The organism is Bacillus sp. PS217 (genome assembly GCF_037963535.1).
GTDB classification, from domain to species: domain Bacteria; phylum Bacillota; class Bacilli; order Bacillales; family Bacillaceae; genus Bacillus; species Bacillus subtilis.
Genome location: NZ_CP150157.1, coordinates 3,364,257 through 3,421,927, shown reverse-complemented (window position 1 = coordinate 3,421,927; position 57,671 = coordinate 3,364,257). Strand labels below are relative to the sequence as shown.

The following is a 57,671-nucleotide window of genomic DNA, read 5'->3' as shown; positions in this document are numbered from 1 at the left end:
ACATTTTTGATACGGCGAAAATGCTGTCAAAAGAGAATTTGGCAGGAAATTGGAGCAATAAGGAGATCAACACACGTCAATGCGGGTAAATCAGCGTTTACACATACTTTATAAATAATATGAACAAATTGTAAACTTTTTATTTTATAAACTTTATTCTATAATGGGAAGCATTCAATTGTCTGAAAAATTAAATTTAAACTGAACAAATTGAATAAACTTAATTTTGGAGGTGCGATGTTTGCTGACATTAGAAAATGTCTCGAAAACATACAAGGGCGGCAAAAAAGCTGTGAACAACGTAAATCTTAAGATTGCAAAAGGCGAATTTATCTGCTTTATTGGGCCGAGCGGCTGCGGAAAAACGACAACAATGAAAATGATTAACCGATTAATTGAGCCTTCCGCCGGAAAGATTTTCATTGACGGCGAAAACATCATGGACCAGGATCCTGTAGAGCTCAGGCGCAAAATTGGCTATGTGATTCAGCAGATCGGCCTGTTTCCCCATATGACCATTCAGCAGAATATCTCACTCGTCCCAAAACTGCTGAAATGGCCGGAGCAGCAGCGGAAAGAGCGGGCGCGTGAGCTTTTAAAATTGGTCGATATGGGGCCAGAATATTTAGACCGTTACCCTCATGAATTAAGCGGGGGGCAGCAGCAGCGAATTGGTGTATTACGGGCACTTGCCGCGGAGCCGCCGCTTATCTTAATGGATGAACCGTTTGGGGCACTCGACCCGATTACGAGGGATTCCCTCCAGGAAGAATTTAAAAAACTGCAAAAAACCTTACATAAAACCATCGTATTTGTTACCCACGATATGGATGAAGCGATTAAGCTGGCAGACCGGATTGTGATTTTAAAAGCGGGAGAAATCGTTCAAGTTGGAACGCCCGATGACATTTTAAGAAATCCGGCAGACGAATTTGTTGAGGAATTTATCGGCAAGGAGCGGCTGATTCAGTCATCCAGCCCGGATGTTGAACGGGTTGACCAGATTATGAACACACAGCCTGTAACGATCACCGCGGATAAAACGCTTTCTGAGGCCATTCAGCTGATGAGGCAGGAACGGGTCGATTCATTGCTGGTCGTCGATGACGAGCAGGTTCTGCAAGGCTATGTCGATGTTGAAATCATTGATCAATGCCGGAAAAAGGCCAATCTCGTAGGTGAGGTTTTACATGAAAATATATACACAGTACTGGGCGGCACACTGCTGCGCGACACGGTCCGCAAAATTTTAAAACGGGGTGTCAAATATGTTCCCGTTGTGGATGAAGACCGACGCCTGATCGGAATTGTGACGAGGGCAAGTCTGGTCGACATCGTGTATGACTCCCTCTGGGGAGAAGAAAAGCAGCTCGCAGCATTGTCATAGGGAGGGGCGATAAGTCATGCATCATATTGTTCAATTTTTGCAAACCAATGGGGGCGAGCTTCTTTATAAAACATACGAGCATATTACGATATCGCTCATTGCTGTGATCTTAGGCGTGCTGGTTGCCGTCCCCCTCGGAGTTGTACTTACCAGAATGAAAAAAGGAGCCGGCACCATTATCGGCATTGTCAATATTATTCAGACGCTGCCGAGTCTGGCCATCCTCGCTTTTTTTATCCCGCTCCTTGGTGTAGGGAAGGTTCCGGCCATTGTGGCTTTGTTTTTCTATTCCGTATTGCCGATTCTTCGCAACACGTATACCGGCATTCGCGGCGTCAACAAAAATCTGCTCGAGTCTGGTAAAGGCATCGGAATGACGCCGGCTGAACAAGTCCGCTTGGTGGAGCTGCCGCTTGCCGCGCCAGTGATCATGGCGGGAATCAGAACATCGACGATTTACTTAATCGGCTGGGCCACGCTTGCTTCCTTTATCGGAGGCGGCGGATTGGGTGATTACATTTTTATCGGACTGAATTTATATCAGCCGGAATATATCATCGGGGGCGCGGTACCTGTCACGATATTGGCAATTGTGATTGATTATGTGCTGGCAGTTGCTGAACGAAAACTGACACCCGCCGGCATGCAGAGATTGAAGGAATTGTCATAAGGAGGCGGCTCATGAAAAGAAAATATCTCAAATTAATGATAGGTTTAGCACTTGCGGCAATGCTGACGCTGAGCGGCTGTTCGCTTCCTGGTCTCAGCGCTGCTGCAGACCAGACCATTAAAATCGGCGCGCAAAGCATGAGCGAATCAGAAATCATCGCCAGCATGCTTGGCCAGTTGATCGAACACCATACTGATCTCAAAACAACAACGATTAAAAATCTTGGCTCCAACGCGGTGCAGCAGCAGGCTTTAATGAACGGGGAAATCGACATTGCGGCCACAAGATATACGGGAGACGCGCTGACAGGCACGTTGAGAATGGAACCTGAAAAAGATCCGGACAAAGCGCTGGCGCTTACTCAGCGGGAGTTTAAAAAAAGATATGATTTAAAGTGGTATGACTCCTACGGGTTTGATAATACATATGCCTTTACAGTCAGCAAGGAGCTGGCCGACCAATACCATTTAGAGACCGTATCAGACGTTAAAAAATGGGCGCCGCAATTAAAGCTGGGCGTTGATAACTATTGGATGAAGCTCAAAGGAAACGGCTATCAGGATTTTACGAAAACCTACGGCATGACATTCGGCGGCACGTATCCGATGCAGATCGGCCTTGTGTACGACGCGGTGAAAAGCGGAAAAATGGACATTGTGCTTGCGTATTCAACCGATGGAAGAATCAAGTCCTATGGTCTCAAAATGCTAAAGGATGATAAACAATTTTTCCCGCCGTACGACTGCTCTCCGGTTGTTCCGGAAAAGGTGCTCAAAGAACATCCTGAGCTTGAAGGCATCATCAAGAAAATGCTCGGAAAAATCGACACAGCCACGATGCAGGAGCTTAACTATGAAGTCGACGGCAATCTCAAAGAACCGTCTGTCGTTGCCAAGGAATATTTAGAAAAACATCGCTATTTCGAATCGTGAAAGGGGGGAAGAGGTCAATGAACGTGCTTGAACAGTTAATGACGTATTACGCGCAGAATGGCAGTTACGTCATGGATGAATTCGGCCGCCACTTTCTCATGTCGGCTTACGGCGTATTGTTTGCCGCTGTCGTCGGGGTTCCGGTCGGAATCCTCATCGCGCATTTTCGCCGTTTGTCAGCCTGGGTGTTTGCCGTGACAAACGTTATTCAAACAATCCCGGCGCTCGCTATGCTGGCCGTCTTAATGCTTGTTATGGGGCTCGGCGCAAATACCGTGATTCTATCATTATTCCTGTATTCCCTGCTGCCGATTATTCGAAACACGTACACAGGCATTATCAGTATTGAACATGCCTACTTAGAATCGGGTAAAGCAATGGGCATGACGAAATTCCAAGTGCTCAGAATGGTTGAGCTCCCGCTCGCACTTTCTGTCATTATGGCGGGCCTTCGCACGGCTCTCGTCATTGCCATCGGAATTACAGCGATCGGCACATTTGTCGGTGCCGGAGGCCTCGGGGATATGATCGTCCGCGGCTCAAACGCAACAAACGGAACTGCGATTATTCTAGCCGGAGCGATACCAACTGCGGTGATGGCGGTAGGGGCGGATTTGCTCATGGCCTGGCTGGAGCGGGCATTAAGTCCGGTGAAGAAAAAAAGAACCGGGGCGAAACACGTTCAATCAGCTGCATAGAATAGAAAAAGAGGCTGGAGTCCAGCCTCTTTTTTCTATTTAAATCGTAAACTGACCCATCTTCTCATTAAGCTCATTGGCCAGTTGCTCAAGCTCTTCAGCATTTAGAAGCACTTGATCCATCGAATGGGCGGATTGCTCGGTTATTGAAAATGTTTCTTCAATGCCGGCGGCCGACTCTTCGGATACAGAAGCGATATTTTCAATCGATTGATTGATAGTAATCGATTGGTTTGTTAACTGTTTCAGGCCATCCGTTACTTCCTTAATGCTGTCTGCAACATGGGTGACGGATTGCTTGATATGCCGCATAGCCTGTCCGGTGTCTGTCAGGTTTTCCGTTCCTTTTTCGACTTCTGTAAAGCTGCTTTCCAAGTACGTAATGACAGTGTGGATCTCCTGCTGTGTCCCGCCTACAATCCGGGTAATATCCTGCACGGAATCAGAAACACCGTCAGCCAGCTTTCTGACCTCCTCTGCCACAACGGCGAAGCCTTTGCCGCTTTCTCCTGCGCGGGCAGCTTCAATTGCGGCGTTAAGGGACAGCAAATTCGTTTGCTCGGCAATTCCGTTGATGACTTGAACGAGCTTGTTAATATCCTGAGAATGCTGTTCAAGTGATCTCACTTTATGCACGGCCTCTTCAACAATATGATGGATGGTTTTCATTTGCTGTAATGACGTATCCATATTTTCGTTTCCGCTTACCGCGAGTTCGAGAACGTTTTGAGACGTATCGCTGATGGTGATGCCGTGATTATAGGCTTTATCAATGCTTTCGGTAAACTCATTCATCGATTCGGCAATCGTCACGGCGTCTTGGGCCTGCTGTTCAGAGCCCTCAGCCATTTCGTTCATCGTCTCGGTAATATGTTTGCTGCCGGATCTTGTTTCATTCGTTGCGGTTGCAAGCACCTGTGAAGAAGAAAGAACCCGGCTTGATATGTCTTTAGAATATCCGACAATATCTCTCAGATTCCCTACCATTTTTTGCAGCGCTTCATTCAGATCACCCAGCTCGTCTTTTGAGTTGAGCGGCTCCATATCGTTCGACAAATCGCCTTCGGCAATATGATTGGCAGATTCCTTCATGCGAATGATAGGCTTTACAATGTTTCGCGTGATATAAAGCCAGATGAAAATGCTGATGAGGATCGAAGCTGCCACAAGCAAAGCAGTGTAAATGAGCCCTTTATGATAGACGGCCTTCGTTTCTTTTACCGCTGTGTTGCTGCCTTCTTGATTTAAGTCAACAAGCTGAGTGATTGTTTTTTTCATATCCTCAAAGCTGGCCTCAGTCTGAACCAATAAACCTCTTGCTTTGTCCATGTCATTCGTGCGGCCGCTTTCGATAATTTGCGCATGAATATCCATATAGGTATTCACTTCAGTTTGAAGCTGCTCGAACAGTTTCTGCTCTTTATCAGTAGAGATCGTTTTTTCGTAGTTATCGAGCTTTTGGTTAATGTCTTCCATGATTTGATTCATTTCTTGATCAAGTGTATCCATTTTGCTTTTGTCTGTATAAATCAGAAAGTCCTTTTCTTTAGAAGACAGGTGCTCGGTTACATAATTAATTGAAGTGATTCCTTTGATGCCGTCAATCCATTTTGTGTTGATTTCATCTGTTTTTTGAATGATATGCTGCATATTAAGAACGCCTATTCCGCCTACAAGTAAATTGATCAGGATCAGTGTCAAAAATACCAGGCTGAATTTGCGGGAAATCGTCAGTCGCATATAGTGGTCTCCTTTAAAAACGTAATGTGTGGATGTACTATATATCGGCTGAGAAATCGTTTTTTCACCTGGGAAAAAATAAAAAACGGCTCTTTTCTCGTCTTTGAGATCAGAACCGTTTTAGCAATTAGTCAAGAAAGGAAGGGTCAATCCATTCAGTCGCCCATTTAGAAATCTCACCTAAAATGGGTGCTAGCGCCTTTCCTTTATCAGTCAATGAATATTCGATGCGAACCGGAGTTTCAGGGATGACATCCCGCTTCACTACTCCTTCAAGCTCAAGTTCTTTCAGCCGTTCTGACAGAACTCTGCCGCTTAGATTTGGAAGTGCTGCTTCAATTTCGCTAAATCGCTGAGACCCGTTCAAGAGCTGAAATACGATTAAAGCGACCCAGCGTTTACTTAAGATGTCGACTGCTTTTTCAAATCTAGGACACATTTCTGATTGGTTCATACTTTTCACCTCGTCTGTCACTATTATAACGCAAATAACGAGGGAGGGTATGCAAGCGTGATTGATAAAATATAGAAAGAGAAACAGGGGATTATGAGGAAGAGGCGCGTTTTTTTGCTTCTGAAGACAAAAAATCGAAGTATTTGCTGAGATTTTCAATATCCTGCTTTGAGAGATGTTCCCATTTTTGACTATTGAAAATCGGGAGGTGCTCCGCTCCGCGAGTGACAGCCGTCTGGTAAATTTCATAAACGGATTGATAGCTTTCAGATGCTTCGCGGATTTCTTCAGGAAAGGCCTGAATATGGCCTGCGGCGGCCATTAGGTTTTCGTACGGCACTTTCAGGACGGCTGCCAGTTTTTTAATCGTGGCGGGTTTTGGCGTCCCGCGTTTGCCGTTTTCAATTTTTGAAATGGTGGCCGAGCTGATGCCTGAGTACACCGCAAGCTGATTCACTGTCAGTTTGCGGGCGCGGCGCAGCTCCCGTAATTGCTGTCCGAACGGTGACATGGTCTATCGCCTCACATTTCTATCAAGAGTCAGTCATCAGCAGACCGTTTTTTGGCTTCGTCTGAAATAAACGAAAAATAATGATCCAGCATGAGCAAATCTTCTTTATTGAGATATTGCCACTTTTCGTTCTCAAGAAGCGCAAGGTTTTTCAGGTCATAGGCCTCCGCTTTTTCAAGCAGCTTGCACTTCGTTTCGTAAGGGGCCCTGGCTTCATGCACTTCTTCGATGTAACCAGCCTTGTACATAAGCCCCTCATAAGGAATTTTTAAGGCCTCTGCCAGTTTTTTGATGGTGGCAGGTTTGGGAACGCCCCGTTTTCCGTTTTCGATTCTGGAGATGCCGGCCGCGCTTACGCCTGAATAAGTCGCCAGCTGGTTGACTGTTAACTTTCTCTCTTCACGCAATGCCCGTAATTGTTCGCCAAAGCTTTCCATATATCTCACCCCGTCCCTCACTGTTACTCATATTTTAGTATGTTTATTGACTAAAGGGAATAGGTAGACTGGAAATGTATTGACAAAAGTTAACATAAGCCGTAATGTAAAAGTATAGAAAAAAGTTTTTCAGGAATGGAAGGTGAGGAAAGTGCCAGTAGAAAAGATACAGATTAGACGTGATTATGTCTTGCAGTATATGGTTAATAACGATTATTCCCTTAATCAGCTTGCGCTGGAAATCGGAGTCTCACCCGCCACACTGAGCCGCGTGCTGAATGGAGAAAGACGGCCGGGGCAGCTTGTGATCGGTAAAATGCTTCACTATTTTAATTTGAAATTTGAGGATCTTTTTTACTATGATTTTGTTGACAAAAGTCAATAAAATATAGAAAACGCAAGGAGATCCAAGCGTTTTCTATATTGAATGATGTGTCAGCACAAACCCTGTCACCAGCTCATTGCACGTTTTCCATTGTTTTGTCGGCAATTGATGTCCCTGATATTCCAATCTGAAAAATTCGGCATGTCTGCACGATCTTCGGTAATAGCCTGCGTTTGTAAAGGTCCAGTCCCGCAGGCCGCCATACATAAACAGCATTGGCATTTCTAGGCGGGGCAGCTGTTCAATGCAGTTGTAGCCAAGCGAATCCAGATAATACTGATGCCAATGGGCCAGGTCTGCTTTTTTCATATGGTCTGTTAATATGCTGCGAAGCTGTCTGTCTTTTGTGTGGCTGCCAGCGAGTATTTTCATGAGCAAACCGGGGTTTTTTTCAAGCAGATACATTCCCAGTTTGTGCAGCTTCTGGCCGATTACGTTATGAACAGCGGGGTAGGCGCCGGACAGAATAAGGTGTGACACTTTGTCCGGGCGGGTGAAGCCGATATGCTGCGCGATTAAGCCTCCGGCAGAATACCCGAATAACACAGCTTTATCAATGTGCAAAGCGTCCATGAATTGCGCGATCTCGTTTGCGTAATAGGAAATAGACGCTGGCTGATCGATATGATCACTATCACCGTGGCCACTTAAATCGGGAAAAATCACCCTGAAATGCTTGGATAGAAGGCGCTGATAATAAAAAACCTTGCGTCCCATGCCCGGCGGGTGGATAAAAATGATAGGGATTCCCTGTCCATATTCTTCATAAAAAAGATGTTTCCTGCTGTCTATGCTGATAAGCGGCATCGCTTTTCTCCTTTGGCCTTTTCATATGAATAGGGTAACCAAGATAAAACGTCTTATCCGGCCTTTTGGCGTCTGATACAGCGTGACATGCCAACCCTTTTCATGTAAAATAGAAGTAATGTAGCCAGTGAGTCTGGAGGTGTATGGGATGCACGCAGTTTTGATTACCTTATTGGTTATCGTCAGCATTGCACTTATTATTGTCGTTTTGCTTCAATCCAGTAAAAGCGCCGGATTATCTGGTGCGATTTCAGGCGGAGCGGAGCAGCTCTTCGGGAAACAAAAAGCAAGAGGTCTTGATTTAATTTTGCACCGCATTACGGTAGTGCTGGCAGTCTTGTTTTTCGTGTTAACGATTGCGCTTGCTTATATCCTATAGGGCAATGTTTGTATAAGGTCTGATGTGAAGTCAGGCCTTTTTCACGTTTCTGGCTGATATTCAAAACGTTTTTTTCTGATTAAACTGTGGAAAACTATAATGATCGTGCAGATAGAAAGGGAGACATGAACATGAAAGTTGTGACACCAAAACCATTTACATTTAAAGGCGGAGACAAAGCGGTGCTTTTGCTGCACGGCTTTACAGGCAATACAGCGGATGTAAGGATGCTGGGACGATATTTGAATGAACGCGGCTATACGTGCCACGCGCCTCAATATGAAGGACATGGCGTCCCGCCTGAAGAACTTGTACATACGGGGCCCGAAGACTGGTGGAAAAACGTAATGGATGGCTATGAATACTTAAAATCTGAAGGCTATGAGAGCATTGCTGCCTGCGGACTGTCGCTTGGCGGGGTTTTTTCGCTGAAATTGGGTTACACTGTACCCATAAAGGGAATTGTCCCAATGTGCGCACCCATGCATATTAAGAGTGAAGAGGTCATGTATCAAGGCGTTCTTTCATACGCTCGCAATTACAAAAAGTTTGAGGGGAAAAGCCCGGAGCAAATTGAAGAGGAAATGAAAGAATTCGAAAAAACGCCGATGAATACCCTCAAGGCGCTGCAAGACTTAATTGCTGATGTGCGGAATAATGTCGATATGATTTATTCACCGACATTTGTGGTGCAGGCCCGTCATGACCACATGATTAATACCGAAAGCGCCAATATTATTTACAACGAAGTGGAAACTGATGATAAACAGCTGAAATGGTACGAGGAATCAGGGCATGTCATTACACTCGACAAAGAACGTGACCTCGTCCATCAGGATGTGTATGAATTTTTAGAGAAGCTCGATTGGTAATCAACAGGAGGTCGGATAATGGAAAAAGAAGCATTTATGGAAAAGCTTCTCTCGTTTATGAAGGAAGAGGCGTACAAACCTCTAACCGTTCAGGAACTTGAGGAGATGTTAAATATTACGGAAGCCGAGGAGTTTAAAGAGCTCGTCAAAGCGTTAGTCGCCTTGGAAGAAAAAGGGCTTATCGTACGGACGAGAAGCGACCGCTACGGCATTCCGGAGAAGATGAACTTAATAAAAGGAAAGATTTCAGCCCATGCGAAAGGATTCGCCTTTTTGCTGCCTGAGGATACGTCGTTAAGTGATGTGTTTATTCCGCCTAATGAGCTAAATACGGCAATGAACGGCGATATCGTCATGGTGCGTCTAAATTCACAGTCAAGCGGCTCCAGGCAGGAAGGAACCGTCATACGGATTTTAGAAAGAGCGATTCAGCGGGTTGTCGGCACGTATACAGAAACGAGAAACTTCGGCTTTGTCATTCCGGACGACAAAAAAATCACGAGTGACATCTTCATTCCGAAAAATGGGAAAAATGGAGCTGCGGAAGGGCATAAGGTTGTTGTCAAGCTGACGAGCTATCCTGAAGGCCGCATGAACGCAGAGGGTGAGGTTGAAACCATTCTCGGCCACAAAAACGACCCAGGCATTGATATTTTATCGGTCATTCATAAGCACGGCCTGCCGGGAGAATTTCCAGCTGACGCGATGGAACAGGCATCAAGTACGCCTGACACGATTGATGAAAAAGATCTGAAAGACCGCCGTGATCTCCGTGACCAGGTGATTGTCACCATTGATGGTGCGGATGCGAAGGATTTGGATGATGCAGTTACCGTGACGAAACTTGATGATGGAAGCTACAAGCTTGGCGTTCACATAGCTGATGTCAGCCATTACGTAACCGAAAACTCGCCGATTGACAAAGAAGCGCTTGAAAGAGGGACAAGTGTGTATCTGGTTGACCGTGTCATCCCGATGATTCCGCACAGATTGTCAAACGGCATCTGCTCCTTAAATCCAAAGGTTGACCGCCTGACGCTTTCTTGTGAAATGACAATTAACAGTCAGGGACAGGTGACAGAGCACGAGATCTTCCAAAGTGTCATCAAAACAACGGAAAGAATGACATATTCAGATGTGAATAAAATTCTTGTTGATGATGATGAAGAGCTGAAGCAAAAATACGAGCCTCTTGTTCCGATGTTCAAAGACATGGAGCGCCTGGCTCAAATTCTTCGCGATAAGCGGATGGACCGCGGCGCCGTTGACTTTGATTTCAAAGAAGCAAAGGTGCTTGTTAATGACGAAGGAGCGGTTAAAGACGTTGTTATCAGAGAACGCTCTGTCGCCGAGAAGCTGATTGAAGAATTTATGCTTGTGGCAAACGAAACAGTGGCAGAGCATTTCCATTGGATGAACGTCCCGTTTATATACCGGATTCACGAAGAGCCGAATGCTGAAAAGTTGCAAAAGTTTTTAGAATTTGTGACGACATTTGGCTATGTGGTGAAAGGAACGGCGGGGAATATTCATCCGCGCGCGCTGCAAAGCATTCTGGACGCTGTGCGTGACAGACCAGAGGAAACGGTTATATCTACTGTTATGCTCCGTTCGATGAAACAGGCGAAATACGACCCGCAAAGCTTGGGGCACTTCGGTCTGTCAACGGAATTCTATACGCATTTCACATCGCCGATCCGCCGTTACCCGGACTTAATCGTTCACCGTCTGATCCGAACGTATTTGATCAACGGCAAAGTCGATGAAGCGACACAGGAAAAGTGGGCTGAACGCCTGCCGGATATCGCCGAACATACATCATCAATGGAGCGCCGTGCAGTTGACGCCGAGCGTGAGACGGATGATCTGAAAAAAGCGGAATACATGCTTGATAAAATCGGTGAAGAGTTTGACGGCATGATCAGCTCTGTGACAAACTTCGGAATGTTCGTCGAGCTGCCGAATACAATTGAAGGACTCGTCCATGTCAGCTTTATGACAGATGACTACTACCGCTTTGACGAACAGCATTTCGCAATGATTGGCGAGCGGACAGGCAACGTCTTCCGCATCGGGGATGAAATCACAGTCAAGGTTGTCGATGTCAATAAAGATGAGCGCAATATCGACTTTGAAATTGTCGGCATGAAGGGCACTCCGCGGCGTCCGAGAGAATTGGACAGCAGCCGGAGCAGAAAACGCGGAAAGCCTGCCAGAAAACGTGTTCAAAGCACCAATACACCTGTTTCTCCAGCTCCGTCTGAGGAAAAAGGGGAGTGGTTCACTAAGCCGAAGAAGAAAAAGAAAAAACGCGGCTTCCAGAATGCTCCGAAACAGAAACGGAAAAAGAAGAAATAGCAGCTCAACCAGCAAATAGGGCCGCAGCGCTCTATTTGCTTTCTTTCGGAAACAGCTTTTCATTGTAGCGGTACGTGACATTTGGTAAAATAGAGCGTATCGCAAAAGGTGGACAGTTTTTCCTTAGAGAGAGGAGGTTCTGGCATGCCAAAAGGGTCAGGAAAAGTATTATCTCAAAATAAGAAAGCCAACCACGATTATTTTATAGAAGAAACCTATGAAACAGGCATCGTTCTGCAAGGAACCGAAATCAAATCGATTCGCGCCGGCCGCGTAAACCTTAAAGATTCCTTCGCCAAAATCGAACGGGGAGAAGTGTTTCTCCACAATATGCACGTCAGCCCATATGAGCAGGGAAACCGCTATAACCACGATCCGCTCCGGACAAGAAAGCTGTTAATGCACCGCAAGGAGATTAATAAGCTGATCGGGTTAACAAAGGAAAAAGGCTATTCTCTCGTTCCGCTGAAGCTGTATTTAAAAAACGGCTTTGCCAAAGTGCTTCTAGGCCTTGGAAAAGGGAAGAAGAACTATGACAAACGGGAAGATCTGAAGCGCAAGGACGCGAAGCGGGAAATCGAAAGAGCGTTCAGAGACAGTCAAAAAGGCTTCTAAAGGCGCATAGTGCTTGATTCGAAAATCAGGCCTGTGCTATACTGTGTTCACGATCAGATCACGACGCCATTCATTTGAAGGATTTGACAATTGAAAAGAGCCGTGATCATGTTATAATAAGACTATAGCCAGTTTGAGTGAGAGCTTGATATTTTCTCCCGTATTTCCCTTATACCAAGGGGACGTTACGGATTCGACAGGGATGGATCGAGCTTGAGCTGCGAGCCGAGAGGCGATCTCGTAAACACGCACTTAAATATAACTGGCAAAACTAACAGTTTTAACCAAAACGTAGCATTAGCTGCCTAATAAGCGCAGCGAGCTCTTCCTGACATTGCCTATGTGTCTGTGAAGAGCACATCCAAGTAGGCTACGCTTGCGTTCCTGTCTGAGAACGTAAGAAGAGATGAACAGACTAGCTCTCGGAAGGCCCGCCCGCAGGCAAGAAGATGAGTGAAACCATAAATATGCAGGCTACGCTCGTAGACGCTTAAGTAATCGATGTTTCTGGACGTGGGTTCGACTCCCACCGTCTCCATACATACTGACAATAAAGCAGAACCTCTCAAGAGGTTCTGCTTTATTTATTCTCCAAACCACAGGCACCAAAAAGTGCGTACTTCCATTTCAATCCCAGCTGTTTCATACTGATTGCAGAGCAGATGTTTCACCAATCAGATTTCTGTCAATAAATAAGAGGAATCAAAAACGGAGGGATGAATAATGAAGCTGAATTTACAAGGAAAAACCGCACTGGTGACCGGTTCGACATCTGGGATCGGAAAAGCTATTGCCTCTTCGTTAGCTGAAGAAGGTGCGGCAGTGATCATTAACGGACGCCGGGAAGAGAAAGTGAATCAGACGATAGATGAACTGAAAACACAACATGCTGAAGCGGTTCTTTATCCGGCTGCATTTGATTTGGGAACAGAAGAAGGCTGCAATGAGCTGTTTCAGGCATATCCAGAGGTTGATATTTTGGTCAACAATTTAGGGATTTTTGAACCGGCGGAGTACTTTGATATTCCCGACGATGAATGGTTTCGTTTTTTTGAAGTGAATATTATGAGCGGTGTAAGGCTGACACGCAGGTATTTGCATAACATGATAGAGAAAAAGGAAGGGCGTGTGATTTTCATTGCCAGTGAAGCGGCGATTATGCCGTCACAGGAAATGGCGCATTACAGTGCGACAAAAACGATGCAGCTGTCCATTTCCCGCAGTTTGGCGGAGCTGGCAACCGGCACGAATGTCACAGTCAACACCGTCATGCCGGGCTCTACCTTAACAGAGGGTGTGGAAACCATGCTGAACTCGCTGTATCCTGGTGAAAACCTGACTGTTCAAGAAGCTGAGGCACGTTTTATGAAAGAAAACCGGCCGACATCTATTATTCAAAGACTGATCCGTCCGGAAGAAATCGCCCACTTCGTTACATTTTTAAGCAGCCCGCTTTCCTCTGCGATCAATGGTGCGGCACTTCGGGCGGACGGCGGTTTGGTCCGCAGTGTCTTTTAAACCTCTCCCAACAGGAGAGGTTTTTTATATATTGTTGATTTCCATAAATTTCTGCCGTATAATATTGGTACCTAAATAGTTTTCTTGGTACCGAAAGCGGGGGATTAATGTGGAAAAAAGAATTATGGCGGAAACCATCCGGCTGATTAAGCAGAAAGGATTTTCATTTACGATGAATGATTTGGCGGCAGCGCTGGGAACGAGCAAGCGGACGCTCTATGCATATTATTCATCTAAAGATCAGCTTGTTGAGGCGGTTGTCGAACAATTTATAGCTGAAATGAAGCAAATAGAAAGAGACATCTATGAAAATGAAAGTTTAAATGTGCTTGAAAAGGTGAAAAAAATGCTGATCAGCCTTCCACAGGGGATGGAACTGCTGAACATGGGATTATTAAATGAACTAAAGAAATACCATTACGATGCGTGGCTTACATTAGACACGTTTATTAAGGCAGAATGGGCCATTGTCCTAGCATTATTAAACGAGTGCAAACAGCAAAAGAGAATCAGAAACATCAATCCGGACCTGTTTGTTCACATGTATATAGGGAGCATCAACCAAGTGTATGACCCTGAATATCCACTGAAACATCAGTTCACGACAGGAGAGGTGCTTGAATCAATTGTAGATGTTTTGTTTAACGGTATAACAGCTGATGAGGAGGCTGATGCCACGTGAATTGGGTGTTTCTATGCTTGGCGATTTTGTTTGAGGTTGCGGGAACGGTCAGCATGAAGCTATCGTCTGGTTTTACAAAGCTTATTCCCAGTTTGCTGTTGATTTTCTTTTATGGAGGGAGTCTTTTCTTTCTGACGCTTACGCTAAAATCAATAGATGTATCTGTTGCTTATGCTGTATGGTCAGGGATGGGAATCGTCCTGATTACAGTCATTGGTTTTTTGTTTTTTCAAGAACATGTGAGTGTCATGAAAGTCATTTCAATTGGTTTGATTATTGCCGGTGTTGTGTCTTTAAACCTGATCGAGCATGCTGCGGTGTCTGAGCCGGTACATAAAAGCGGGCAGTACAAATGAGATATATGAAGCTGTTTTTTCTCGTGACTGATATCGGTTTTATCTTGTACTGGCTGTCAGCCGGGTTTTCGCTCATACCGGAAAGCTGGGCTTTTAAACATCATGACCATCCGTTTATGATTGCTTGGAACTGGTCTTTTTTTCCGCTGGATATCCTGATTTCTGTCACAGGGTTGTACAGCTTGTACCTACAGCGGGTGAATCGAGCTGACTGGAAGCTGATGGCGCTGATTTCTCTTGTGCTGACCTGTTGTTCAGGTCTGCAGGCGCTATCATTCTGGACATTCAGCAGTGACTTTGATCTTGTGTGGTGGCTGTTTAATGGGTATCTATTGATTTATCCTTTATTTTTTATTCACCTGCTCTTGAAGGAAGGCAGAAGGACAAAACAGTCCTGACAGGTGCCGCTTTTATAATAAACTGATGTCATGCAAGCAGAGACGGTATAAGTCTCTGTTTTTTTATCGGGCACACCAATTGAGAAGCTAACCGCGTTTTTGGGCATACTAAAGCGAAGAAACGGGAAAAGTTCTACACATTCATTGAAAAGGATTTTGTCAAATGAACAAAACTGCTGCGAACAATCAAAGAATCATGCCTATCGTGAAGGATGCCTTTCGCATTCATGCAAATCCATTTCCTTGGAAAAAGGCTATCGGATCAGGTTTCGCTTCAGGGTTTCCTGTGCTGGTCGGTGCATTGGCAGGTCACACGGATTACGGATTAATTGCAAGTATCGGAGGCTTTGTTTATTTATATGCGGGCGGTGAATCGTACAAAAAGCGCGCCTTGAAGCTGCTCTTGGTTTCTATTGGGATCGCCCTCTCATTTGGTTTAGGGACGCTTTTGTCCGGGACGCTTTGGATGATGGCGGCTGTTTTGGGGCTGATCGGTGCAGCGGCGATGTTTATTTTTAGCGCGCTCGGCATTCAAGGCCCTGCGCCGATGTTTTTTGTCCTTGCCTTTTTAGTCAGTTCCGGGCTGCCGGCCGATCCTTCACAAGCGCTGTTCAGAGCGGGACTGACGTTTCTCGGCGGCATTTTCGCCATGGGTATCGCTTTAATCGGCTGGTTATGGAACAAACATGGACCGGAGGGAGCGGTGCTGCAAAAAACATATCATCAGCTGGCTGCATGTCTTTCAGCCGTCGGAACGCCAGGTTTTCATAACGCACAGCATCAGACGGTGCTCATGCTTAGAACAGCCCGACAAACGGTTCTTGGGAAAGGGAATAAACGGAAAAAATCGCGGCATGATGAACGGTTTTTCCGCCTGCTTGAAAAAGCTGACGACATATTCATTGCCATTATTCATTTTTCAGCTGAAACGCCGGACAGAGAGACCGCGCAGATTGAAAAGGCTCTTCGCCAAACCGGAGATATGCTTGCGCATGCAAGGGTTTCCGGTACGTTTCAGATTAATGAGAACGAATCTGAGCCTAGGCGGAAGCTGTTTGAAGAAATCAATGAGGTTTTGCATATCGCTTCAGGACGTTTTGATAAGCAGCTTGACGGGGAACCAAGCCGCCTGCCATCCTCTTTTTACTTTTTGAGAAATGCTTTTGACTGGAAGTCTCCAGTTTTGATTAGAGCGTTAAAGTACGGAATTGTTCTGTTTGCCGCCGATATGTTTGCCCTCGCATTCGGCTTTGCACGCTCCTATTGGATTCCGCTTTCGGCAGCAGCGGTCATGCTTGGCACTACTGTTGTTTTTACGCTTCACAGGGCTATTCAGCGTTCGGCCGGAACGGTGATCGGTGTTATGCTGGCAGGCGCAATCTTGTTTTTTAAGCCGGGCGGTGTTTATCTTGCGTTATGTATTGCAGCGCTGCAATGTCTTCTTGAGATGCTGATCGTCCGCAATTATGCGCTGGCTGTTCCCTTTTTAACCGCAAATGCGCTTGTTATCACAGAAAGTATGCATGGCGGCGCGGGTGCCGGTTATTTTATGATAGCGAGGCTGACTGATGTAGCTGTCGGCAGCGTGATCGGGCTGTTGGGAACAATGCTTTTGTGGCGGCGGTTTTCAACCAAGCGGCTGCCAGAACTTGTGCGGAATGTCATCCGGCTGGAAGGGCAGTTTGTGGAGAAACTGTTAACCGGGCAAATTGCCGACGAACACAAGTTAAGGGTGAGTCTTGTCAGGCTTCGGGATGCGTATGACAAGGCGCTTGGCGAGTTTCCTCACGCGAATGCGGATGCGCTCTGGCCTGCCATTTCCGGTGCTCAGCACTTAGGGTACTATTTGCTTTCGGCCCAAGCTCACCGCCGTCCGCCTGCTCCGTTTTCTGATGAAGAGATCAACCAGCTGGGGGCGTTTTTTGAAAAGGCTGAGCAATCCTTTATAGTGAAAAGGATGCCTGCGGATATTCAAGTGCCGCATGTCCCTCATTATCCTCGAATCAGTAAAGAACTGTCCGCGCTGTATTCCGGCTTGAGAACAGCTTTTGAAAAGTAAGCTGTTTGGGAAAGTTAAATAATCTTTAATTCGAGATATTTTACTTGAAAGTAAATTTCTTTGTCTTTATAATAAAGTCTAAGAGAGACAGAATAATCATTATGCATCTGTATGATAATAATTGATGTGTGATTTTTAAAAACGAAAGGGCTGGTAAAAATGGCAAAAGTATTATATATCACTGCTCATCCGCATGACGAAGCAACTTCGTACAGTATGGCAACAGGTAAAGCATTTATCGAATCTTACAAAGAAGCGAATCCAAATGATGAAGTTGTACATATCGATTTGTACAAAGAAAACATCCCGCATATTGACGCAGATGTATTCAGCGGATGGGGAAAGCTTCAGTCAGGTACAGGCTTTGAAGAGCTTTCTGAAAGCGAAAAAGCGAAAGTAGGCCGTTTGGGAGAGCTTAGCGATCAATTTGCATCAGCTGATAAGTACGTATTTGTTACTCCTTTATGGAACTTCTCATTCCCGCCAGTGATGAAAGCGTATCTCGATTCTGTTGCTGTTGCAGGAAAATCATTCAAATACACAGAACAAGGTCCTGTCGGCTTGTTAACTGATAAAAAAGCAATTCATATCCAAGCGCGCGGCGGCTACTATTCAGAAGGCCCTGCGGCTGAGATGGAAATGGGGCACCGCTACATCGGCATCATGATGAACTTCTTCGGCGTACCATCATTCGATGGCATTTTCGTAGAGGGACATAATGCGGAGCCTGATAAAGCACAGCAAATCAAAGAAGACGCGATTGCGCGTGCGAAAGAAGCAGGAAAAACATTCTAATGAAAAAGCCTCCCCTTATTTGGGGAGGCTTTTGTTTTAGTGCTCCAGCATAATGGTTCGTTTCTCTTTACTGCTTTCCATCGCGGCTTCAATGATGCGGATGACATTAATACCTTCCTCAGCAGTGACTGGCAGCGCAGCACCTTCTCGTATGCTTTCCGCTATTTTACGGTAATAAGTAAGGTAGGAGCCATTTACTGATGGAATCGTTTCTGTTTTTTTGTCGGAGCCACGAATGGTTGTAAGCTTTCCGTAAAACTCCGGAACATCCGCACCCCAGCTGTCATCCTCTGGTTTTCTTCCCGCTCTGAGTGCGTCTTCCTGTCCGTCAATTCCATATTTGATAAAGCTGGAATCTTTTCCATGGATTTGATAACGAGGTCCGTTTGCCGGAACGATTGATCCTCCGTATAGAATGGCTTGAAGCTTGCCATAATCCAGGGTTAAATGAAAATAGTCAACCGTTTCGGCATTTTCCCGCTGGGCCATCACGTTTGCAGTCACGGCTTTAGGCATCCCAAACAAATGCAGGGTTTGGTCTATGATGTGGGAGCCGAGATCATACAGCGTACCAGTGGCAGTGCCTTCTTTTTCCCGCCACCGCGCTTGAACTTCAGGTCTGTAGCGGTCATAGGAAACTTGATATGTATTGATATCTTCAAGGGATCCTTCAGAGATCAGTTTTTTAATTGTTAAAAAATCGTTATCCCAGCGTCGGTTATGATATACGCTTAATAATACGCCTTTTTCATCGGCAGCCCTTTTTAATGTTTCCCCCTCTTCGGCCGTTGCTGTCATTGGTTTTTCCATCACAACATGTTTTCCGGCCTGTATGCATGCCATAGCATGCTCGTAATGAAGGCCGCTCGGGGTGGTGACAATGACAAGCTCAATGGCAGGGTCATTTGTGATTTCCTCAAGCTCATGTACAACCTCAGCATCTGGAAAATCCCGTTTCACTTCTTCTGTCCGAGATGTCATGATTTTGCTGATTTGATATTCATCCAGAACATCCAGCAGCGGCCCGTGAAAAACAGAACCGGACAATCCGTATCCTAATATTCCAACCTTGATCGCATCCACTTTTCTTCTCCCCTTTAAAAGCGTTATCAACAGAAGTATATACCCTCCTGATCAAATGGTAAAACCTAACTGATTCATTTTTTGCGTCGGCATGCTTAGACAACCGTTTGGACAATCAGTATAATGGGAATTAATATCATTAAACAGAGGTGTACGCATGGAAAAGCATAACGAACATAAAACATTAAACCATAAAAGCTCGAAAGAAAAGGATCAGATTACAAACCGGCTTAAGCGGATTGAGGGCCAGGTCAGAGGCATTCAAAACATGGTGGAAAACGACAGATATTGTGTAGATATTCTTGTGCAAATTTCAGCTGTTCAGGCGGCAATGAAAAATGTGGCGCTTCATTTGCTTGAGGATCATGCCCATCATTGTGTAGCAGATGCCATCAAAAGCGGAGACGGGGAACAGGCCATTTCTGAGCTTTTGGACGTATTTAAAAAGTTCACAAAATCATAAAGCGTTTTTTTATTGTAATACCCTACGGGGGTATGGTAGGATAAAAATACAAAGAATAAACAGGAGGAATTAATATGGAACAAAAAACATTGCAAGTTGAAGGAATGTCTTGTCAGCACTGCGTCAAAGCAGTAGAAACAAGCGTAGGAGAACTGGACGGCGTCAGTGCCGTTCATGTCAATCTGGAAGCGGGTAAAGTCGATGTTTCGTTTGATGCTGACAAAGTATCAGTCAAAGATATTGCGGATGCGATAGAAGATCAGGGCTATGACGTAGCCAAGTGATTCAAGGTATCGCGCCTTTAGGGAGGCGCGATATTTCTTTCATTTTTATATACCCCCCAGGCGTATATAAAGGAGTGAGTATGTTGAGTGAACAAAAGGAAATCGCGATGCAGGTCTCTGGTATGACCTGTGCGGCATGTGCTGCCAGAATTGAAAAAGGCCTGAAGCGGATGCCCGGTGTCACGGATGCCAATGTTAATCTGGCAACGGAAACATCAAATGTAATCTACGATCCTGCTGAAACAGGGACTGCAGCGATTCAAGAAAAAATAGAAAAGCTGGGCTATCACGTTGTTACAGAAAAAGCTGAATTCGATATTGAAGGCATGACCTGTGCGGCTTGCGCCAATCGGATTGAAAAACGGCTTAACAAAATAGAAGGCGTCGCAAATGCACCAGTAAACTTCGCATTAGAAACAGTTACGGTCGAATACAATCCAAAAGAAGCGTCTGTCGGCGATTTGAAAGAAGCGGTAGATAAGCTTGGATATAAGCTAAAGTTGAAGGGTGAACAGGACAGTGAGGCTGCTGCTGCTAAAAAGAAAGAAGAACGGAAGCAAACGGCGAGACTGATTTTTTCAGCTGTCCTGTCGTTTCCATTGCTTTGGGCGATGGTGAGCCATTTTACATTTACATCATTCATTTGGGTACCGGATATATTTCTCAATCCGTGGATGCAATTTGCGCTGGCGACACCAGTCCAATTTCTGATCGGCTGGCCGTTTTATGTGGGTGCTTATAAGGCGCTCAGAAATAAAAGCGCCAATATGGATGTATTGGTCGCCCTCGGTACGACGGCTGCTTACGCTTATAGTCTTTATCTTACTTTTCAAAGCCTTGGCTCTCACGGGCATACAGACGGCCTTTACTATGAAACAAGCGCGATTTTGCTGACGCTGATTTTATTAGGCAAGTTGTTTGAAACAAAAGCAAAAGGCCGTTCCTCGGATGCGATTAAAAAGCTGATGAAGCTTCAAGCGAAAACAGCGACTGTTGTAAGAGACGGACAGGAGCAAATCATCCCGATCGATGAAGTGCTTGTTAATGACATTGTTTACGTCAAACCTGGCGAACGAATTCCTGTCGACGGAGAAGTGATTGAAGGCCGCTCAGCGGTTGACGAATCGATGATTACAGGAGAAAGTCTTCCTGTTGACAAAAATCCTGGTGACAGCGTGACAGGTTCAACCGTTAACGCAAACGGCTTTCTGAAAATTAAAGCTGTCAACGTCGGAAAGGATACTGCGCTTTCTCATATCATCAAAATTGTTGAGGAAGCACAAGGGTCAAAAGCGCCGATCCAGCGTCTCGCTGACCAGATTTCAGGCATTTTTGTGCCCATTGTATTGGGGATTGCCGTTCTCACTTTTCTCATTTGGTACCTTTGGGCGGCTCCTGGCGATTTTGCTGAAGCGATCAGCAAGTTCATTGCGGTTCTTGTCATTGCCTGTCCTTGCGCCCTCGGTCTTGCCACTCCGACAAGCATAATGGCTGGATCCGGACGCGCTGCTGAATTCGGGATTTTATTTAAAGGCGGCGAGCATTTAGAAAAAACACATCGTCTCGATACAATTGTTCTTGATAAAACCGGAACCGTGACAAACGGGAAGCCGCGTCTGACAGATGCCATTCCATTCGGCCGTTTTGAAGAAAAAGATTTGCTTCAATTTGCAGCGGCAGCGGAAACGGGATCAGAGCATCCGCTTGGCGAAGCGATTATTGCTGGCGTGAAAGATAAAGGGCTTGAGATACCGAAACTTACCCGCTTTGAAGCAAAAGTCGGCGCAGGCATTTTGGCTGAAGCGGGAGGAAAAAGCATTCTCGTCGGCACAAGAAAATTAATGGAGAGCGAACAGGTTGAGCATGGGGCTCTTCTCGCCCAAATGGAAGAGCTAGAGGCCGAAGGGAAAACAGTTATGCTTGTATCCATTGATGGAGAAGCAGCGGGGCTAGTAGCAGTTGCAGATACGATTAAGGATACGTCGCGGAAGGCTGTTGCCCGTCTGAAAGAGTTGGGCCTTGATGTCATCATGATGACAGGAGACAATCGCAGAACCGCAGAAGCCATTGCGAAGGAAGCGGGAATTGCGAATATCATTGCGGAAGTCCTTCCTGAACAAAAAGCGGCGGAAATCGCCCGCTTGCAAAAAGAAGGCCGCCAGACAGCAATGGTAGGCGACGGAATTAACGATGCGCCGGCGCTTGCCACAGCTGACATCGGCATGGCGATTGGAACTGGCACGGACATTGCCATGGAAACAGCAGACATTACACTGATTCGCGGCGATCTAAACAGCATTGCAGACGCAATCCGCATGAGCAGATTGACAATGAAAAACATTAAACAAAACTTATTCTGGGCGCTTGGCTATAACAGCCTCGGCATCCCAATCGCAGCACTTGGATTTTTAGCACCGTGGATAGCAGGAGCAGCAATGGCATTCAGCTCCGTTTCCGTTGTTCTGAATGCTCTTCGCCTGCAAAAAGTAAAATGAAAAACCGGCTATATGCCGGTTTTTGTTTTTCATTGACACTTTCTTGGAAAACAACATATAATAGGTGTAACTTATATATGAGTATATGCTCATATATGTAAAGTAAATAGAATACTCATTGATACGCTTTGAAAAGGGAACCCTAAATCGGAAGGTAAGGTGAGACTAGTGAAACAGGAATACGTTCTGGACGGTTTGGATTGCAGCAATTGTGCCCGAAAAATCGAAAATGGAGTCAAAGGCATAAAAGGCATTGACGGATGCGCGGTAAATTTTGCGGCAAGCACCTTAACTGTCTCAGCCGATGGGAAAGAAGAGCAATGGGTCACGAATAAAGTAGAGAAAAAAGTGAAATCAATTGATCCGCATGTAACGGTTCGCCAAAAGCATAAAAAGAAATCAGCTGATGATGGCTATCGTAATCGAATGGTCAATATGCTGATCAGAATGGCGGCGGCTGTCATTCTCGGCGCAGCGGCATATTTGGTTCATTCGGGAACCATTGAATTTTTCCTTTTCCTCGGTGCTTATTTGATCATCGGCGGTGACATTGTCATCCGCGCAGTCAAAAACATCATCCGCGGTCAGGTGTTTGATGAGCATTTCTTAATGGCTCTTGCCACAATCGGCGCTTTTCTGATTCAGCAATACCCTGAGGGGGTCGCCGTAATGCTGTTTTATCAAATCGGTGAGCTTTTTCAAGGAGCCGCGGTCAGCCGTTCCAGAAAATCAATTAGTGCGTTAATGGACATACGGCCTGATTACGCCAATCTCAAAACAAAGAACGGCATCGAACAGGTTTCCCCGGAGGACGTTCAGACAGGAGACATCATTGTGGTTAATCCGGGAGAAAGCATACCCTTGGACGGTAAGGTCGTGCAAGGGTCAGCGATGGTTGATACATCTGCGTTGACAGGTGAGTCCGTTCCGAGAAAAGCTGCGGAAGGACAAGATGTAATGTCAGGCTTTATCAATCAAAACGGCGTTCTGCATATTGAAGTCACAAAGGGCTATCAGGAATCAGCAGTATCAAAAATATTAGACTTGGTTCAGAATGCGAGCAGCCGTAAAGCCCGGACAGAAAACTTTATCACGAAGTTTGCCAAGTATTATACACCTGCTGTTGTGATCATTGCGGTATTGCTGGCCTTTGTTCCGCCGCTTGTTCTTTCTGGCGCCGCGCTTTCCGATTGGGTGTACCGCGCGCTTATCTTTTTAGTGATTTCTTGTCCTTGTGCGCTTGTTGTCTCTATTCCGCTCGGTTTCTTCGGCGGAATCGGAGCGGCCTCAAAGGCCGGAGTGCTTGTAAAGGGAAGCAATTATTTAGAAGCCTTGAATCAAGTCAAATACGCGGTGTTTGATAAAACGGGAACACTAACAAAAGGCAGCTTTGAAGTGACAGAAATCAAACCTGCGGAAGGTTTTACAAAGGATAGATTACTTGAAGCGGCGGCATACGCTGAGCTTCATTCACAGCATCCGATTGCTGAATCTGTGCGTAAAGCTTACGGGAAAATGCTTTCCTCCGATGAGATAGAGTCATACGAAGAAATCCCCGGCCACGGCATTTTTGCAAAGGTAAATGGAACTGAGATCCTTGCCGGGAATAAAAAGCTCATGGAAAGAGAACAAATTGAGGATGTCCCGGATGAAAATGCTGGAACAATCGTACACGTTGCTGTTGATCAACACTATGCCGGAGCAATCATCATAGCGGATGAAGTAAAGGAAGACGCAGCACAGGCGGTTGCTGATCTGAAGTCGCTTGGGATCAAACAGACAGCTATGCTGACGGGTGATTCGAAACAAACGGGAGAAGCCGTCGGAAAACAGCTTGGGATTGGTGAGGTATATGCAGAGCTGCTGCCGCAAGATAAAGTCGCGCAGGTCGAAGCATTAGAAGCTAAGCTTTTGCCTAGTGAAAAACTCATTTTTGTCGGTGACGGCATCAATGATACGCCGGTGCTTGCACGCGCAGATATAGGGATCGCGATGGGAGGCCTTGGGTCAGACGCCGCGGTAGAAGCCGCAGACATCGTGCTGATGACAGATCAGCCGTCAAAAATAGCAGAAGCGATTCGGATTGCGAAACGGACACGGCGAATCGTGTGGCAAAACATCGGCTTTGCTTTAGGTGTGAAAGCGATCTTTCTCATTCTTGGAGCATTTGGAATTGCAACCATGTGGGAAGCGGTTTTCTCAGATGTCGGTGTTACACTGCTCGCTGTGGCAAACGCTATGCGCGTCATGCGTCTCAAAAACAAATAAATTGTCGGAGAGAATTCATTTTTTCGGGGTTTTCTTATCGGCGCTTGTCTTGTTAAAATAAAGAAGTGGATCAATTGCGATCCGCTTCTTTTTTAATTTTAAAACGATGAGGTGTCGGAGTGAAAAAGAAACAGCAGTCTTCTGCGAAATTCGCGGTCATCCTTACGGTTGTGGTTGTTGTATTGCTAGCAGCCATTGTCATCATTAATAACAAAACGGAACAAGGCAATGATGCGGTTTCCGGACAGCCGTCTATCAAAGGGCAGCCTGTGCTTGGCAAGGACGATGCACCGGTAACTGTAGTAGAATTCGGAGATTACAAATGTCCGTCTTGCAAGGTGTTTAACAGTGACATCTTTCCAAAAATACAAAAAGACTTTATTGATAAGGGCGATGTGAAATTTTCTTTCGTGAACGTCATGTTCCATGGAAAAGGTTCAAGGTTAGCGGCTCTTGCATCTGAAGAAGTATGGAAGGAAGACCCTGACTCTTTCTGGGATTTCCATGAAAATCTGTTCGAAAAACAGCCGGATACGGAACAGGAATGGGTAACCCCAGGCCTCCTTGGTGATCTTGCAAAAAGCACCACAAAGATAAAACCTGAGACGCTCAAGGAAAATCTTGATAAGGAAACATTCGCTTCTCAAGTGGAAAAGGATTCTGACCTTAATCAAAAAATGAACATACAGGCAACACCGACGATTTATGTCAATGATAAAGTGATCAAAAATTTTGCGGATTATGATGAAATCAAAGAGACAATAGAAAAAGAGCTGAAAGGGAAGTAACAATATGAAAAATAGAATCGTATTTTTATATGCTTCCTGGGTTGTGGCTCTTATCGCTATGCTGGGCAGCCTGTATTTCAGTGAAATCAGAAAGTTTATTCCATGTGAACTGTGCTGGTACCAGCGTATCCTCATGTATCCGCTCGTCCTGATTTTAGGCATCGCCACCTTTCAAGGGGACACACGAGTGAAAAAATATGTGCTCCCGATGGCGATTATTGGGGCATTCATTTCGATCATGCATTACTTAGAGCAAAAAGTGCCCGGCTTTAGCGGCATTAAGCCATGTGTCAGCGGCGTGCCGTGCTCGGGCCAATATATTAACTGGTTTGGTTTTATTACGATTCCATTCCTGGCCCTGATTGCTTTTATCCTGATTATCATTTTTATGTGCCTGCTGAAAGGCGAAAAATCTGAATAACAAAAAAAGCGCCCGCGTATGCCGGGCGCTTTTTTAATTTCGCAAACTCATGTCCATCAGCAATAGCCGTATTCCCTCTAAATTTATCTTTTTTTCTCATAAAAATGTTATTGATTTTACGCTTGAGCGATTATAAAATCTAGAGGTCGTCAGAAAATTTAACAAACATAAAAGGGAGTCATCAGAATGGCTTGGGAGCTGCTCAGTGTGATTGGCATCATTGCGTTTGCAGTCAGCGGCGCAATTGTTGCGATGGAAGAGGAATATGATATTTTAGGAGTTTATATATTAGGGATTGTCACAGCTTTTGGAGGAGGAGCGATCCGCAATTTGCTGATCGGTGTTCCGGTGTCAGCGCTATGGGAGCAGGGAGCGTACTTTCAAATCGCGCTTTTATCTATTACAATTGTGTTTCTGTTTCCGAAGCTGCTGCTGAAGCATTGGAATAAGTGGGGCAATTTATCAGATGCGATCGGCCTCGCTGCCTTTGCTATCCAAGGCGCACTGTATGCCGTCAAAATGGGCCATCCGCTTAGTGCCGTGATCGTGGCTGCGGTGCTGACGGGAAGCGGGGGCGGGATCATCCGCGACCTTCTTGCCGGGCGCAAACCGCTTGTGCTGAAGGCAGAAATTTATGCAGTCTGGGCGGCTCTCGGCGGTTTAATCGTCGGCTTGGGCTGGCTGGGGAACTCGTTCGGCTTATACGTTCTGTTTTTCGTGCTCGTTGTTTGCCGGGTTTGTTCCTATATGTTTAATTGGAAGCTGCCAAACCGTTCTTTTCGCTTAGATAGTCAGTAAAATAAAAGAAACCTCTCCATGACGGAGAGGTTTCTTTTATGGTAGCCTGCCGGGATCAAATAAAAAGTCCTTTTCGAATGCTGACCGCGCAGAGCAAAGCTATTGAAAATTAATAGGTAGCCCAAAAGGTATAGCTGATGGTTTTTTTAGTTCCTGTGTTAGTGAATTTGAATCTGTATTTTGTTTTGTAGCTTTTAGAAGCTTGTTTGTAACTTAAATTTGTAGAGCCTTTTTTCGTTGCATAAAAAGTTTTAACATTTTTCCAGCCTTTATTTGTCTTTTGTTGCAGAGTTGCTGTAATTTTCCCGCTGCCTGATCCGTTTGCTGTCATGTTGGCCCAAGTTCCTCGTCCTGGATAATAAATCTGAAATGTTGGCGAGTAAGTATAGTTTTTAAATGAGCCCGAATGGTAATGAGTACTCCATATTTGACCTTTTTTAACCCAATCTTTAGCTTCCGCTTTGTTGTTTACTATGTCAATTGACGTAAAACTTGTTACGGCTACGACGAATGCCAGCAACATCATAGATAGCTTTTTCTTCACTGAGTATTTCCTCCTAACTAATTCTGGTTCTTTCTTCATGTTCATATCATAAACCGAGAGAAATAATGTAACATCGTCCTATTCTCCCAAATGAAAAACTTCAATTTGTTGAAATATGTCGAAATTGGATGAAAATGACTATTTTACTGCGACTATAGATACGATAGCAAGGATGTAGTTGCTTTATGGAAGATGACAATAACAGCCAGTTTAGTCATTCTTCACGTTAGATGAACAGACAAACACGGTAAAGCTCTGCGGTGTTTTTAAAATGAAAAAGATATATTATATCGAAGATTGAATGGAATAAGGAATCGATACTGATGAAAGAGAAGAGTCGCAACCTAAGAAAAGCACGTCCAACAGTGATCAATGTGAAATCTTAAAATAAAAAAACGATCTCGAGTTGAGATCGTTTTTTTTAGTGCATATAAATAACCCAAACCTTGAACGATGTTGGGTGAATGTGCTATTATAAATTGTATTTGCCAGTTTGCATCATATATTTAATATATGTATCCAATTATATTTTACAGTATTTCATCTATGTTTGTCAACTATTTTCTGGAGGTGCCGTTCATGAATCAGCAGGATAAGGAATGGAAGGAAGAGCAGTCGAGAATAGATGAGGTGCTGAAGGAGCTCGAAAAAAAAGAGCGGTTTCTGGAAACGTCTGCGGGCGGGTTGAAGCATGATATCATCGGATTAAGAAAAAGCTTTTGGGAGGATGTTAAGGTTAATTTTGATGATGCCCATGAAGCGATTGAAACGATGGCAAGCATTAAGCAGCAGGCAGAGCTGCTGTCTGATCGGGAACAGAATCATCGGCGCATGGATCAGCAGCTCAAACGAATTCATCAATTGAAAAAATCGCCTTATTTCGGCCGGATTGATTTTATTGAAAACGGCGAGGCGGAGGCAGAGCGAATTTATATCGGTTTAGCTTCCTGTTTGGATGAGAAAGAGGAACACTTTCTGATCTATGACTGGAGGGCGCCGATATCAAGTTTGTACTACAATTATTCTCCAGGAAAAGCGGAGTACGAGGTGCCCGGTGAAACGATAGAAGGGGAAATGGTGCTGAAACGCCAGTTTATGATCAAAAACGGCACTCTCAAGGCAATGTTTAATACCGATATGACGATTGGTGATGAAATGCTGCAAGAGGTATTAAGCCATCACTCCGATACCCAAATGAAAAACATCGTGTCTACGATTCAGAAAGAACAAAATCAGATTATCCGTAATGAAAAAAGCAAGATCCTGATCGTGCAGGGAGCGGCTGGCAGCGGGAAAACATCGGCTGCGCTTCAGCGTGTCGCTTATTTGTTATACAGGCACCGTGGCGTCATTGATGCCGGACAAATCGTTTTGTTTTCTCCCAACTTCTTATTTAACAGCTATGTCTCCTCTGTTTTGCCGGAGTTAGGAGAAGAGAATATGGAGCAGGCGACGTTTCAGGAATATATCGAGCATCGTCTTGGCCGCAAGTTCAAATGTGAAAGCCCCTTTGATCAGCTCGAATATTGCCTGACCGAAACAAAGGGAGGCGATTTTCCAACAAGGCTTGCGGGAATCACATGGAAGGCGGGTTTATCCTTTCAGCAATTCATTAATGAATACGTCACACGGCTTTCCTCTGAAGGGATGATTTTTAAAAATATTATATTCCGCGGACAAAAGCTGATCACAAAGGAGCAAATTCAATCCTATTTTTACTCATTGGATCAAAATCACTCCATCCCGAATCGGATGGAGCAAACCGCGAAGTGGCTGCTGAGTGAGCTTAACAAGCTTGAGAAAAAGGAACGGCGAAAGGATTGGGTCGTTCATGAAGCTGAGCTGCTTGACAAAGAGGACTACTTGGACGTGTACAAAAAACTGCAAGAAAGGAAACGGTTCAGCGAGAGTACGTTTAACGATTATCAAAGAGAGCAGCAGCAGCTTGCCGCCATCATTGTGAAAAAAGCTTTCAAACCGCTCAAACAGGCGGTCAGACTCCTTGCATTTCTTGATGTTACACAACTTTATTTGCAATTGTTTTCTGGCTGGGGAGGAAAATTTCAGCATGAGAAGATGGCCGTGATAGGTGAGCTGACCCGTTCGGCATTTACGGATAATAAATTGCTCTATGAGGACGCGGCACCGTTTCTTTATATGCAGGATCTGATTGAGGGCAGAAAGAAAAATACGAAGATCAAACATCTATTTATTGACGAAGCCCAGGACTATTCACCGTTTCAGATGGCTTACATGAGAAGTATTTTTCCGGCTGCCAGCATGACAGTGCTCGGTGATATCAATCAGTCCATCTACGCGCATACCATACACGGGGATCAGCGTATGGATGCGTGCTTTGAGGATGATCCTGCTGAGTATGTTCGTTTAAAGAGAACATACAGATCAACAAGGCAGATTGTCGAGTTTACCAAAGCGATGCTTCAAGATGGAGCGGATATTGAGCCGTTTAATAGAAGCGGGGAAATGCCGCTCGTTGTCAAAACTGAAGGACATGAGAGCCTTTGCCAAAAGCTCGCGCAAGAAATTGGCCGGCTCAAGAAAAAAGGGCGCGAAACAATAGCCGTCATCTGCAAGACTGCGCAGCAATGCATACAGGCGCACGCCCACATGAGTGAATATACAGATGTTCGCCTGATTCATAAAGAAAATCAACCATTCCAAAAGGGTGTTTGCGTGATTCCGGTGTATTTAGCAAAGGGAATTGAATTTGACGCAGTGCTTGTCTATGATGCATCTGAAGAACACTATCATACAGAGCACGACCGCAGGCTTTTATATACTGCGTGCACCCGTGCGATGCACATGCTGGCGGTATTTTATACAGGTGAAGCCAGTCCGTTTGTAACCGCTGTGCCGCCTCACTTATATCAGATGGCTGAATGAAGAGAAGGGAGTCCTTCTCTTTTTTCTATTTACATGAAGCATAGCCGTTTTATCATTAGGATTCTTAATAGTTATCATCATGTAAATATATTTTACTTAAGCCTAGTATTCCGGTAAAGTTCAATTAGATGCAATTTTCGATCAGTTTATAACTTTGTGAGGTGGATATGTTGCAACTTCAGGTAATGAACAGTCCGTTTAATCAGGAGCAGGCAGAGCTCCTTAACCGCCTTCTGCCGACCTTGACCGAATCCCAGAAAATCTGGCTGAGCGGATACTTATCCGCGCAATTTTCCGCCCAAGAAACTGCGGGTGCGCCGGCGGCAGCTGTGTCTGCGGAAGCGGCGGCACCAGCTGTTTCAAAAGAAGTGACCGTTCTTTATGGTTCACAGACGGGAAACGCACAGGGGCTTGCAGAAAATGCCGGCAAGCAGCTTGAACAGAGCGGTTTTCAAGTGACCGTCTCATCCATGAGCGATTTTAAGCCGAATCAGCTGAAGAAGGTAACCAATCTTTTAATCGTCGTCAGTACGCATGGAGAAGGCGAGCCGCCTGATAACGCGCTGTCGTTTCATGAATTTCTGCACGGAAGACGGGCGCCTAAGCTTGAAGACCTGCGCTTTTCCGTTTTGGCGCTTGGTGACAGTTCGTACGAATTTTTCTGCCAGACAGGGAAAGAATTTGATCAGCGCTTAGAAGAACTCGGCGGAAAACGGATTTCTCCGCGCGTTGATTGCGATCTTGACTATGATGAACCGGCAGCCGAATGGCTTGAGGGTGTATTGAAAGGATTAAATGAAGCTGGGGGCGGAAGCGCCGCGCCTGCGCCGGCGGCTGCGTCACAAACCGGTGAGTCTTCGTATTCCAGAACAAACCCGTTTCGGGCTGAAGTGTTAGAAAATTTAAATTTAAACGGCAGAGGATCAAATAAAGAAACACGCCATGTGGAGCTGTCTCTTGAAGGATCTGGCCTAACTTACGAGCCTGGTGACAGCCTCGGCGTCTATCCGGAAAACGATCCGGAACTTGTCGAGCTGCTCCTTAAGGAAATGAATTGGGACCCGGAAGAAATTGTGACGCTTAATAAGCAAGGTGATGTCCGTCCGCTGAAAGAAGCGCTGATTTCTCACTATGAGATTACCGTTCTCACAAAACCGCTTCTTGAACAGGCAGCCCAGCTGACAGGGAACGATGAGCTTAGAGAGCTTTTAGCCCCGGGAAATGAGGAGAATGTAAAAGCCTATATTGAAGGTCGCGATTTGCTTGATCTCGTCCGTGACTATGGCCCATTTAGTGTATCTTCGCAGGAGTTTGTCTCGATTTTGCGAAAAATGCCTGCCCGCCTTTATTCGATTGCAAGCAGTTTATCCGCAAATCCGGATGAAGTGCATTTAACAATCGGCGCAGTCCGCTACGATGCGCACGGCCGTGAACGAAAAGGCGTCTGCTCGATTTTGTGCGCGGAACGTCTGCAGCCGGGTGACACACTGCCGGTTTATGTACAGCACAATCAAAACTTTAAGCTTCCGAAAGACCCTGAAACACCGATTATCATGGTGGGCCCTGGGACAGGCGTCGCACCTTTCCGTTCCTTTATGCAGGAGCGTGAGGAGACGGGAGCGGAAGGAAAGGCATGGATGTTCTTTGGCGATCAGCACTTTGTCACGGATTTCCTTTACCAGACAGAGTGGCAGAATTGGCTCAAAGACGGTGTGCTGACAAAAATGGATGTGGCGTTCTCACGTGATACGGAAGAAAAAGTATATGTGCAGCACCGCATGCTTGAACATAGCGCAGAATTGTTTGAATGGCTTCAAGAAGGAGCGGCTGTTTACATTTGTGGAGATGAAAAGCACATGGCGCATGACGTCCATAACACATTGCTTGAAATTATCGAAAAAGAAGGCAATATGAGCCGCGAAGAAGCGGAGGCTTATCTTGCCGATATGCAGCAGCAAAAACGCTATCAGCGTGATGTATACTGATTTGACTTGAAAGGAGTTTTTCAACATGGTGACCAAAATTCTAAAAGCACCGGACGGCTCTCCAAGTGATGTTGAACGCATTAAAAAAGAAAGTGATTATTTGCGCGGCACGCTGAAAGAAGTGATGCTCGATCGAATCAGTGCCGGAATTCCGGATGATGACAACCGCCTGATGAAACACCACGGCAGTTATTTGCAGGATGACCGCGACCTCCGAAATGAACGCCAAAAGCAGAAGCTTGAGCCCGCATATCAGTTCATGCTGCGCGTGCGTATGCCAGGGGGCGTCTCGACGCCTGAACAATGGCTTGTCATGGATGAGCTGTCCCAGAAATACGGGAACGGCACATTAAAATTGACGACACGTGAAACGTTCCAAATGCACGGGATTCTGAAATGGAACATGAAGAAAACCATTCAGACGATCCACTCAGCACTTTTGGATACGATCGCAGCCTGCGGAGACGTAAACCGTAACGTCATGTGTGCATCAAACCCTTATCAATCTGAAATCCACTCAGAGGTATACGAGTGGTCTAAAAAATTAAGTGATGATCTGCTGCCGCGGACGAGAGCATATCATGAAATTTGGCTTGATGAGGAAAGAGTTGCCGGCACGCCGGAGGAAGAAGTCGAGCCAATGTACGGACCGCTCTATCTGCCGCGGAAGTTTAAAATCGGTATTGCCGTTCCGCCGTCTAATGATATTGACGTCTTTTCACAAGATCTGGGATTCATTGCGATTGTCGAGGATGGCAAGCTGATCGGTTTTAACGTGGCAATCGGCGGCGGTATGGGAATGACGCATGGCGATACTGCGACATATCCGCAATTAGCCAAGGTGATCGGTTTCTGCCGGCCTGAGCAAATGTATGACGTTGCTGAAAAAACGATTACGATTCAGCGTGATTACGGCAACCGTTCTGTCCGTAAAAATGCGCGGTTCAAATACACAGTTGACCGCCTCGGTTTAGAAAACGTAAAAGAAGAATTGGAAAACCGTCTCGGCTGGAGCCTGGAAGAAGCGAAGCCGTATCATTTCGATCATAACGGCGACCGCTATGGCTGGGTGGAAGGCATCGAGGATAAATGGCATTTCACGCTGTTTGTCGAAGGCGGCCGTATAACGGATTACGATGATTATAAGCTGATGACTGGCTTGCGGGAAATCGCCAAAGTTCATACAGGTGAGTTCCGGCTGACAGCCAATCAGAACTTAATGATTGCGAACGTTTCAAGCGATAAAAAAGAAGAAATCAGTGCTTTAATTGAACAGTACGGACTAACTGACGGCAAGCACTATTCAGCACTTCGCCGCAGCTCGATGGCATGCGTCGCTCTTCCGACCTGCGGATTGGCAATGGCCGAAGCAGAACGTTATTTGCCGACCCTGTTAGATAAGATTGAAGAGATTATTGACGAAAACGGCCTTCGTGATCAGGAAATCACCATTCGCATGACAGGGTGTCCGAACGGCTGTGCACGTCATGCACTCGGTGAGATCGGATTTATCGGAAAGGCGCCGGGCAAATATAATATGTATCTTGGCGCTGCGTTTGACGGAAGCCGTTTAAGCAAAATGTACCGTGAAAACATCGGTGAAGCAGACATTTTAAGCGAGCTGCGCATCCTTCTTTCCCGCTATGCGAAAGAACGTGAGGAAGGCGAGCATTTCGGTGACTTTGTCATCCGCGCGGGCATTATCAAAGCAACAACTGACGGTACGAATTTTCATGATTGAGAAAGAAAGACGAGAGACAGGGAGTAGCTTCCTGTCTCTTTTTTCTATAATTTGCTCTGCTGCAAAAAAGTTCACTGTGAGCATATCATGAGAAAAAATACCCTAAAAAGGGTACTATAAAAGAAGACAAGTGTGGAGAGAACTCCTGCGAAACCACATAGCGTATGCAAGGCCACCCTAGCTCAAGGGCTTTTAGACAAACAGATTTTTTGGCTCATCATGCCGACACACAACAGACGAAGGAGGTCATGCATTTGGACATATTTTTAGTTGTGCTCGTATTATTAACGATTATTGCGATTTCTAATATCGTGAACCGGTTTATTCCGTTTATTCCGGTGCCGCTGATTCAAGTGGCTCTTGGGATTCTTGCCGCCTCATTTCCACAGGGACTTCATTTTGAATTAAACACCGAATTGTTTTTTGTTCTGTTTATCGCGCCTCTGCTATTTAATGATGGAAAGAGGACACCGCGGGCAGAGCTTTGGAATTTAAGGGCTCCGATTTTATTGCTTGCACTCGGCCTTGTATTTGCGACTGTGATTGTAGGCGGCTACACGATTCACTGGATGATTCCTGCTATTCCGCTGGCAGCGGCCTTTGGACTTGCGGCCATTCTTTCACCGACTGATGTCGTCGCTGTCAGCGCATTATCAGGAAGAGTGAAAATGCCAAAAGGAATTCTTCGCCTGCTGGAAGGTGAGGGGCTGATGAATGACGCATCAGGTCTGGTGGCCTTTAAGTTTGCGATTGCAGCGGCAGTGACTGGTGCATTTTCATTAGCACAAGCGGCTGTCAGCTTTGTCTTTATTTCTCTCGGAGGCTTGCTGTGCGGGGTTGTCATTTCATTTTTGATTATTCGTTTTCGCCTATTTCTGCGCCGCCTTGGCATGCAGGATGTCACGATGCATATGCTGATTCAAATTCTGACGCCGTTTGTGATTTATTTGGCAGCTGAAGAAATCGGCGTTTCCGGCATTTTAGCTGTTGTGGCTGGCGGTATTACCCATGCGGTTGAACAGGATCGTCTGGAATCAACGATGATCAAGCTGCAAATTGTCTCCTCAAGTACGTGGAACATTATTTTATTTATTTTGAACGGCCTGGTCTTCGTTATTCTCGGCACGCAAATCCCTGATGTTATTTCTGTTATCTTTAACGACACTGCCATCAGCAACATGAAGGTGATCGGCTATATCCTAGTCATCACATTTACGTTAATGCTCCTGAGATTCCTGTGGGTGCTGTTCTTCTGGAACGGCAAATGGTTCTTTAATAAAGATCAGAACATCTATAAACCGGGTCTTCGTTCGACGCTGTTAATTTCGATTTCCGGTGTGCGTGGAGCAGTAACGCTTGCAGGTTCTTTTTCCATTCCGTATTTCCTGGAGGACGGCACGCCGTTTCCGGAAAGAAATCTGATTCTCTTTTTAGCAGCCGGCGTCATTTTATGCACGCTTGTCATTGCTACCGTTGTGCTGCCGATTCTGACTGAAAAAGAAGAAGAGGACGAGGAACGAAACAAGAAGCTGCTGACGGCGAGACGCAAATTGATCAAAACAGCCCTTCAAACGATTAAAGAGGACATGAATGAGACAAACAAAACGGCCTCTCTTGCGGTGATAGCTGAATACAATGAGAAAATGAAAAATCTTCGTTTTCAGCAGTATACATCGTCTAATCGCATCAAAAAGCACGAGCGTAAAGTCCGTGCCCAAGGGGTTAAGGCAGAGCAAGAGGCGCTGATGAAAATGCTGGAGCGGGGAGACATCCCGGAAGAAACAGCAAATGTGCTGCAAGAACGATTTAACGAGTTGGAAATTTTGTATGCGAACCCGTTTAAAGTCGGATTATCAAAAACAAGGCTCAAGAGGCTGATGTATTGGATTTTCTTCGGTGAACATAAAAAGCCGGAGATGTCGATTTTAAATGAAGCGGGATTGATACGGGCAACAAGAGTGAAAACGGCAAAAGCAGCGATAGAATATCTGGAAAAACACAAGACGGAAGAGCATAAAGAAGTGTTTTTATCTGTCATTACATTCTATAAACAGTTAATTTTCAGGCTGGAGCACAGCCATCATGAGCTGAAATCAAGCGCCCATTTTGAAAATCAGAAGCTGGAAGTGAAGCTGAAGGCTGTACAGGCGATCAGAAATGAAATTCAAACACTTTTCGAGGAAAGAGAAATTTCCCGGGACATCTCCCATGAGCTTCGCCAATACATTAATGATGTCGAAGCCGCCATGCTTGAAGGCGGCGAATAAATGCAGAAAAAAAGCTGGCGTTAGAGCGCCAGCTTTTTTTATATTAAGGGCGATGAAATGCGACAGTGCTGCCATCCCGGTCGAACCAGCCTCTGAAGGCCCAGTTGATCCAGCCGCCATCGCCTTTGTTTGTAAAGGTTCCATCTTCAAATACCCAAATGCCATACGTAATGCCGTCGTAAACGGCTGAGCCGTAAAATTGCACACCGTTCAAATGATCTTCATATTCCTGGCTTAAATTAAAGACCATGACGTTATATTTTTGGCCGGACGCGTAGAAGGAAGACTCCATGAGGTTTTTCACAAAGCCATCCCTATTCTGTGCGGATTTGATGGCATCAGCGATCTGGTTGGCAATTCCAAGTACATCCAGGTTGACGTTTAAACCTACATCAGCGGCAGTTGTTCCAGCAGTAGTTGTCTGCGACATCTTCGGAGCAGGATTTTCTTCAGCGGAAGCAAAGGACGCAAAGGACAAAGGGGCAATTGTCAAAGCGGCACCAAGAGCAAGTGTCATTGGGATACGAATACGTTTCAAGTTGTTTCCTCCTTTGTTTTCATTTGGTTACACTACACGCATACCCTGCTCAATGTATTTGTAATCTCAATATTGTTAAAATAGGAAAAAAATAGTGTTTGGATTTGCCTGTGCTGTGAAAAAAGAAGCAAAAAGAGGGTCTTAAGCGTATTATTGGTATCGGCTGAGAGGAATGTGAGATAATATAGACGCTTACATTTCAGTGAAAGGGTGGAGGTTCAAGTGCCAACAAGTTTAAAAGATACTGTAAAGTTACATAACGGAGTTGAAATGCCTTGGTTCGGTCTGGGCGTTTTTAAAGTAGAAAATGGTAATGAAGCGACTGAATCAGTGAAAGCGGCAATTAAAAATGGCTATCGCAGTATTGATACAGCAGCGATCTACAAAAATGAAGAAGGCGTTGGCATCGGGATTAAAGAATCCGGTGTGGCAAGAGAAGAGCTCTTCATCACATCAAAAGTGTGGAATGAAGATCAAGGCTATGAAACAACGCTTGCTGCCTTTGAAAAAAGCCTAGAAAGACTGCAGCTTGATTACTTAGATTTATATTTGATCCATTGGCCTGGCAAAGATAAATATAAAGATACATGGCGCGCGCTTGAAAAGCTGTACAAAGACGGCAAAATTCGCGCGATCGGCGTCAGCAATTTCCAAGTTCATCATTTAGAAGAGCTGTTGAAAGATGCTGAAATCAAACCGATGGTGAACCAAGTTGAATTTCACCCTCGCTTGACGCAAAAAGAATTAAGAGATTACTGCAAAGGGCAAGGAATTCAGCTGGAAGCGTGGTCTCCGCTCATGCAGGGACAGCTTTTGGATAACGAAGTGCTGACACAGATTGCTGAAAAACACAATAAATCTGTGGCTCAAGTGATTTTGCGCTGGGATCTGCAGCATGAAGTTGTAACCATTCCAAAATCCATTAAAGAACACCGTATCATCGAAAACGCTGATATTTTTGATTTCGAATTGTCTCAAGAAGACATGGACAAAATTGACGCATTAAATAAAGATGAGCGTGTCGGCCCAAATCCTGATGAGCTTCTGTTTTAATCAAAAAACTCCCCGTTACGGGGAGTTTTTTAGTGCGTTTTTTTCTGTTGAATGAAAAACAGCATCAAAAAGGAAATGACAACAATACAGACGACCCACGCCCAGGCAAGGGTATTGTTGCCGGAATCCAATGAGACATATATCGCCGTCGGCAGTGTTTGCGTAACACCGGGGATGTTCCCTGCAAACATGAGTGTTGCGCCAAATTCTCCGAGCGCCCGTGCAAGGCTGAGGATGCTTCCGGTCAGCAATGAAGGATAGGCAAGCGGGACGGAGATATGGATAAACACTTTCCATCTGCTAGCGCCGTCTACCATGGCCGCACCTTGTATATCGGGGTCAATGTCAGCAAATCCGGTTTTGGCTGATTGGTACATAAGCGGAAAGGCTACAACAGCCGAGGCGATCACAGCGGCCCACCAGGTGAAAATGACAGGCTGCCGGAAGATCCACTCGATGGCTTGTCCGATGAAGCTGTGCTTTCCGAAAATGACGATCAAAATAAAACCGACAACAGTAGGCGGAAGAACGAGCGGAAGCATAAAACATGTTTCGAGTGCCGTTTTTCCGAAAAATGATGCCCGTGACATCCATGCTCCAGCAAGTGTTCCGAGAATAATGACAGCAATTCCGGCAACTGCCGCCACCTGAAAGGAAAGCACAACGGGTGTGAAAAATTCTGAAGCGCTTATGCTACTCGGCAGTAAAGCCATATTTCTCAAATACTTTCATTGCTTCATCAGATTGCAGGTATTCGTAAAATTCCTTCGCTTCCTTACGGTGTTTTGTATCTTTTACGATTCCTAACGGATAGACAATTGGGCTGTGTGTATCTGCTTTTGCCTCGTCGATAATGTTGACCTTTTTCGAGACCAGGGCATCTGTTTTATAAACAATACCAGCGTCCACATTGCCGGTTTCAACATAAGAAAGAACTTGGCGAACGTCTTTTCCATACACAATTTTATCCTTCACTTTGTCCCATAAAGACAGCTTTGTCAGTGATTCTTTCCCATAAGCTCCTGCCGGTACGGATTCCGGCGTGCCGAGAGCGATTTTTTCTGATTCAGCCAGATTGCTGAAGCTTGTCACAGGTGAATCACCGTTTTTCGGTACGACCAGCACAATTTCATTACCGACTAAATCAGTGCTGTCTTTTTTTGCGATATCTCCATCATCCACCAGCTTTTTAAATTTATCCTCAGCAGCTGAGAAGAACAGATCGGCTCCTGCTCCTTGAGAAATCTGTTTTTGCAAGGCGCCGGATGAGCCATAGTTATCTTGGATGGTAATACTTTGATGCTCTTTTTCATAATTTTTTTGGATTTCCTCAAGTGCATCCTGCGCGCTGGCGGCAGCTGAGATGGTTAACGTTACTTTTTTCTCGCTGTCCGTTGAAGACTGGTTTGAAGAACAGCCTGCTACAAGCAGAAAAGCAGTTAAGGCTGCGATGAAAATAGAATACTTCTTAAACATGATTGCACCCCTTATCATTAGATATAACTAATTATAACTGATTATGTTTGGTTTATGTGGGTTTTTTTACATTCGACGAAAAGGTATAATAAAATAGGAGAGTGATGATGATGAATGAAACCTCTTCCTATACGATAGAAGAAGTTGCAGGTCTGCTGAAGGTATCAAAGCTGACCGTTTATGACTTGATTAAAAAAGGCGTGCTGCCTGCTTACCGTGTCGGAAGGCAGATGCGTGTGGATGAAGAAGATTTAAAGCAATATAAAACGAATATGAGAATGTCTCAGCCCATCGCTGCAAAAGAAGCGCCGAAACAGGTGCAGGAGGCTGAGCCGGACGGCAGACCAAATGTCATGATCAGCGGACAGGACATTTCGATGGATATCCTCAGCAAGCATTTGGAGAATGCCATTCAGGAGACGCCGCTCCGTAAATACAAAGGAAGCTTAAACAGCCTGATTGATATGTATCAAGGCAAGTGTGACATTGTCAGCCTCCATTTGTACGATGCAGAAACGGGCCAGTATAACGCGCCTTATGTAAAACGGATTTTGACAGGTGAACCGTTTTGTCTCATCAATGTCGTTCTCCGCAAAGCAGGACTGTATGTGCAAAAAGGGAATCCGAAAAACATTCAAGGCTGGAAAGACTTGAAAAGAGCCGATATCCGGATCATCAACAGGGAAAAGGGTTCTGGCGCAAGGGTGCTCCTTGATGAACAGCTTGGCTTGCTTGGTGTGAATCCGGCTGATGTAGTGGGATATGGCGATATCGTGACTGATCATTACGCTGTCGCTTCACAAGTTTCAAGCGGACAGGCTGACGCGGGAATCGGGGCGCAGCACGCGGCACATATGGGCAGTGTTGATTTTATCCCGCTCATCGACGAACAATATGATATTGTCGTTTTGAAAAAACATGAGCAGCTGCTTAAGGCCGTGAAGGAGATTTTGAATTCTGAGGAATACAAGGCGAATTTGTCTCAATTAAACGGCTATGAAACGAAGCTGACTGGCAAGGTGATATTGGAAACGTAAAAAATCCCTCTTGATAGAGGGATTTTTTTCATTCGGAAAACCTGAGCAGGTCACCATTTAAAATTTTATCAGAGAAAGACAGTTCTTCGTTTGCTTTCTCCTTATAAGGGAGGCACGCATCCTGATCTTCCAGCACTTCACCTGTTTTTTGGCTATAGCACGTGTTCTTTGTGTATATATAATCGTTCGTAATAAAGCTGCCGTTTCGCAGAACGGCGAATGGGGTGCGGTCGCCCGACAGCAAATCATTGCCGAATTGGATATCGCCTTTTGTCTCAACGCCGAGCAAATGCATCAGCGTCGGCCTGACGTCGACCTGTCCCCCGGCATCAGGGATGGTTTCCGGCTTTTGATCGGTGATTCCCGGGATATGTATGATAAACGGCACCCGCTGGAGCTGAACGTTGTCATACGGTGTGATTTCGTCTTTCCCTAAAAACTCAGCCATTGCCTCGTTATGGGCTTCAGAAATGCCGTAATGATCTCCCATAAATACGATCATCGAATTTTCGTATAAGCCTTCGTCTTTCAGTTTTTTGATAAAATGCTTCAATGCTTCATCCTCATAGCGAACCGTGGTCACATAGCGGTTTAACAGATCACTGCTTGAATCGAATTCATCTATCAGCTGATCCTTTTCATCAATCTCAAACGGAAAATGATTCGTTAACGTGATAAAACTGCTGTAGAACGGCTGTGGCAGGCTTTTCAGCTTTTCGGCGGACTGCTCTAAAAATTCTTTGTCTTTTAAGCCCCAGCTTGTCGATGTCCCGGGAGTGACATGAAAATCATCAACATCAAAAAAGCGGTCAATGCCAAACGTATCGTACATGACATCTCTGTTCCAAAATGTTTTATGGTTAGCATGAAAGACGGCTGAATAATAATCGTGCTGTTTCAGCGATTTATACATCGTATGAAATTGATGGTCGCTTTTCGTGAAAAAGACGGCGCCGCTAAGGGAAGGATACAGTGAGTTAGCGACGATAAATTCTGAATCTGATGTTTTTCCTTGTTCTGTTTGCTGATAGAAATGATCAAAGGAATAGCTTTTTTTTATGAGATCATTCATAAATGGGGTAATTTCTTTTCCATTTACTTTTTCATTCAGAACAAAGCTTTGGGTCGATTCAAGTGTTACAAAGATGACATTGCGCCCCTTTGCAAGACCGAATTTGCTTTGATCAGGCTTGCTGTAATCAGCCTCTGTGTAGTTTTTAATGGCAGTTATACTGTCTTCATCGGCAAAAGCTTTCGCGCTGATATTAACAGTCTGAGAAATTGTATCGTAAATATGGAACTGAAACAGACCGATGCTTTTGACTAGCATTTCCCGGTCAAAAGAATGTGCCAAAAGCTTCGGCTGCTGTACTTCTGCAAGTGCCAGTGTGCATAAAAGCATGCCGCAGGAAGCTGCATAGTACCGTTTGATCGTGCGGGGAGCGGCTTTTGTCTGTGGGTGTTTGGTTTTTCTGGCGAACAGCAGCAGAAAAACCAAATCCGCAAACAGGGCGATAAACAGAGGATGGAACAGTTCTTTTACACTGCTGCCCATATCGCTCATGTTGCTCGCCTGAAATAAAACCGGGATGGTAATAAAATCGATATAAAAGCCGTAAAAAATCGTATTAGAGATCAAGATAACAGTCAGAACCAAATTGGCAATCAGCAAAAAGGCCCGCTGCTTGTTTTCTTTTAGAAACAGGCCGATCCCGAATAAAGGAAGAATAAAGCTGAGCGGGTTGACCAGCAGCATTAGCTCCTCCAACAGAGTATCGATTTGCAAATCAAAGCCGAGTTTATATATCACATACGTTTTGATCCACATAAATAAGATCGAAAAACATAAAAACCGCTGATTGTGAAAAAAGGTTCCTTTCATCAATATGACTCCTCACGTTTTCTTGATCATCTGCATGAAATGCTTCTTAAGTAAAACCTACTAAAAACAGCCGGTTCAGACAAGTCTCAGCACTCATGTTTAAAACATGCGGCCATGAAACAGCATATAAAAGTAGTAACATGAAGCAAGGGTCAGGCCGGCTAGCACGAGCTGCTCAGAAAAACTGCCTGTCTTCATATATAATGGAAGCCGAACGCGGATCGTGGAAGGGAATAATAATTTGATTCCGTTCACCGTCCAAGCGTCAAGAATCAAGTGGCTCGCCATTCCGATCATCAGGCCGGCTGATATGTTTTTATCTGGAATGTATGTAGAAGTGATAAAAAACATGATGAGCATAAACAGCAGGCTGTGTGTAAAGGTGCGATGGCCAAAAACGGAGCTGACCACTTTCGATAAAATAGGAAATTTTCTCCCGATTTTGCTTTGTGTGTGGCAGATATCGGGTATTAATGCTCCAACCGCGCCTGACGCAGCCATAAGCACTGGATCAAATCCATAATAATAAGCCGCTGCCGTACAAGAAGCGATGCCTCCCATGATGTGTGTTTTTCCTGTCATTTGCCGCTTCTCCTTTTATCTTTTGCAAAAAATCTCTGAATTACAAATATATCAAGAGAATGTATGTTTGATCAACAGGACTTTGGACGATAAAAAATATCCCGCATAATTTTTCAGGAAAAAGGCATCTTAAACATGTACCTATTTTTTAAAAGAGGTGATTACGAATGGGTTTCTTTAATAAAGATAAAGGAAAACGTTCCGAAAAAGAAAAAAACGTAATCCAAGGAGCTCTTGAAGATGCTGGTTCAGCTCTAAAAGATGATCCGCTTCAAGAAGCTGTGCAAAAAAAGAAAAATAATCGATAACCACATGCGGATAGGGCTTGGCTCTATCCGTATTTTCCATCTGTTCCCTTTGACAGATCATCCTTTCTTTGATAACCTTCTGGGAGTAACTGAATAATTAAATCCTCACTCTTTCTCAGTGAGGTAGAGGTTGCGCGGATGATGAGTCACACATGCTAGGCTGACAGGGGCTGTTAAACATGTGTAAAAGGCATCAGCGCCGAAGTGTGGAGAAAGCCGATCCTTCTCTATGCTGGGACTGTATCTGAATAAGTGCAGGACTGCCGCGTGCTTTTTCGCGGAGGGCTATCCGGAGATCAAGGGTGTGTGTTTCTTTAAGCATGGACTTTTGTTCAGGCTTTTTTTGAGTTTATATGATCTCGGGGTCTGGTCCGTACAAAGAATCATGGAGGTACTGGAATGGAACAGACAAAAAAATGGGGTTTTTGGTTATTAACGGCGTTTGTCGTTGGAAATATGGTTGGATCAGGAATTTTCTCCTTGCCGAGCTCGCTTGCTTCAATTGCGAGTCCGTTTGGAGCTACGTCCGCCTGGCTTTTGACAGGTGCCGGCGTGCTGATGATTGCACTTGTGTTCGGACACTTGTCCATTCGCAAGCCTGAACTGACAGCGGGACCGCAAAGTTATGCAAGAGCGCTGTTTTCTGACCCGAAAAAAGGCAACGCTGCCGGTTTCACAATGGTGTGGGGCTACTGGGTGGCGAGCTGGATCAGTAACGTGGCGATCATCACAAGTCTCGCCGGTTACTTGACTTCGTTCTTCCCGATCTTGGTTGATAAACGTGAGATGTTTTCGATCGGCGGGCAAGAGGTGACACTCGGCCAATTACTGACGTTTGCCGTATGTACGATCTTGTTATGGGGAACGCACGCGATTCTTGTTGCCAGCATTAACGGCGCAAGTAAATTAAACTTTGTCACAACGCTTTCTAAAGTATTAGGTTTTGTCTTCTTTATCGTTGCCGGTTTGTTTGTGTTTCAAACGACATTATTCGGTCATTTTTATTTCCCGGTTCAAGGAGAAAACGGCACAAGCATTGGAATTGGCGGCCAGGTTCATAACGCCGCGATTTCTACACTGTGGGCGTTTGTCGGAATTGAATCCGCGGTGATCCTGTCCGGCCGTGCGCGCTCTCAGCGTGATGTGAAACGTGCGACAATTACCGGCTTGCTGATTGCCTTGAGCATATATATTATTGTGACTTTAATTACGATGGGTGTTCTGCCGCATGATAAGCTTGTCGGCTCTGAAAAACCATTTGTTGATGTACTCTATGCGATTGTTGGAAACGCGGGAAGCGTGATTATGGCGCTTTTGGCTATCCTTTGTTTATTCGGAACGATGCTCGGCTGGATTTTGCTTGGCTCTGAGGTGCCATACCAAGCCGCTAAAGCAGGAGATTTCCCGGCATTTTTTGCAAAAACGAATAAAAAGGGAAGTCCGGTCATTGCACTCATTATTACAAACGTCATGTCACAGGTCTTCATTTTCTCGGTTATTTCCCGGACAATAAGTGACGCATTTACATTTTTAACGACAGCGGCTACACTCGCATATTTAATTCCGTATCTGGTATCTGCAATCTACAGCTTGAAGGTAGTCATCAAAGGTGAAACGTATGACCAGCTGAAAGGCTCCCGTGTAAGAGACGGATTGATCGCGATACTGGCGTGTGCATACTCCGTGTTTGTTATCGTAACAGGCACAGCAGATTTAACGACATTTATACTCGGCATCGGTTTATTCTTTGTCGGCTTAATCGTTTATCCATTTGTGAGTAAAAAGTTCCAGAAAGAAAAACAAGCATAATGAAAAGACACCTGATTTGCTCAGGTGTCTTTTTTATAAAATCACAATTTCTCCTGTTAGGAATCCGTTCGTTAAATATGCAAAAAACGTTTTTCAGTCTCTCCAGCATAAAAAAACTGATCGTGATGAGGATGCAGCTTAATATGAATGGCTCAAAGAAAATATCCGATATGATTCAAATTGAGCCGTTCCTTATAAATAAGCAAAAGAGCCGCGGGCAGGCGGCTCTTTTGTTTATTTAGTCAAGCTTTCCGTAATAAACTCCAGTTGTCCTTCTAATGAAATCGGGTCTGTGAAATAGAATCCGATCGGATCCATCTTGTAGACATGGCCATTTTTAACGGCATTCAGGTTCTTCCAAATGGAGCTTTCAAAAACGCCGCCATCATCACCGCCTGATTGCCATGGGCCCGCGAAAATGTAATCTCCGGCGAAGTCAGGGAGCTTCTCTAATGAAATACTTGTATAACCTGGCCCCTGGTCAATGGCTTTTTCTTTTGTCAGCTTTGTAGCCTGCAGGCCGAGGTCTTTGTAAATGATGCTTCCGCCTCTTCCAAAGTCTTTACCAAATACGTAAATGTCTTTTCCGTTCGTTTGCATAATGGAAATGGTTTTGTCACCGACCGCTTTTTTGATTTTTGTTTTAGCGGCCGCAACTTTTTTATCCCACTTGGCCAGCCATTTTTCAGCTTTATCTTCAGTTCCCGTCATTTTTGCAAATTCTTTCAGTTGTTCGATGTTGTCGAGCTTATCGTATTTTACTGCGACAGTCGGCGCAATTTTTTCAAGCTTTTTAATATCAGCGCCCTGTGTTGTCCAAACGATAATCAGGTCAGGGTTCAAATCAATGACCTTTTCAACCGAAGTGCCGTCTCCGATGTTTTCAACGCCGTCGGTTTTTCCTTTGTAGTAAGGGTTTTTAAATACATTCTCAGGCGCACCGACAACGTTGATGCCGAGTGTTTTGAAGTAGCCGTAATAGCCGTCTGCCATGACAACCACCCGTTTAGGATGCTTCGGGATTTTTACATTTCCGTTTTCAGCCTTGTATGTATAGGTTTCTGCGCCTTTTGAATCAGAGGCAGAACCTTTGCTTTCTGAGTTATTCCCGCAGGCTGTCAGCGCTGCAATCAATAACAGGGCAAAAAACGCGGCTCCGAGTTTCTTGTATATATGGGTCATATCTCATACCTTCTTTCTAAAAAATAGATGAAAAAGAGAATCATTATCATCTGTGATTATACCACTGCAAGTGCCGGTTGACACGATATTTTTGCAAATGCATTTTCATTTTTGTTCAAAACACTCTATTAAATCAGCTGAAAAAAGTGATATACTGAAACAGCAATTGATAATCATTATCAGTAACAGAAAGGAAGTACGGCAGTTGAGTCAACATAAAAATATACAGACTGCATCAGAAAAAATCCAATGGACGCCAAGGACATATGGCGCGGTCATCGTCCTTATTGCAGGTCTATGTCTGCTTTGCCTTGGCGCATTTTTATCCATATCCCTCGGTGCAGCGGATATTCATTTGCGCACTGTATGGGACGCCATTTTTCATTATCAGCCGACAAAGACATCTCACCAAATTATACATGATCTTCGGCTTCCGAGAACGGCGGCTGCCGCGCTTGTAGGCGCATTGTTGGCAGTGTCGGGAGCAATCATGCAGGGGATGACGAGAAACCCTTTGGCAGAGCCTTCGATTATGGGTGTGACATCAGGCTCTGCGTTTGCGGTTTCGATTGCGTTTGCCTTTTTTCCCGGGCTTTCTGCAATGGGGCTTGTGCTATGGTCCTTTGCGGGAGCGGGGCTGGGGGCATCGACGGTAATGGGCATAGGCATGTTTTCAAGGGGCGGACTTACGCCTGTAAAGCTTGCTCTGGCGGGTACGGCAGTTACTTATTTCTTTACCGGCATTTCAACTGCCATTGCAATCCGCTTTGATGTCGCTCAGGATATCAGCTTTTGGTACGCAGGCGGGGTAGCGGGTGTGAAATGGTCGGGGGTCCAGCTTTTGCTTATTGCAGGGGCTGTCGGTTTAACGCTCGCGTTTTTCATCGCCCGGTCTGTTACAGTGTTAAGTCTCGGTGACGATCTGGCAAAAGGGCTTGGACAATATACATCAGCGGTGAAACTGGTTGGCATGCTTATTGTAGTAATTCTGACCGGAGCTGCGGTTTCCATTGCCGGCACCATTGCATTTATCGGGCTGATCATTCCGCATATTACCCGTTTTTTGGTCGGTGTGGATTATCGGTGGATCATTCCTTGCTCGGCGGTGCTCGGTGCTGTTTTGCTTGTTTTTGCTGACATAGCGGCCAGACTCGTAAATGCGCCCTTTGAAACGCCTGTCGGCGCGCTGACTTCTCTTATCGGCGTTCCCTTTTTCTTTTATTTGGCACGTCGTGAAAGGAGAGGGCTGTAATGAAAACAAAAACAAACAAACCGCTCATTGTAATGGCTGTGACCTTTTTGCTTATCGTGGTGGTCTTTTTTATCAGTCTCAATTTGGGCGTTATCAAAATTGCACCGCTTAAAACGCTTCAGGTCTTTTTCGGCCAAGGAACGGCGCGTGATGAACTTGTCTTATTTGAGTTCAGGCTGCCCCGGATCATCCTTTCTTTGCTTGTTGGAGCAGGGATCTCCGTAGCTGGAGCCATTTTGCAAAGCGTGTCTCAAAATGAACTTGCCGAGCCTGGTATTCTCGGAATTAACGCCGGTGGTTCACTTGCTGTAGTGCTTTTTATATACTTTTTTCAAGGGTCAGCTTCAGATCTTAGCTTTTTCGGAACATTTATGCTGCCGTTCAGTGCTTTGGCAGGAGCAATCCTCGCTGCGTTTCTCATTTATATTCTGGCATGGAAAAAAGGCGTGACACCGATTCGGCTGATTTTAGTCGGCATAGGGGTGAATGCCGGATTCAACGCCCTGTTGCTGATTTTTCAGCTCAAGATGGACCCTCATGATTTTATGCAAGCCGCGGTTTGGATATCCGGCTCAATATGGGGGGCGAACTGGAATATGATCTGGGCGATTCTCCCTTGGATTGTGATCTTGCTTCTGTTTACTTTATATAAGGCACGCTATTTGAACATTATGCAGCTCGGAGACCAATTGGCGACCGGGCTGGGCACCGCTGTTGAAAAGGAAAGACGGATTCTTCTTCTGGCAGCGGTCACTCTTGCCGCTTCATGCGTGGCAGCTGCGGGGGGCATTGCGTTTCTCGGATTGATCGCGCCGCATGTGGCTAGAAGGCTGACCGGTCCACGTCACCAGACGCTGATACCGGTCTCCGCCTTCATCGGCTCATTCCTGTTTTTGCTTGCTGATACGCTGGCGAGAAATGTATTGGCACCATCAGAAATTCCGGTCGGACTTGTCATTTCCGTGCTAGGTGCGCCTTACTTTATTTATTTATTGATGAAAGCGAATTAGAGGAGGGGGCCGAATATGAATTCATTATCAACGGAACAGCTTGGAATCGGTTATGGCGACAGGGTGATTGTAGAGGATTTAAATATATCGATTCCTAAAGGGAAAATTACCACCTTAATTGGCCCGAACGGCTGCGGGAAATCAACGATTTTAAAAACAATGTCCAGAATTATGCGTTCACATGCAGGTGCCGTCTATTTAAACGGCAAAGCGATTCATAAAATGTCTACAAAGGACATTGCAAAAGATATGGCGATTCTTCCACAGACACCTGAAGCGCCGAGCGGCCTAACAGTGCACGAATTGGTGTCGTACGGCAGGTTTCCGCATCAATCAGGATTCGGCAGATTAAATGACGAAGACCGCCGGATTATCAAATGGGCGCTTGAAGAAACAGGCATGGCTGAATATGCTGAACGGCCGATTGAGGCATTGTCAGGCGGACAGCGTCAACGTGTGTGGATTGCCATGGCGCTTGCGCAAGGGACGGAACTGCTTCTGCTGGATGAACCTACAACGTATCTTGATCTTGCACATCAGCTTGAAATTCTGCAGCTGCTTGACAGACTCAACAAAGAGCAAGGGCGGACGATTTTAATGGTCATTCATGATCTTAACCATGCAGCTCGTTTTTCTCATTATATGATCGCGCTCAAAAAAGGCACGGTCATCAAGGAAGGAACTGCTCTGGAGGTCATGACACCAGACATTTTGAAGCAGGTATTTCAGATTGATGCCGAAATCGTGACTGATCCCCGTACAAATAAACCTGTATGCTTGACATATGACTTGATTAAAAATGAAAAAGAGCTAGTTACTGTATGAAAAAATCCCGGTTTGAAGCCGGGATTTTTTTTATTCGGCTTTGAAAATACAATTTTTCTATTTGATTCCGTCATTTCAATAAAAGGATTGCAAGTCTTTTTGAATTAATAGATAATATTGGTTAGAATGTTTCGAAAATATTACATAGTTTACAGAAAGAGGAGATCGTTGTGTCCAAGAAGAAAAAATGGCTTATTGGCGGTGCGATATGTGCCGGTGTGCTTGTATTGGCTGGGATCGGCGCTGGCGGTTTTTACTTTTTTACTCACATGAACCAAGTTGCCGTATCATCGGAGCCCTATGCTGAATCGGTCGCGGTATACATGGGAGGAGATTCAGAATCAGGCCAAACGTTTTCTGGAAAGGTTGAACCTGAGAAACAGCAGAAAGTATACATAGATTCAGAAAAAGGCAGCATTAAAAAAACATACGTCAAAGAAGGCGATCAGGTTAAAAAGGGCGATAAGCTTTTTGAGTATGAGGGCGAGGATCATTCTGATGAAGTGGAGCAAGCCAATTTGCAAATTGAAATGACAAATCTGCAAATCAACCGTTTGCAAAAATCAATAACGGAAACGGAAAAGAAGCTGAAAGTTGCAGGGAAAGAAGAGAAAACCCAGCTTCAAGATGAACTTGACCAAGCCAATTTCGATTTGAAAACAAGCCAGCTTGAACTGAAGCAGCATCAAAAAGAACTGGCTGGCCTGACGAAAAACAAAGGTTCCAATGTCATTACAAGCAAGCATGACGGAATCGTTCAAAGCGTCAATCAGGATATCGCTGACGGTGCAACAGGCGACCAGGCAGCAGGCCCGTATATCCAGATTGTTTCGACAGGCAAATATCTGGTCAAAAGCCAAATCAATGAGCTGTTAATGGACACGATCAAAAAAGGCAGCAAAGTCAGGGTCACGCTGAAAACAGGCGGTGAGGGCGAGTGGAAAGGAAAGGTCACCTCGATCGGCAAGCTTCCAGCGGGAGCAGGCGAGGGTGAAGAATCAGAAAGCTTTGCTGATGAAGAAATGAATCCCCAGTCCTCTAACTATCCTTTCACCATTTTATTAGACAGCCATAAAGGTCTTGAAGTCGGCTATCATGTCAACATCGAAGTGATGAGTGATAATGCTGATGCGGACACGATCAAGCTGCCGTCCGACATGGTCATTCAGGATGACGGCGAACCGTACGTATGGAAAGCTGATGAGAATCACAAAGCGGTTAAGCAGCCTGTTGAAATCGGAGAGACTGATGAAAATGACATGGTGGAAATTAAGAGCGGCCTGACGCCGGAAGATTATGTGATCTATCCTGATCCCGCGGTCAAGGAAGGAAAGCAGGTTACAGTCAATGCTGACACTGAATAATATTTCGAAGTCGTACAAGCTGGGAAAAGAAGAAGTTCCAATCTTGAAACATATCAATCTGACTGTTCAGGCGGGGGAGTTTTTAGCTATTATGGGGCCTTCCGGTTCTGGAAAGTCAACGCTAATGAATATTATCGGCTGTTTGGACAGGCCAACCTCAGGAACCTATACGCTTGACCAGATCGATATATTGAAAGGGAAAGACGGGGCTTTAGCCGAAATTCGCAATGAATCAATCGGGTTTGTGTTTCAAACTTTCCATTTGCTGCCGCGTCTCACCGCGCTGCAAAATGTCGAGCTGCCGATGATCTACAATAAAGTGAAGAAAAAAGAGAGAAGGCAACGGGCATATGAAGCGCTGGAAAAGGTCGGATTAAAAGACAGGGTCTCCTACAAACCGCCTAAGCTGTCCGGCGGCCAAAAGCAGCGGGTGGCGATAGCGAGGGCCCTTGTCAATCAGCCGAGGTTTATTTTAGCTGATGAACCGACCGGGGCGCTTGATACCAAATCAAGTGAACAAATTTTGTCACTGTTTTCTGAACTGCATCGGGAAGGCAAGACCATTATTATGATAACCCACGACCCGGACGTCGCCAAAAAAGCTGACAGAACCGTTTTTATCAGAGACGGAGAGCTGGTATTAGATGAGAGAGGGGATATCAGCCATGCTTGAACATATTCGAATCTCCTTTCAATCCATTTTTTCTCATAAATTAAGATCGATTCTGACAATGCTCGGCGTGATTATCGGCATAGCGGCAATCATCGCGATTGTTTCAATGCTGAAGGGCCAAAGTGAGCAATTAAAGCAAAGTATGATCGGCATGGGAAACAACGCGATCAACGTTGTCTACCAGCCGTCTGGCGGAGAAGAGGAGAGCGGCGGCCCTCAGGTGTCGTATGCGTCCGCGCCGCCTGTAGCGGAAGAAACAGTAAAGGCGATCAAATCAGATCCGATGGTCAAAGGATTATCCTTATATTACTTGTCAGAAGGCGCGAGCGTTTTTCATTTAACAAACGTTTCGTATCCCCAAGTGTATGGAGTGGACGATGATTACTTCGACATGTTTCCAATCCGAATAACCGAAGGGAGAAAGCTGACGGAAAACGATTTAAACAGCACACACCAAGTAGTGATGATCAATGAAGCTGTCAGAGATGAACTGTTTCCAGACGGAGAAGCTCTGCATAAAAACATTGAGATGAATGGTGTGCCGTTTAAGGTCGTCGGTGTTTTTAAAGAAAAAAATCAACAGGAAAGCATGTTTGAAGGCGACTATGCGAACCCGGTTTTGTACGTGCCGAAAAAAGTGTGGCCGCTTATTGAAGGGTTTGACGCGCCAACGCAGATTGCCGTGCAGGCTGATTCTTCTGAGCATATCCAAGAAGCGGGTGGAATGGCTGCAGATCTTTTAAATCAGGGACTGTCAGAAGCTGAGCTGGAAAAAGCAGAGTACAGTGTAATGGATCTTCAGGAGATCGCGCAGAAAGTGGAGTCCTTTAATCAGTCATTTGCATTGCTGCTTGGCGGAATCGCCAGTATTTCACTTTTGGTGGGCGGTATCGGCGTCATGAATATTATGCTCGTTTCCGTAACGGAGCGCACGAGGGAAATCGGAATTAAGAAAGCGCTCGGTGCTAAGCGGCGTGTGATTTTATTTCAATTTTTAACCGAGGCTGTCGTGCTGACAAGCATTGGCGGAATACTCGGTGTGCTGGCGGGCTTCGGCATCGCCAAGCTGCTGACGGTCATTTTTCCGATGCCTTTTATCGTCTCCATTCCAGCTGTTGTCGGAGCACTCATCTTTTCAATGGCAGTCGGCATTATCTTCGGCTTGCTTCCGTCTATCAAGGCTTCGAAGCTTCAGCCTGTAGACGCGCTTCGCTATGAATAAAAAGAACGCATCCAATTGGAATGCGTTCTTTTTTTAGCTGGGAAGAGCCGAGTTGCATTTGTCTAAAATCAAAAAAACGGCTGCGACAATCATTTCTTCTGTGGTGGACAGCCAGATGTCGCTGATCAATTGGTCTGTTGTATGAGCAGTCATCCACAAAAATAGCAGCTGTACGATGCCGGCAAGGAGAATGAATAGACGTTTTCCTGTCTTGAAAAATGTAAAGCTATGTATCATCAGCCTTTCAAATGGTTCAAAGCATAATCCGAGAACAAGAAATACCACGGCAAAAAGCAGGACATGAGCTGCTGAGCGGTAGCTCGTTCCCGCTAAAGAAAACAATATATAGATGACAGCAAAATAGGTCAACACCACTGCTGCTGCGGCCAGCAAGTACTTTATGGAGAGCCGCAATAAGCGTTTTGAAGGGTTTTGATGTTTCACTGGTTCAGCTCCTTATGAAGGCTTGCAGAGAACGAGTGCTCTCTGCAAGCCGCAAGTCTTTTATTTACTGCATTTCTTTTTCACTACTGGGTGCTTTTCTTTTGAAAGCACATCAGTAAAGTCTTTGCCCAAGTCAAGGTGCGCTTGAACAAATTTTTCAGGAAGCATGGCAAGCCATTGGTTTAAAGATACATCAGCATAATGGTCGTCTTTGAAGATTTCTAAAAAGACAAGCGGTTCATCCCCGATGTTTTCAACGTAATGACCCATTGCAAATGGTACATATCCGACATCACCGGCTTGGTAATTAAATGTTCTGGCATGGCCGTCAGATGCAAAAACGGTCATTCTAGCTTTACCGGAGATGTAGTATTGCCATTCGTGGGTATTCGGATGCCAGTGCAGTTCTCTCATGGCGCCGGGTTCTACTGTTACGAGCGCTGATGCGATGGTTTTAGACACTTTGAAGTTTGTCGAATCTGCAATGTATACTTTTCCTCCCTCAGATTCGATCGGCTCTTGTTCAAGAAGGCGGTAAGTAAATGGATAAGGCACTTCGCCATTCGGCCCTTCCACAATATCATCTTTTAAACTGCCAGGAAGTTGGTTTTCAAATATATATTTTTCTTTGCCAGGTAAATTGGCAATCTCTTCTTTTGTCACGCCAAAGTTCGCAGCAATGACTTCTTTTGGAGTGTGGGCCAGCCAATCTGTCAGCTGGAACGTGCTGTTTTCAGAGAATGATCCATCGTCAAACACGAGCAGGAACTCAGCTCCCTCCTCCAGCGCTTGGATGGAGTGCGGCAGGCCTGACGGGAAGTACCAAAGGTCTCCTTCACCTACATCGTCAATAAAGCTGCGCCCTTTTTCATCTACAATTGTGACTCTTGCACTTCCGTAAATCATATAAGCCCATTCAGCTTCTTTATGCCAGTGAAGCTCGCGAATCGCGCCTGGCTTCAGCCGCATATTTACGGATGCAAGGTTTTCTGAAATCGGCAATTCACGTACTGTCACTTCCCGGGCATATCCGCCTTTTTCTAATCGGTTATGAGTATCAGAGAATGAAAACTTCATATTGCTGACGGTGCCATGATCGGTTTCAGGCGGAACGAGCATATCAGGGTTTTGCCGGTCTCTTTCAATATTGCGCGGGATTTTTACCGTTGCTCCTTTGTCTCCTCTAATTGGCTGCGGAATGTCATTTTGTTTTTTCATGAAATGTTTCCTCCTTACATTTAAATGTGATAGCAGAAAGAGAAGGTGAAAGGCCTTTCGTTTTCCCTTCTGTTTTGTTAAGTGAAAAAAACCAGTGAAAAGTCAACTTCGATTGAAAAATTATTTTTTTGCATGATCTTTCAGTTCTGTCATTAGTTCTATTAGTTGATCAAACTTCTTTTCGAATCGGGTCAGCAGATACATTGCAATCAGCGCGGGAAACCCCAAATTGCCGATCTGTTTTACGACTTCCTCTATAAAAACCTGATCCATAGGAAAATACCTCCCTTCTTTTTCTGCAGTCATGTATGTAAGTGAGGAAAACCGATAAAACGTAAACTGCTGCAAAGTATTTTGGAAGACACTAGGCGGAAAGTAGTAGTTTACTTTTTTTTGCTTTCCTTCATTTAATTTAGTAGGGAGGCGGTTTGATGGACTATCAAAGTCTTTTACGGTCAAAATGTAAGGAGATAATGAAGCATCCCATCGTGAAGCATTTTTTGAGCAATCCTCAGCATTACCGTTTGTTCAAAAACGTAATGGAAAGCCCTAACGAAAAAGATGCAAGATCATTGGACGAGCTATTTAAGCAATTTTATAAAGAAATCCGCATCGTCAAGTATATGAATTCAATGATTCGCATCTTTTCTATTGATTTTGATAAGCGGGTTCGCAAAAACCAAAAACGGTATCCACTGACGGTTGATCATCCGGAGGCGGGAGATCGGCTTCCTTCCGAAACAGGTAGCGATGCATTTGAAGAATTTTTAGACAGGCAGGATGATTTGAGCCAGCATGTACAGGATTACCAGCTCTACCAAGCGATCCAGAAGCTGACTGACAAACAAAAAAGTGTGCTGACGAAAGTCTATCTTCACGGTGCCACGATGCAGGAGATTGCAGATTCATTAGGGGAGTCCCGACAAAACATCTCCAACATTCATAAAAAGGGGCTGGAGAATATCAGAAAGCAGTTAGCGGCGCAAAAAAAGGGGGAAAAGTAAGCTGTGGACGGCCAGTTTGAACAAAAAAAGAAACAAAAAGACGAGACTTATGACATTGAGCACCTGATTGCATGCTTTTCACCGATGATCAGAAAAAAACTCAGCAATACGTCCTATCAAGAAAGAGAAGATTTAGAGCAAGAGCTGAAGATCAAAATGTTTGAAAAGGCTGATATGCTTTTATGTCAGGATGTACCGGGGTTTTGGGAGTTTATTTTGTACATGGTAGATGAGAACTCATAATATTTTCATATGAAAAAACATCAAAAGGGAGCGCTTGTTTGCTCCTTTTTTGCTGTTTTGATTTGCCAAGGCTCCAATGTATTCAAAAATGTACCATAAATAAACGATATAATGATAAGATGAAAAAAACAGTGACAGAAAGGAACATAAAAGTGGAAAATGCGTCAATTTTAATCGTAGACGATGAGAAAGCGATTGTGGACATGATCAAACGCGTTCTCGAAAAAGAAGGTTATCGAAATATACTGGATGCGGCAAGCGCAGAAGAAGCGATTCCCGTTGTGAAGGCCAATAAGGTTGACTTGATTGTGCTGGATGTCATGATGGGCGGAATGTCCGGTTTTGAAGCCTGCACATTGATCAGAGAGTATTCAGACGCTCCGATTTTTTTCCTGACGGCAAGATCATCCGACGCGGACAAATTATCGGGCTTTGCGGTTGGAGCTGATGACTATATCACAAAACCATTTAATCCGCTGGAATTAGCGGCGCGGATCAGAGCGCATCTCAAGCGTACATATCAATCGAAAGAAACGAGTTCAAATCAAACCTACACATATGATTACTTTACTTTTTCTCCGCAAAATGCCGAGTTGATCGTAGGCGGGGAAGCCGTTGCCTGTTCAGCCCAGCTTCTGCAGCTTTTGCAGTATTTTTGTGAACACCCTAACGTGGTGCTTTCCAAAGATCAAATATATGAAAAAGTATGGGGCTATCCTTCCTACGGTGACAACAACACCGTCATGGTTCATATTCGCAAGCTTAGGGAGAAGATTGAGCGCGATCCGAGCAATCCGGAGTATATTGTAACCGTTCGAGGTCTCGGCTATCGTTTTATCCCAAATCCTGAAGGCAAGCGGTCATGAGGTTAAGATGGAAGTTTTTGTTTCACTTTTTCGGCCAGATGCTGATTGTGATCCTGCTGCTTACGGTTATGCTTGTTGCGTCGTTTTTCTATTTAGACGCCCGTTTTAGCGATGCGGAATCCAATTCAGGGCTGACGAAGGCAACGACCGACACACTTGAGGCATATCTCGATGTAAACGAAGACGGGACATGGGAAGTGGATAATTTCCTGAAGAAATCTGTTGATAAACAGCACGGCTGGATGCAAATCATTGATTCGGAAGGAAACACTGATTATTCCTACGGCGTGCCAAAAGACGTGCCTGGCACCTATACCAAGAAAGAGCTTTTGTCTATTTATAAAACCAAAAAGCTTCATAACTATAAACTGAATTATTGGGCCATCAATATTGAAGATAAGTCGTATCTTCTATTGTCCGGCTGGAAATCAAAAAGTGAACAGCTCCTGACGTCGGTTGAAAAGCGCGAACAAAAGATAGACTCACTAGCGCACTATAAGTCTAGTACCATCGACTATATTAAACGGAAAAAAGGCGCCATTTACCTGTTAGACAGCAATGGAAAGATTCTCGACAGCATCAACAGCACAAAAAGCGAAAGAAAAACGATGAACCAGCTGGAGCTGCTTAAATACAGCTCTAAGCCTTGGAACTATAAGCGGGAAATTTCCGTTAAGATCCTCAATAAAGACAGATGGATGGTCGCTACGGTGCCGAACCCAGTCTATGTAACCGATCAGGAGTTTAACAAATCATTCCTGAAGGTTGTATTAAAAGCGATGTTTCTCGTGATGGCCGTTTTGTTCATGTATATCATTTGGATGACCGTTTGGTATATGTTCCGATTCGGGCTGCCGATTTTTCACACGATTAGATGGCTGGTCAATCTGTCAAAAGGGAAGCTTGAGGAGCCCAGAAACCGGGAAGGCCGTCCTGTCAGCAAAAATAAAAAGGGAAAAATCAAACAGCCGTACCGTTTCTTCGGTGAGATATTTGAATCAATGGATCAGCTGACTGAAACGCTGAGAAGGGATAAAAGAAACAGAGAAAAAATCCAGGCGACAAGGGAAGAATGGATTGCCGGTTTGTCACATGACTTAAAAACACCGCTCAGCAGTATTTACGGCTACAGCATGATGCTCGAGTCGAAGCAGTATGACTGGTCGCCGGAAGAAGTGAAAGAAATGGGGCAGGTTGTCAGAGAAAAATCTGAATACATGTCCAAGCTGATTGAAGACTTAAATTTAACGTATCGGCTGAAAAATGATGCTCTTCCTATTGAGAGAAAGCTCACTAGCCTTATCCCGTTTTTTAAAAATGTCATTGAGGATTTTAAGAAAAATCCGTTTTCTGAAGGGCATGATATCTCGTTTGTATCCAAAGAAGAGCATATTGAATTTGCCCTTGATGAAGCGTGGTTCAGGCGCATATTAGAAAACCTCCTTGGGAATGCCGTGAAGCACAACGGCAAAGGAACAGAGATTCAAGTCATTCTGGAGCAAACAAAAAATCATATTTCTTTAAAGGTGAAGGACAATGGGAAAGGAATGGATGAAGAAACCATTACCCATTTGTTTAACCGTTACTAC

Annotated in this window: 56 protein-coding genes, 1 other RNA gene and 1 riboswitch (1 of these 58 only partly in view); of the genes, 41 read left to right on the top strand and 16 right to left on the bottom strand. The window is 45.0% G+C overall.

What is annotated here, in order from left to right:
• Positions 1-241: 241 nt before the first annotated feature.
• From opuBA to opuBD, 4 genes are read left to right on the top strand one after another with little or no spacing between them, the layout of a single operon-like run.
• Positions 242-1,387: a choline ABC transporter ATP-binding protein OpuBA gene (gene opuBA, locus NSQ83_RS17830; protein WP_161476707.1), complete on the top strand. Its 1,146-nt coding sequence runs from the start codon at positions 242-244 to the stop codon at positions 1,385-1,387.
• 16 nt (positions 1,388-1,403) lie between these two features.
• Positions 1,404-2,057 (top strand): choline ABC transporter permease OpuBB, encoded by a 654-nt coding sequence (opuBB, locus tag NSQ83_RS17825; RefSeq protein WP_003228370.1) that lies wholly within the window; start codon positions 1,404-1,406, stop codon positions 2,055-2,057.
• An 11-nt stretch (positions 2,058-2,068) separates the two neighbouring features.
• Positions 2,069-2,989 carry a choline ABC transporter substrate-binding lipoprotein OpuBC gene (gene opuBC, locus NSQ83_RS17820; RefSeq protein ID WP_198878501.1) on the top strand — a complete coding sequence of 307 codons (921 nt, stop codon included), beginning with the start codon at positions 2,069-2,071 and terminating at the stop codon, positions 2,987-2,989.
• Positions 2,990-3,006: 17 nt separating this feature from the next.
• Positions 3,007-3,687 (top strand): choline ABC transporter permease OpuBD, encoded by a 681-nt coding sequence (gene opuBD, locus NSQ83_RS17815; RefSeq protein ID WP_038427914.1) that lies wholly within the window; start codon positions 3,007-3,009, stop codon positions 3,685-3,687.
• A gap of 39 nt (positions 3,688-3,726) precedes the next feature.
• Here the strand turns inward: opuBD and NSQ83_RS17810 are convergent, their stop codons facing one another.
• From NSQ83_RS17810 to rghR, 4 genes are all read right to left on the bottom strand, one after another.
• A complete protein-coding gene (locus NSQ83_RS17810; RefSeq protein ID WP_198878502.1) occupies positions 3,727-5,427 on the bottom strand; it encodes a methyl-accepting chemotaxis protein in 1,701 nt (566 codons plus the stop codon).
• Positions 5,428-5,554: 127 nt separating this feature from the next.
• Positions 5,555-5,881, bottom strand: a complete 327-nt coding sequence (gene catR, locus NSQ83_RS17805) for a catDE operon transcriptional regulator CatR (RefSeq protein ID WP_003242888.1) — start codon at positions 5,879-5,881, stop codon at positions 5,555-5,557.
• A 91-nt stretch (positions 5,882-5,972) separates the two neighbouring features.
• Positions 5,973-6,392: a helix-turn-helix transcriptional regulator gene (locus NSQ83_RS17800; RefSeq protein ID WP_014480905.1), complete on the bottom strand. Its 420-nt coding sequence runs from the start codon at positions 6,390-6,392 to the stop codon at positions 5,973-5,975.
• A 29-nt stretch (positions 6,393-6,421) separates the two neighbouring features.
• Positions 6,422-6,829, bottom strand: a complete 408-nt coding sequence (gene rghR, locus NSQ83_RS17795) for a transcriptional repressor RghR (RefSeq protein ID WP_003220034.1) — start codon at positions 6,827-6,829, stop codon at positions 6,422-6,424.
• Positions 6,830-6,980: 151 nt separating this feature from the next.
• On the opposite strand from rghR, the gene NSQ83_RS17790 reads away from it, so the two are divergent.
• Positions 6,981-7,214 (top strand): helix-turn-helix transcriptional regulator, encoded by a 234-nt coding sequence (locus NSQ83_RS17790; RefSeq protein WP_009968172.1) that lies wholly within the window; start codon positions 6,981-6,983, stop codon positions 7,212-7,214.
• Positions 7,215-7,247: 33 nt separating this feature from the next.
• Here NSQ83_RS17790 and NSQ83_RS17785 read toward each other — a convergent pair whose 3' ends face one another.
• Positions 7,248-8,021, bottom strand: coding sequence for an alpha/beta hydrolase (locus NSQ83_RS17785; protein ID WP_198878503.1), 774 nt, complete (start codon positions 8,019-8,021; stop codon positions 7,248-7,250).
• Positions 8,022-8,169: 148 nt separating this feature from the next.
• On the opposite strand from NSQ83_RS17785, the gene secG reads away from it, so the two are divergent.
• From secG to azoRB, 11 genes are all read left to right on the top strand, one after another.
• A complete protein-coding gene (secG, locus tag NSQ83_RS17780; RefSeq protein WP_003220028.1) occupies positions 8,170-8,400 on the top strand; it encodes a preprotein translocase subunit SecG in 231 nt (76 codons plus the stop codon).
• A gap of 131 nt (positions 8,401-8,531) precedes the next feature.
• On the top strand, positions 8,532-9,272 hold the full coding sequence (locus tag NSQ83_RS17775) for a carboxylesterase (protein ID WP_003242610.1): 741 nt from the start codon (positions 8,532-8,534) through the stop codon (positions 9,270-9,272).
• A gap of 18 nt (positions 9,273-9,290) precedes the next feature.
• The gene (gene rnr / locus NSQ83_RS17770) at positions 9,291-11,630 is read left to right on the top strand and encodes a ribonuclease R (protein ID WP_198878504.1); all 2,340 of its coding nucleotides are present in this window, start codon (positions 9,291-9,293) and stop codon (positions 11,628-11,630) included.
• A gap of 144 nt (positions 11,631-11,774) precedes the next feature.
• Positions 11,775-12,245: an SsrA-binding protein gene (smpB, locus tag NSQ83_RS17765; RefSeq protein WP_003220025.1), complete on the top strand. Its 471-nt coding sequence runs from the start codon at positions 11,775-11,777 to the stop codon at positions 12,243-12,245.
• A 178-nt stretch (positions 12,246-12,423) separates the two neighbouring features.
• Positions 12,424-12,786: a transfer-messenger RNA gene (gene ssrA, locus NSQ83_RS17760) on the top strand.
• 182 nt (positions 12,787-12,968) lie between these two features.
• Positions 12,969-13,763, top strand: a complete 795-nt coding sequence (locus tag NSQ83_RS17755) for an SDR family oxidoreductase (RefSeq protein ID WP_003228388.1) — start codon at positions 12,969-12,971, stop codon at positions 13,761-13,763.
• Positions 13,764-13,872: 109 nt separating this feature from the next.
• Positions 13,873-14,445, top strand: a complete 573-nt coding sequence (locus NSQ83_RS17750) for a TetR/AcrR family transcriptional regulator (RefSeq protein ID WP_003228390.1) — start codon at positions 13,873-13,875, stop codon at positions 14,443-14,445.
• A complete protein-coding gene (locus NSQ83_RS17745; RefSeq protein ID WP_038427910.1) occupies positions 14,442-14,801 on the top strand; it encodes a multidrug efflux SMR transporter in 360 nt (119 codons plus the stop codon). The genes NSQ83_RS17750 and NSQ83_RS17745 overlap by 4 nt, the downstream gene beginning before the upstream one ends.
• A complete protein-coding gene (locus NSQ83_RS17740) occupies positions 14,798-15,199 on the top strand; it encodes a YvaD family protein (RefSeq protein ID WP_003242541.1) in 402 nt (133 codons plus the stop codon). The genes NSQ83_RS17745 and NSQ83_RS17740 overlap by 4 nt, the downstream gene beginning before the upstream one ends.
• 163 nt (positions 15,200-15,362) lie before the next feature.
• Positions 15,363-17,258, top strand: coding sequence for an FUSC family protein (locus NSQ83_RS17735; RefSeq protein ID WP_339238718.1), 1,896 nt, complete (start codon positions 15,363-15,365; stop codon positions 17,256-17,258).
• A gap of 159 nt (positions 17,259-17,417) precedes the next feature.
• Complete coding sequence (gene azoRB / locus NSQ83_RS17730) at positions 17,418-18,053, top strand: FMN-dependent NADH-azoreductase AzoRB (protein ID WP_003243587.1); 636 nt, start codon at positions 17,418-17,420, stop codon at positions 18,051-18,053.
• 36 nt (positions 18,054-18,089) lie between these two features.
• On the opposite strand, the gene iolW is transcribed toward azoRB, so the two are convergent.
• Positions 18,090-19,166 (bottom strand): scyllo-inositol 2-dehydrogenase, encoded by a 1,077-nt coding sequence (gene iolW, locus NSQ83_RS17725; RefSeq protein WP_160221814.1) that lies wholly within the window; start codon positions 19,164-19,166, stop codon positions 18,090-18,092.
• Between the two features lie 127 nt (positions 19,167-19,293).
• Between iolW and csoR the strand changes: the two genes are divergently transcribed.
• The 7 genes from csoR (at position 19,294) to NSQ83_RS17690 (ending at position 26,653) form a co-directional block, all read left to right on the top strand.
• The gene (gene csoR / locus NSQ83_RS17720; protein ID WP_003228404.1) at positions 19,294-19,599 is read left to right on the top strand and encodes a copper-sensing transcriptional repressor CsoR; all 306 of its coding nucleotides are present in this window, start codon (positions 19,294-19,296) and stop codon (positions 19,597-19,599) included.
• Positions 19,600-19,673: 74 nt separating this feature from the next.
• Positions 19,674-19,883 carry a copper chaperone CopZ gene (gene copZ / locus NSQ83_RS17715; RefSeq protein ID WP_003244260.1) on the top strand — a complete coding sequence of 70 codons (210 nt, stop codon included), beginning with the start codon at positions 19,674-19,676 and terminating at the stop codon, positions 19,881-19,883.
• An 83-nt stretch (positions 19,884-19,966) separates the two neighbouring features.
• On the top strand, positions 19,967-22,378 hold the full coding sequence (gene copA, locus NSQ83_RS17710; protein ID WP_160221813.1) for a copper-exporting P-type ATPase CopA: 2,412 nt from the start codon (positions 19,967-19,969) through the stop codon (positions 22,376-22,378).
• Between the two features lie 159 nt (positions 22,379-22,537).
• A complete protein-coding gene (locus tag NSQ83_RS17705) occupies positions 22,538-24,646 on the top strand; it encodes a heavy metal translocating P-type ATPase (protein ID WP_119899758.1) in 2,109 nt (702 codons plus the stop codon).
• A 119-nt stretch (positions 24,647-24,765) separates the two neighbouring features.
• On the top strand, positions 24,766-25,434 hold the full coding sequence (gene bdbD / locus NSQ83_RS17700) for a disulfide bond formation protein BdbD (RefSeq protein WP_195727728.1): 669 nt from the start codon (positions 24,766-24,768) through the stop codon (positions 25,432-25,434).
• 4 nt (positions 25,435-25,438) lie between these two features.
• Entirely contained in the window at positions 25,439-25,855 is a 417-nt protein-coding gene (locus tag NSQ83_RS17695) for a disulfide oxidoreductase (RefSeq protein ID WP_003228417.1), read from the top strand.
• Positions 25,856-26,041: 186 nt separating this feature from the next.
• Positions 26,042-26,653 carry a trimeric intracellular cation channel family protein gene (locus NSQ83_RS17690; protein ID WP_003228419.1) on the top strand — a complete coding sequence of 204 codons (612 nt, stop codon included), beginning with the start codon at positions 26,042-26,044 and terminating at the stop codon, positions 26,651-26,653.
• Positions 26,654-26,762: 109 nt separating this feature from the next.
• Here NSQ83_RS17690 and NSQ83_RS17685 read toward each other — a convergent pair whose 3' ends face one another.
• Positions 26,763-27,197, bottom strand: coding sequence for a hypothetical protein (locus NSQ83_RS17685; RefSeq protein WP_131228105.1), 435 nt, complete (start codon positions 27,195-27,197; stop codon positions 26,763-26,765).
• A 579-nt stretch (positions 27,198-27,776) separates the two neighbouring features.
• On the opposite strand from NSQ83_RS17685, the gene helD reads away from it, so the two are divergent.
• The 4 genes from helD (at position 27,777) to NSQ83_RS17665 (ending at position 36,094) form a co-directional block, all read left to right on the top strand.
• Entirely contained in the window at positions 27,777-30,101 is a 2,325-nt protein-coding gene (gene helD, locus NSQ83_RS17680; protein ID WP_195727729.1) for a DNA helicase IV, read from the top strand.
• Positions 30,102-30,271: 170 nt separating this feature from the next.
• On the top strand, positions 30,272-32,086 hold the full coding sequence (locus NSQ83_RS17675) for an assimilatory sulfite reductase (NADPH) flavoprotein subunit (protein WP_198878507.1): 1,815 nt from the start codon (positions 30,272-30,274) through the stop codon (positions 32,084-32,086).
• Positions 32,087-32,111: 25 nt separating this feature from the next.
• The gene (gene cysI, locus NSQ83_RS17670) at positions 32,112-33,827 is read left to right on the top strand and encodes an assimilatory sulfite reductase (NADPH) hemoprotein subunit (RefSeq protein ID WP_038429618.1); all 1,716 of its coding nucleotides are present in this window, start codon (positions 32,112-32,114) and stop codon (positions 33,825-33,827) included.
• Between the two features lie 254 nt (positions 33,828-34,081).
• The gene (locus NSQ83_RS17665) at positions 34,082-36,094 is read left to right on the top strand and encodes a Na+/H+ antiporter (protein ID WP_015714699.1); all 2,013 of its coding nucleotides are present in this window, start codon (positions 34,082-34,084) and stop codon (positions 36,092-36,094) included.
• Positions 36,095-36,137: 43 nt separating this feature from the next.
• Here NSQ83_RS17665 and yvgO read toward each other — a convergent pair whose 3' ends face one another.
• A complete protein-coding gene (gene yvgO / locus NSQ83_RS17660; protein WP_033884899.1) occupies positions 36,138-36,632 on the bottom strand; it encodes a stress response protein YvgO in 495 nt (164 codons plus the stop codon).
• A 222-nt stretch (positions 36,633-36,854) separates the two neighbouring features.
• Between yvgO and pgoN the strand changes: the two genes are divergently transcribed.
• The gene (gene pgoN / locus NSQ83_RS17655) at positions 36,855-37,685 is read left to right on the top strand and encodes a glyoxal/methylglyoxal reductase (RefSeq protein ID WP_033884897.1); all 831 of its coding nucleotides are present in this window, start codon (positions 36,855-36,857) and stop codon (positions 37,683-37,685) included.
• Positions 37,686-37,714: 29 nt separating this feature from the next.
• Here the strand turns inward: pgoN and modB are convergent, their stop codons facing one another.
• Both modB and modA read right to left on the bottom strand, forming a co-directional pair.
• Entirely contained in the window at positions 37,715-38,407 is a 693-nt protein-coding gene (modB, locus tag NSQ83_RS17650) for a molybdate ABC transporter permease subunit (RefSeq protein ID WP_198878508.1), read from the bottom strand.
• Positions 38,379-39,161, bottom strand: a complete 783-nt coding sequence (modA, locus tag NSQ83_RS17645) for a molybdate ABC transporter substrate-binding protein (RefSeq protein ID WP_204551377.1) — start codon at positions 39,159-39,161, stop codon at positions 38,379-38,381. The genes modB and modA overlap by 29 nt, the downstream gene beginning before the upstream one ends.
• A gap of 110 nt (positions 39,162-39,271) precedes the next feature.
• On the opposite strand from modA, the gene NSQ83_RS17640 reads away from it, so the two are divergent.
• Entirely contained in the window at positions 39,272-40,198 is a 927-nt protein-coding gene (locus NSQ83_RS17640) for a substrate-binding domain-containing protein (RefSeq protein WP_043858963.1), read from the top strand.
• A gap of 28 nt (positions 40,199-40,226) precedes the next feature.
• Here the strand turns inward: NSQ83_RS17640 and NSQ83_RS17635 are convergent, their stop codons facing one another.
• Positions 40,227-42,080, bottom strand: coding sequence for an LTA synthase family protein (locus tag NSQ83_RS17635; RefSeq protein ID WP_204551376.1), 1,854 nt, complete (start codon positions 42,078-42,080; stop codon positions 40,227-40,229).
• A gap of 99 nt (positions 42,081-42,179) precedes the next feature.
• On the bottom strand, positions 42,180-42,662 hold the full coding sequence (locus tag NSQ83_RS17630) for a metal-dependent hydrolase (RefSeq protein WP_003228444.1): 483 nt from the start codon (positions 42,660-42,662) through the stop codon (positions 42,180-42,182).
• Positions 42,663-42,829: 167 nt separating this feature from the next.
• Here NSQ83_RS17630 and sspJ point away from each other — a divergent pair, with 167 nt between their 5' ends.
• On the top strand, positions 42,830-42,970 hold the full coding sequence (gene sspJ / locus NSQ83_RS17625) for a small acid-soluble spore protein SspJ (RefSeq protein ID WP_003221612.1): 141 nt from the start codon (positions 42,830-42,832) through the stop codon (positions 42,968-42,970).
• A gap of 116 nt (positions 42,971-43,086) precedes the next feature.
• Positions 43,087-43,266, top strand: a riboswitch (Lysine riboswitch).
• 103 nt (positions 43,267-43,369) lie between these two features.
• On the top strand, positions 43,370-44,779 hold the full coding sequence (locus NSQ83_RS17620) for an amino acid permease (protein WP_021480593.1): 1,410 nt from the start codon (positions 43,370-43,372) through the stop codon (positions 44,777-44,779).
• A 234-nt stretch (positions 44,780-45,013) separates the two neighbouring features.
• On the opposite strand, the gene NSQ83_RS17615 is transcribed toward NSQ83_RS17620, so the two are convergent.
• Positions 45,014-45,961: an iron-hydroxamate ABC transporter substrate-binding protein gene (locus NSQ83_RS17615; protein WP_204551375.1), complete on the bottom strand. Its 948-nt coding sequence runs from the start codon at positions 45,959-45,961 to the stop codon at positions 45,014-45,016.
• 205 nt (positions 45,962-46,166) lie between these two features.
• Here NSQ83_RS17615 and NSQ83_RS17610 point away from each other — a divergent pair, with 205 nt between their 5' ends.
• The 6 genes from NSQ83_RS17610 (at position 46,167) to NSQ83_RS17585 (ending at position 52,307) form a co-directional block, all read left to right on the top strand.
• Complete coding sequence (locus tag NSQ83_RS17610; RefSeq protein WP_204551374.1) at positions 46,167-47,213, top strand: iron ABC transporter permease; 1,047 nt, start codon at positions 46,167-46,169, stop codon at positions 47,211-47,213.
• Complete coding sequence (locus NSQ83_RS17605) at positions 47,213-48,223, top strand: iron chelate uptake ABC transporter family permease subunit (RefSeq protein WP_003244298.1); 1,011 nt, start codon at positions 47,213-47,215, stop codon at positions 48,221-48,223. The genes NSQ83_RS17610 and NSQ83_RS17605 overlap by 1 nt, the downstream gene beginning before the upstream one ends.
• A gap of 15 nt (positions 48,224-48,238) precedes the next feature.
• The gene (locus NSQ83_RS17600; protein WP_003243882.1) at positions 48,239-49,048 is read left to right on the top strand and encodes an ABC transporter ATP-binding protein; all 810 of its coding nucleotides are present in this window, start codon (positions 48,239-48,241) and stop codon (positions 49,046-49,048) included.
• A 170-nt stretch (positions 49,049-49,218) separates the two neighbouring features.
• Positions 49,219-50,412, top strand: a complete 1,194-nt coding sequence (locus tag NSQ83_RS17595) for an efflux RND transporter periplasmic adaptor subunit (RefSeq protein ID WP_021480587.1) — start codon at positions 49,219-49,221, stop codon at positions 50,410-50,412.
• Positions 50,396-51,085 carry an ABC transporter ATP-binding protein gene (locus NSQ83_RS17590; RefSeq protein ID WP_014480848.1) on the top strand — a complete coding sequence of 230 codons (690 nt, stop codon included), beginning with the start codon at positions 50,396-50,398 and terminating at the stop codon, positions 51,083-51,085. The genes NSQ83_RS17595 and NSQ83_RS17590 overlap by 17 nt, the downstream gene beginning before the upstream one ends.
• Positions 51,078-52,307: an ABC transporter permease gene (locus tag NSQ83_RS17585; RefSeq protein WP_204551373.1), complete on the top strand. Its 1,230-nt coding sequence runs from the start codon at positions 51,078-51,080 to the stop codon at positions 52,305-52,307. Before NSQ83_RS17590 ends, NSQ83_RS17585 begins: the two co-directional genes overlap by 8 nt.
• Before the next feature lie 33 nt (positions 52,308-52,340).
• Here NSQ83_RS17585 and rsiO read toward each other — a convergent pair whose 3' ends face one another.
• The 3 genes from rsiO to NSQ83_RS17570 form a co-directional block, all read right to left on the bottom strand.
• Positions 52,341-52,751, bottom strand: coding sequence for an acid stress-sensitive anti sigma factor RsiO (rsiO, locus tag NSQ83_RS17580; protein ID WP_003243579.1), 411 nt, complete (start codon positions 52,749-52,751; stop codon positions 52,341-52,343).
• 60 nt (positions 52,752-52,811) lie between these two features.
• Entirely contained in the window at positions 52,812-53,969 is a 1,158-nt protein-coding gene (gene oxdC / locus NSQ83_RS17575) for an oxalate decarboxylase (RefSeq protein ID WP_042974741.1), read from the bottom strand.
• A 120-nt stretch (positions 53,970-54,089) separates the two neighbouring features.
• Positions 54,090-54,242, bottom strand: a complete 153-nt coding sequence (locus tag NSQ83_RS17570) for a YvrJ family protein (protein ID WP_003244090.1) — start codon at positions 54,240-54,242, stop codon at positions 54,090-54,092.
• A 200-nt stretch (positions 54,243-54,442) separates the two neighbouring features.
• Here NSQ83_RS17570 and sigO point away from each other — a divergent pair, with 200 nt between their 5' ends.
• The 4 genes from sigO to yvrG all read left to right on the top strand — a co-directional run.
• The gene (gene sigO / locus NSQ83_RS17565; RefSeq protein ID WP_072692766.1) at positions 54,443-54,973 is read left to right on the top strand and encodes an RNA polymerase sigma factor SigO; all 531 of its coding nucleotides are present in this window, start codon (positions 54,443-54,445) and stop codon (positions 54,971-54,973) included.
• 3 nt (positions 54,974-54,976) lie between these two features.
• Complete coding sequence (gene rsoA / locus NSQ83_RS17560; RefSeq protein ID WP_003228484.1) at positions 54,977-55,216, top strand: sigma-O factor regulator RsoA; 240 nt, start codon at positions 54,977-54,979, stop codon at positions 55,214-55,216.
• A gap of 152 nt (positions 55,217-55,368) precedes the next feature.
• Positions 55,369-56,082, top strand: coding sequence for a two-component system response regulator YvrH (gene yvrH, locus NSQ83_RS17555; protein ID WP_003243545.1), 714 nt, complete (start codon positions 55,369-55,371; stop codon positions 56,080-56,082).
• A protein-coding gene (yvrG, locus tag NSQ83_RS17550) for a HAMP domain-containing sensor histidine kinase (protein WP_204551372.1) crosses the window boundary here: on the top strand, positions 56,079-57,671 show its 5' portion. It continues 150 nt past the right edge of the window; the window shows 1,593 of its 1,743 coding nt (coding positions 1-1,593); its start codon is at positions 56,079-56,081; its stop codon lies beyond the right edge, outside the window. Before yvrH ends, yvrG begins: the two co-directional genes overlap by 4 nt.

What these genes read in the sequence shown, in the direction of transcription:
- NSQ83_RS17735 (WP_339238718.1), top strand. Translation starts at nt 15,363, where the DNA reads ATGAACAAAACTGCTGCGAACAATCAAAGAATCATGCCTATCGTGAAG.
- NSQ83_RS17690 (WP_003228419.1), top strand. Translation starts at nt 26,042, where the DNA reads ATGGCTTGGGAGCTGCTCAGTGTGATTGGCATCATTGCGTTTGCAGTC.
- smpB (WP_003220025.1), top strand. Translation starts at nt 11,775, where the DNA reads ATGCCAAAAGGGTCAGGAAAAGTATTATCTCAAAATAAGAAAGCCAAC.
- rghR (WP_003220034.1), bottom strand. Translation starts at nt 6,829, where the DNA reads ATGGAAAGCTTTGGCGAACAATTACGGGCATTGCGTGAAGAGAGAAAG.
- NSQ83_RS17630 (WP_003228444.1), bottom strand. Translation starts at nt 42,662, where the DNA reads ATGACAGGAAAAACACACATCATGGGAGGCATCGCTTCTTGTACGGCA.
- catR (WP_003242888.1), bottom strand. Translation starts at nt 5,881, where the DNA reads ATGAACCAATCAGAAATGTGTCCTAGATTTGAAAAAGCAGTCGACATC.
- NSQ83_RS17810 (WP_198878502.1), bottom strand. Translation starts at nt 5,427, where the DNA reads ATGCGACTGACGATTTCCCGCAAATTCAGCCTGGTATTTTTGACACTG.
- NSQ83_RS17585 (WP_204551373.1), top strand. Translation starts at nt 51,078, where the DNA reads ATGCTTGAACATATTCGAATCTCCTTTCAATCCATTTTTTCTCATAAA.
- opuBC (WP_198878501.1), top strand. Translation starts at nt 2,069, where the DNA reads ATGAAAAGAAAATATCTCAAATTAATGATAGGTTTAGCACTTGCGGCA.
- NSQ83_RS17785 (WP_198878503.1), bottom strand. Translation starts at nt 8,021, where the DNA reads ATGCCGCTTATCAGCATAGACAGCAGGAAACATCTTTTTTATGAAGAA.
- secG (WP_003220028.1), top strand. Translation starts at nt 8,170, where the DNA reads ATGCACGCAGTTTTGATTACCTTATTGGTTATCGTCAGCATTGCACTT.
- opuBD (WP_038427914.1), top strand. Translation starts at nt 3,007, where the DNA reads ATGAACGTGCTTGAACAGTTAATGACGTATTACGCGCAGAATGGCAGT.
- NSQ83_RS17640 (WP_043858963.1), top strand. Translation starts at nt 39,272, where the DNA reads ATGAATGAAACCTCTTCCTATACGATAGAAGAAGTTGCAGGTCTGCTG.
- modA (WP_204551377.1), bottom strand. Translation starts at nt 39,161, where the DNA reads ATGTTTAAGAAGTATTCTATTTTCATCGCAGCCTTAACTGCTTTTCTG.
- NSQ83_RS17755 (WP_003228388.1), top strand. Translation starts at nt 12,969, where the DNA reads ATGAAGCTGAATTTACAAGGAAAAACCGCACTGGTGACCGGTTCGACA.
- NSQ83_RS17775 (WP_003242610.1), top strand. Translation starts at nt 8,532, where the DNA reads ATGAAAGTTGTGACACCAAAACCATTTACATTTAAAGGCGGAGACAAA.
- copZ (WP_003244260.1), top strand. Translation starts at nt 19,674, where the DNA reads ATGGAACAAAAAACATTGCAAGTTGAAGGAATGTCTTGTCAGCACTGC.
- rnr (WP_198878504.1), top strand. Translation starts at nt 9,291, where the DNA reads ATGGAAAAAGAAGCATTTATGGAAAAGCTTCTCTCGTTTATGAAGGAA.
- NSQ83_RS17740 (WP_003242541.1), top strand. Translation starts at nt 14,798, where the DNA reads ATGAGATATATGAAGCTGTTTTTTCTCGTGACTGATATCGGTTTTATC.
- oxdC (WP_042974741.1), bottom strand. Translation starts at nt 53,969, where the DNA reads ATGAAAAAACAAAATGACATTCCGCAGCCAATTAGAGGAGACAAAGGA.
- NSQ83_RS17800 (WP_014480905.1), bottom strand. Translation starts at nt 6,392, where the DNA reads ATGTCACCGTTCGGACAGCAATTACGGGAGCTGCGCCGCGCCCGCAAA.
- NSQ83_RS17635 (WP_204551376.1), bottom strand. Translation starts at nt 42,080, where the DNA reads ATGAAAGGAACCTTTTTTCACAATCAGCGGTTTTTATGTTTTTCGATC.
- cysI (WP_038429618.1), top strand. Translation starts at nt 32,112, where the DNA reads ATGGTGACCAAAATTCTAAAAGCACCGGACGGCTCTCCAAGTGATGTT.
- sigO (WP_072692766.1), top strand. Translation starts at nt 54,443, where the DNA reads ATGAAGCATCCCATCGTGAAGCATTTTTTGAGCAATCCTCAGCATTAC.
- NSQ83_RS17570 (WP_003244090.1), bottom strand. Translation starts at nt 54,242, where the DNA reads ATGGATCAGGTTTTTATAGAGGAAGTCGTAAAACAGATCGGCAATTTG.
- NSQ83_RS17615 (WP_204551375.1), bottom strand. Translation starts at nt 45,961, where the DNA reads ATGACCCATATATACAAGAAACTCGGAGCCGCGTTTTTTGCCCTGTTA.
- sspJ (WP_003221612.1), top strand. Translation starts at nt 42,830, where the DNA reads ATGGGTTTCTTTAATAAAGATAAAGGAAAACGTTCCGAAAAAGAAAAA.
- NSQ83_RS17590 (WP_014480848.1), top strand. Translation starts at nt 50,396, where the DNA reads ATGCTGACACTGAATAATATTTCGAAGTCGTACAAGCTGGGAAAAGAA.
- azoRB (WP_003243587.1), top strand. Translation starts at nt 17,418, where the DNA reads ATGGCAAAAGTATTATATATCACTGCTCATCCGCATGACGAAGCAACT.
- NSQ83_RS17605 (WP_003244298.1), top strand. Translation starts at nt 47,213, where the DNA reads ATGAAAACAAAAACAAACAAACCGCTCATTGTAATGGCTGTGACCTTT.
- csoR (WP_003228404.1), top strand. Translation starts at nt 19,294, where the DNA reads ATGGAAAAGCATAACGAACATAAAACATTAAACCATAAAAGCTCGAAA.
- opuBB (WP_003228370.1), top strand. Translation starts at nt 1,404, where the DNA reads ATGCATCATATTGTTCAATTTTTGCAAACCAATGGGGGCGAGCTTCTT.
- NSQ83_RS17620 (WP_021480593.1), top strand. Translation starts at nt 43,370, where the DNA reads ATGGAACAGACAAAAAAATGGGGTTTTTGGTTATTAACGGCGTTTGTC.
- NSQ83_RS17695 (WP_003228417.1), top strand. Translation starts at nt 25,439, where the DNA reads ATGAAAAATAGAATCGTATTTTTATATGCTTCCTGGGTTGTGGCTCTT.
- NSQ83_RS17600 (WP_003243882.1), top strand. Translation starts at nt 48,239, where the DNA reads ATGAATTCATTATCAACGGAACAGCTTGGAATCGGTTATGGCGACAGG.
- helD (WP_195727729.1), top strand. Translation starts at nt 27,777, where the DNA reads ATGAATCAGCAGGATAAGGAATGGAAGGAAGAGCAGTCGAGAATAGAT.